Raw genomic sequence first — 55783 nt, 5'->3', positions numbered from 1 at the left:
ATCACCATCTGCGTCGCGCCGAGGAACTCGGCGGCGTCCAGCCCCTGGAGCAGGCGCTTGGTCACCGCCTGGCGGATCATGGGATCATGGCTGTCGATCTTGAAGCCCCAGAAGGGACCGTGGATGCCGAGCCGGCCGGTGTGACCGGCGAGCATCTGCTTGATCTCGCCGGCCGCGCTCCGCCAGTCGCCGTCGAGCAGATCGGCGCGGAAAAAATCCTGGATTTCCAGATCGCGCTGCCGCTCGAGAAGCCAGTCGCGATGCGCGGGGATCGATTTGATGGACAATGCGGCGCCCAACACCGGCTTCGACATGGCTTGCTCCTTCGGTCGTCAGCGATGACGGGGAGCAGCGCTAGACCAGTTCAGTGACAGGCCCGTGAAATGCAGATTGGCAGGTGCCGATGAGATGTGGACATCCCGTCGGTCGCGCGCTGCGGATCAGCAATCAGCGACCGATGCAGAACGAACACAGGGCAAGCGCAATCGTGTCCGTAGTGCTCCGGAATGGAATCCTATCCAGCCTTCGCGTACATCGCCGGACATCGATCGGCGGCCACTTCCACGGGCATCATCTCTGATCGCGCAACATGGGGTTGGGGGACCACATGGGGCGGGGGATTGAAGGCTGGGGGCAAGGTGACGAGGTCCGGACTCCTAGGCACTCCGGACCTCGAAACTTTTGACATCGAACGTGATCGCGCGCCGTCCGGCTGGTTCAGCCGGGCGGCGCGTCGACGTTTCTGCGTCGTCTTTCGCTTGGGCGCCTAGCGCGTCTGAGGCTCGATCGTCACCGTGCAGTCGCCCTGCCCTTGCGTCGCGACGACGATGTTGCCCGCGGGAGCGCCGAGCGCAATGGGGGCCGACGCGCCGCCGCCGGGCATCTGGACCGTCACGCTCACGGAATCGGTGCGTGCGGTCGAGCCAACAGTCGAGGGCTCCGCTTGGGCCACATTGCCGGAGGCGTCACGCCGCATGATCTGGCAATTCACATTGCTTCCGCCCGCCGCCGCCATGCTCGACGAGGTGCCGCCGCCCATCTGCGCACGGGCTCGTGACGGATCGCGCGGCACCTGGCTGACGATGCGATGCGTGCGCGGCTCCACGATGACGACGTCGTCATCCGTTGCGAAATACTCATAGTCCCGATATTGCGGCTCGATCGAGATGATCTCGGACGGCAGCCGGTAGAGACGCACGCGCGAGGGAATCGTCTCGCCGACCCGGACCGAGATGTTCAGGTTGCGCTCCGGCTGCGCCAGGCGTGCGCGGCTGAGCGTTTCAGACATCCGCACCTGCCTCTCGGTTATGACCTGAGCCTGCTGATTGACCTGCGTATTGGTCTGCGTCGTCTGGTTGGCTTGATTGGTTTGCGTGTCCGTCGCGGCAGGGGCGCTCTGGGCGTTGTTGGTCGAAGCCGGCCGGCTCGTATCGGTCGCGGTGGCCGGCCGGTTGCTCTGTTGCGCCGGCGGTTGTTGCTCGGCGGCATTGCGCGGCGGCTGGCTCTGGTTGCGCTCGTTCTGCCGGCCGGTCGCGCCGGTCTTGGATTTCTCGGACTCGGCGGTTGATTTCTGCGGCGCAGACTTGTCCTGCTTCGTTTCCACACGGCTCTTGCCGCTGTCGCGTCCCGGCTTCGCGCTCTCGGCCTCGCGGCTGCGATCGCGCGCAGGCTCGCGAGACTCCTGTGCCTGATCTCTCGCCTTCGGTTGATTGCGCTCAGAAGCGGTGGCCGGCTGACGCTTGTCCTCGTTGGCCTCGTGCTTGGCGCCAGCTTTCTCCTCGCGGCCCGCGCCCTGCAGTCGCTCCTTGGCGCCCTGCGCGCGCTCTTGAACACGTTCTTGGGCTGCACCGCGCTGCGGCGCAGCGCCCTTTGACGGTTCCTCGGTCCGTTTCGGCTCGTCCCTGCGCTCGCCGGGCGCCTGGGCATAGGCAAAGCCGGACGCGAGCATGAGTCCGATGGCCGCAGTCGATAACATCAAATGTTGACGCATGGTCCCTCTCCTCGACAATTCGCAACAACAGACGCGAACGTTCTGTCCGTGCGAAGGTTCCTGGGTAGGAACGTAGCCGCGGAGTGAGCCAATCAGGTCGCGCTCACATTGCATCCTTCAGCGTCAGTCGCGCCGTGAACGTCACGCTGGTCTTGCCGACCAGTGCCATGCCTTCGACTTCCGCACCGCCGGGGAAATAGTCGCCGGAAAAGCCGCAGGTGACCTCCCGGCCGCCGAATGCGAGCGTCCTGCCGACCGCCTCAGTGTGCTGGTTGACGATCATGTCGCCACGCCACTTGCCGTTCCGGAAAGTGTAGCTGCCGGTGTAGTAGAAGAAGCTGTCGCCGCCCATGATGCGGCCGTCGCAGAGCACGACCACGCCCCTGGCCTGCCCGCGCTTGCCCTCGCGCATCTCGATGTCGAAAATGTAGAGGCCGTTGGTGACCTTGGCCTCCTCACCCGCCTCCGTCCCATCCCCGGCCGACATCAGATCGTCCCTCCTCCAGCGCCGCCCCGATCAGTTCGGCACGTTCCGTTCGAGATCCTCGAGCCAAGCGGCCGCACTCGAATCCGACGGCGCGCGCCAGTCGCCGCGCGGCGACAACGAGCCGCCGGCCGAGACCTTCGGCCCATTCGGCATGGCCGAGCGCTTGAACTGGCTGAAGGCGAAGAAGCGGCGCAGGAACACTTCCAGCCAGCGGCGGATCTCCGGCAGATCATAGGCCCTGCGCCGATCGTTCGGAAATGCTGGCGGCCATTCGCCCTTGGCGGCGTCCTTCCACGCCTGGAGCGCCATGAAAGCGATCTTGGACGGCCGCATGCCGAAGCGCAGCGTGTAGAACAGGTTGAAATCCTGCAGCTCGTAAGGCCCGACGGACGCTTCCGTGCTCTGCGGCTTCTCGCCGGGCAGCACCGGCACGAGCTCGGGCGAGATTTCAGCGGCCAGGATCGAGCCAAGCGTCCGGTTGACGTCGTCACTGAATTGTTTCGAGGAGATCACCCAGCGGATCAGGTGCTGGATCAGCGTCTTCGGCACGCCGGCATTGACGTTGTAATGGGCCATCTGGTCGCCGACGCCATAGGTGCACCAGCCGAGCGCGAGCTCGGAGAGATCGCCGGTTCCGATGACGATGCCGCCGCGATGGTTGGCAAGCCTGAACAGATAGTCCGTGCGAAGGCCCGCCTGCACGTTCTCGAAGGTGACATCATAGACCTTCTCGCCCTTGCCGAAGGGGTGACCGATGTCCTTCAGCATCTGGGTTGCTGTGGTCCGGATGTCGAGTTCCTGCCAGCTCGTCTGCAACGACTGCATCAGCGCGAGCGCATTGGTCTTGCTCTCGCTGCCTGTGGCAAAACCCGGCATGGTGTAGGCGAGGACGTTTTCACGCGGAAGGCCGAGCAGGTCGACCGCCTTGGCGGCGACGATCAGAGCATGGGTGGAATCGAGGCCACCGGAGACGCCGATCACGACGCGCTTGGTGCCGGTCGCGCGCATCCTCTGCACGAGGCCGGCGACCTGGATGTTGTAGGCCTCGTAGCAATCCTGCTCGAGCAGACTCTCGTCGCTGGGCACGAATGGAAAGCGCTCGACCTTGCGCAGGAAGCCGATATCGGCCGCCGGCGGCTTCAGGGCAAATGTCACCTTGCGGAAGAACGCCTCGCGCTGCCGACGGTTGTCGTCGAACGTTCCCATCAGCGCACGCTCCTGCCTGAGCAGGTCGAGATCGACGTCGGCCAACGTGATCTGGCCGCCCTGCCGGAACCGCTCGCCCTCGGCCAGCAGCACGCCATTCTCGTGGATCGAGGTCTGGCCGTCCCAGGCGAGATCGGTGGTGGATTCCCCTGCCCCGGCGGCGGAATAGACATAGGCCGCGAGGCAGCGCGCCGATGTCGATTGGCACAGCAGCGCGCGCGAGCGCGCCCGGCCGATCGTGATCGGACTGCCCGAAAGATTGATCAGCACGCTCGCGCCCGCGAGTGCGAGCTCGGAGGCCGGCGTCACCGGGATCCACATGTCCTCGCAGATCTCGACGCCGATGGTGAGAGCAGGAACGTCCTCGGCCGCGAACAGCAGGTCGACGCCGAATGGCGCGTGCAGGCCGCCAAAGGAAATCGTCTCGCCGGCGATGCCGGCGCCGGAGGCGAAATGCCGTCCCTCGTAGAACTCGCGATAGGTCGGCAGGTAAGATTTCGGCACCACGCCGAGGACGCTGCCGCGATGAATGACGACGGCGCAGTTGTAGATGCGATGACCAAAGCGCAGCGGCGCCCCGACGATCAGGACCGTCATCAGCCCCGCGGAGGCCTCGACGATCGCGGCGAGGCCACGCTCGACCGCATCGAGCAGCGGATCCTGCTTCACCAGATCCTCGATCGCATAGCCGGACAGGCACAGCTCTGGAAACACGGCCACCGCCACCGACTGCTCGTGGCAGGCATCGGCCGCCGCCAGGACGGCCTTCGCGTTGGCCGTGGGATCGGCGACATGGGACGTGGTGACACAGGCCGCCACGCGCGCAAATCCGTGAGCGTAAATCGAATGGAAAGTCATCGAGCGCAGTACCCTTGAATCTCTTCGCTGCCGAAGCCGTCAGCTCCGGACCATATGTAGCCCATCGACCGGGTCCGGTGCGAGCCATCCGCCGTCATGCATAACGGATTTGCAAGGCGGCCTGCCCAGCGCTGGCGAGCTCAGGCACGGCGGGCCAGCACACCGGGCACATCGTCGCGCAGCCACCCGGCGATCCGGGGCCAGGCATGCGCGTGGGTGCGCGCGCCCATGAACAGGCCGAGATGATTGCTCGGCTCGGAAGCCGCCGCAATGAAGGCTGGCGGCGTGCCGACGAGCCCGGCGGTGGCAAGCGCTTGCGTCGCCGGCACCACATCGTCGTCGAGCCCGGCGAGCAGGAAGATCGGCGCCTTGACGTCCTTCAGATGAACCGGGCGGCCGAGCGCGACGAACTTGTCGCGAGCAATCAGGTTCTCCCGGAAAATCCCATTGACGATCCCGAGATAGTAAGCGCCCGGCAGATTGAGCGTCTCGGCGTTCCAGCGGTCGAAGCGCGCGAGCAGCGCCGTGCCCTGCTCGTCCGAGAGATCCCTCTGCAATGCCGCAACGATATCGTCGTTATCAGGCGCTTTGGACCAGAGGCGCAGCATCTCCTCGCCGCTGACATTGCCGCCGCCGCGCGCGACCAGCTGGTTGTAAACCAGCTCGGGCGCGTTGCGGGCGAGCCGCGAAAGCGCCGAGTCGATCGACAGGTCCACGGGAGCGCCGACCAGGACCAGCCGCCGCACCTTGGCTGGAAAACGCGCCGCGTAGAGCAGCGACAGCCATCCGCCCTGGCAGAGCCCGACGAGGTCGACCGGCGCGCCGATCTCGTCGATGGCGACGTTGAGATCGCCGAGATAGTTGTCGATGGAGAGATAGCGCATGTCTGATGTCGCCGACCGCCAGTCGGTGAGATAGACCCGGTCGATGCCGCCATTTTGCAACGACTGCACCACGCTGTGGCCCGGCGCGAAATCGGCGATCAGGGCCCGATGCAGCGCATAGGGGGCGCAGACCAGCGCCGGCTGGCCGGACCGCATCTGCGAGCAATCGCGCAGCTGCATCGTTGCGAGCTCCAATGCGACGCTGTTGGGTGTCGTCCATGGCAGGCTGTCGTCACGCTGCTCCGCGGGTCGGCGTTCCAGCCACCAGAAGCAGGCATCCATGGCAAGCTGCGCCGCCGCAAACGGCCACAGCCGCGGATCATCAGGAGCAGGCCCTGGTCCGCGTGTCTGTTTGGCGGTCTTTTCCACCATGGCTACCTCGATGTCCTCACAGGAACGCCTCGAGGCTGACGACAGCGATTCCGAGGTCCCGAAAACTTTGATGGGTCGCCGCGACCGAGCCGTCGAGATCGATGCCCCGGCAGGCATCCTCGACGACGGCCACCTCCAACCCCGCCTTACGCGCATCCTCCGCCGAGAAGCGGACGCAGAAGTCCAGCGCCAGACCGGCGACAAAGACGGTCTTCAGCTCGCGTTCGCGCAAATAACCAAGCAGTCCGGTCGGCGTGCGATGGTCGTTCTCGAACAGCGCCGAATAGGAATCGATGTCACGGCGAAAGCCTTTGCGCACCACGAGGCTCGCCCGTGTCACGTCGAGATCGCGATGAAATTCAGCACCCGCCGTGCCTTGCACGCAATGCGTCGGCCATAGCACCTGCCGGCCGTAGTCGAGCTCGATCGTCTGGAACGGCTGCTTGCCCGCATGGTTCGGCGCGAACGAGACGTGGTCGCGCGGATGCCAGTCCTGGGTCAGGACCACATTGGCGAATTTTTGGGCGATTCTGTTGATGGCGGGGACGACCTTCTCGCCGCTGGGAACGGCGAGCGCGCCGCCGGTACAGAAGTCGTTCTGTACGTCGATCACCAGCAGCACGTCGCGGTCGGAAATCTTCATCGCAGGGCCCCGCTCGATCCGCCCGGCATCAAGCGCCGGACGCTCCCTCCCAATGTCGATCTTCCCGCGCGGCTTCGCAACCACCGACCGCGTGCGGCGATACCGCGCTGATGGCCAAGGATTGTCCAGAATGCAACGGTTCGACCTTGTCCGTGTTGACTAGGAACAATCAAGCGAGGATTCTCAGGCCGTCCGCGTGCTTGCGGATCGGATCAGGAACGGAGGCGAAGGTTCCCGAGGGCCGGCAAGGCCACGGAAGCCGCAGGGCCATGGGCATCGGCAAGACAGGAAAAATTCTTCTCGCCGATATCGGCGGCACCAATGCGCGCTTCGCGCTGAGCCTGGCCGAATCCAGCGACGGCGGCCAGACCGGGCCGATCGATTATGTGAAGGTTGCCGACTTCCCGACCGTCCGCGAAGCCATCGCGGACCTCTTGGCGCGCCGGTCGGGCGGCGAGCAGCCCCAAAGAGCAGTGCTGGCGGTGGCGGGTCCCGTGACCAACAACCGCTGCGTCATGACCAACAGCCCCTGGGTCATCGACGGCAACGAGCTGCAGCCCGCGCTCGGCTTCGACAGTGTCCATGTGCTGAACGATTTCGAGGTGGTGGCCTGGTCCCTGCCCGCCTTGCAGCCTGCCGACCTGGTCCCGCTCGGCGGAGGCGATGGCTTGCCCGGAGAGCCGTTGCTGGTCGTCGGGCCAGGAACCGGTTTTGGTGTCTCCTGTCTGATTGAACGCCATGGTTCGCGACTGGCCGTCGTCACTGAGGCCGGACACGCGACCCTGCCGGCGGAGAACGAGCGCGAGGAACGCGTGATTGCGTGCATGCGCCGGCGCCTCGGCCACGTCTCCATCGAGCGTGGCGCACTCTCGGGTTCCGGGCTGCAGAACCTCTACGAAGCGCTGGCTGAGATCGATGGCGTTCAGGTGCCGCATCGCGATGCCGCCGCCATCACCAAGGCCGCGCTGGAGGGCAGTTGTCCCATCAGCCGCACGACGCTGGAGATGTTTTGCGCCATCCTCGGCTCGGTCGCCGGCAATCTCGCGGTGACCTTCGGCGCCCGCGGCGGCGTCTATATCGCCGGCGGAATCGTGCCGCGCTTTCGCGAGTTCCTCGCGGCCTCCGCATTCCGGGCACGCTTTGAAGCGAAGGGACGGTTCCAGGACTATCTTCGCAACATCCCGACCCGGCTCGTGATCAAGCCTGATGCGAGCTTCGTCGGCCTGAAGATGTTTGCCGACCACACTGCGGATTGACGGACGATTCGCTCTCTGCTGCTCGCGGGCGGCAGTAATTCACAGCAGATTCCCGCGCACGCCGGGTCCCGGGCAGGAACGTGCTTGCGTACATGTTTCAGATGAGAAACAATCTCACCGTGTGTGGCGTAGTTGCGGGGGGCGTGACATGCGTAAGCAGGATTTTGGTTTCGACTATCACCGCTATCACCGCCTGCTGCGCGAGGCCGACAGCGAAGACAAGCGGTTGGCCCTGATCGAACTCCTGATCGAGGAAAAGGCCCGTGACCGGCTGGCTGCCCAGCGCGCGTCGGATCGAGCGGCCATGACGGCCCATACCATTGCCACGGTGCTGAGGAACGGTCGCAACTGAGCCGGTTGAATCACTCCCCGGCCGTGCACCCAGCCATGGTCAGTCAGCCTGGAATTGTAGCTGACGGCTCGGGAAACATCGAATCGATCATCGCCTTGAGCTGATCCATCGCGATCGGCTTGCGCAGAATCGGCCTGCGCCGGAGCAAGGACGGCAGCAGTTCCGGACCGTAGCCTGTGGCGAACAGAAACGGTTTTCCGCGACGCTCGATCAGGTCGGCGACCGGATCGACGTAGACGCCCATCAAATTGATGTCGAGGATGGCCAGATCGTATTGCGCGGTCATGGCAAAGGCGCTGGCGTCGCGCACATTGTCTGCTTCCGCGACGACGTGGTGGCCGAGTTCCTCCACCATGTCGGCGATCATCATCCGGATCAACGCCTCGTCTTCGACCAGGAAAACGGAGAGTCCGTCCGCCATATCAACTCCGCAGTCAGCCTTGCGAAGCTAACCATAACCGACGTGCGGAGAAGATTCACGAATTCGTGGTGGGCGCCGTTAATTCAGACCCGCCCGAACCGATCCAACTTGATCAATCCAATCCGCGCTCGTGGCTGAGGCGCACCATCTCCTGAATGAAGACCTGCTTCTGCTTGTCGTCGAGGCTCGAATAGAGCGGCTCGGCGGCGTCAGCGACATTGCGCTGGTCGGAGGCGCGGTCGATCAGGAATTGCGCCTCGTTGCGCATCTGCTCGATGATGTCGTCGGGCGGATCCCGCTTGGCGCGCGCAACCCGCAGGTTGAGCCGCTCTGCACCATTATGCCCGAGGTAGTGCATCGCGCTCGAGAAGCCGTACCAGTGCTTCTCCTGATCCGGCGTGAGGTTCAGCTCGGTCTTGATCCGCTCGATGTAGGAATCGCTGTTGGCGACGATCTGCTCGGCGGTCAGCTGCGGCGCGCCGGTCTGGGTGAGGACCGTGACCTCCTTGTTGTCTTTATTGCTCTTGTTGTCTTGCGGCGCGTTCTTCGCCTCCTTGGTCGCCTTGGCGCCCTTGCCCGCCTTGGCACTCTTGTCCTTGGCCGCGCCCTGCTGCTTGGAATCCTTGCTCGCGTCCTTGCCGGCCTCCTTGGGAGGCGGCGGCTGATTGCCGCCGTTGTTGTTGCCGACACCGAGCACGCCGGTGAAGACGCCGACCACGCCGCCGATCGCACCGCCGAGCACGCCACCGACCGGCCCTGCCGCCTTGTTCCCGGCCGCCGCGCCTTCCTGAACGCCTTTGACCAAACCTTGAGCATTCGCCACCGCGGCGGCACCCAGCAACAGCGCGAGCACGGACCCCAGCGCGAAGCACCGCCGCAGGTGAAGCCGCGCTGGCGGCGCCGGGTTGATCATTCTCGTCTCCATCGTCGATCTGACTGGCCTATCGGGCGGGAGTCACCCGCCAGCTGCAACTCTATCGTTTCCGCCGCTTCGAGGTCCAGACGCCGCCGATTGCTGTCCACGCCCGAAAAGTCTTTCACGCGAGGCGGTTATGCAGGCTTATTCGAAACTGCGGCGTAAATGCGCACGGATCGTTCCAGACGGTTCGCCGCGAAGTGTGCGTCGCAAAAACAACGAGCGCCCTGCGCCTGCGGCGCCTCGCCTCGACACGCGTCGCGACGTTTCCGGACACAACGTTAGTTTTAGACGCAGAGCCATTCGGCTTTCTCGACAGACGCGATCAATCATGATCTGATCGCGCTACCAATTTGCTGCGGCATGCGTGAATTGCCCACGCGGGCCGACGGCGCCAATAAGAAAACCGAGCAACAAGAACTCAATAAAGAAGTCTCTCAGAGGAAACTCCAACAACAACACCCAGGCGAGGAAACGAGATGTCACGCAAGACACTGACGCGACGTCAATTTGTGGCTGCCACTGCAATGTCCTCCGCGGCGCTGATCACGGCGCCCTATGTCCGGGGCGCTTACGCCGCCGGCAAGATATCGATCGGCTTCTGGGACCACTGGGTGCCGGGTGCCAACAAGGCCTCGACCGAGCTCGTCAACGAATGGGCGGCGAAGGAGAAGGTCGAGGTTTCCATCGACTACATCACAAGCCAGGGCAAGAAGATCGAGCTCACCATCGCGGCCGAGGCGGCGGCGAAGTCAGGTCACGATGTCCTGGCGATGCCGACATGGTGGCCGCACGCCCATGCCGAACTGCTCGAGCCGGTCAATGACATCATGGAGCCGATCATCAAGCAGAACGGCGACGTGAACGGCACCGTCAAATATCTGGGACGGGCCGGCAACAAATGGCTTGCGGTGCCCGCAACAATCGGAAGCCAGATCAAGGGGCCCTGCTCCCGCATCGATCTCCTGAAGAAGTTCGCCAATATCGATATCCAGGAAATGTATCCGGCCGGCGGCCAGCCCAAAGCCGACAACTGGAACATGGAGACATTCCTGAAGGCGGCCGAGGCCTGCCAAAAAGGCGGCGTGCCCTTCGGCATCGGCCTGGGCGAAACCACCGACAGCACCGACACTGCCGGCGCCATCTTCCAATCGTTCGGCGCTGAGCTCGTCAATGCCAAGGGCGATCTCACGGTGAAGACGGACGCGGTTCGCCAGGCGCTCGAATTCTACAAGAAGCTGATCGCGGTCCTGCCGCCCGACGTCGCTGCCTGGGATGACGCCTCCAACAATAAATGGCTGATCTCCGGCAAAGGCGCGCTGATCATGAATCCCCCGAGCGCGTGGGCGGTCGCCAAGCGCGACGCGCCGCAGATCGCCGAGCAGTGCTGGACCCACGGCATGCCGTCTGGTCCGAAAGGCCGTTATGCGCCCTACCTACCTTATTTCTGGGGGACCTGGAGCTTCTCCAAGAACAAGGAAGCGGCGAAGAGCCTGCTCACGCATCTGTCGCAGCCGTCATCGATCGAGAAGTTCGTGGCCGCGAGCGGCGGTTACGACCTGCCGGCCTACGCGAACATGACGACGCTGAAGACCTGGCAGGAGGAAGGGCCGCCGAAGGGCACCCTTTATCACTATCCCAATCCCCACAATCACCAGACGCTGTCGATTGCGGCTTCTCCTGCTCCGCCCAAGATCGCCCAGCAGATCTATGCGCAGGCGACGCTGACCAAGATGTGCCTCCGCTACGCGCAGGGCGAGAAGATGGAGGCGACGCTCGCTTGGGCGGAAGGCGAGTGCGAAGGCTTTATGCGAAGCTAAGACAGAGACCGGCGGCTCACGCAGGACGTGAGCCGCCCGGTCTGGCTGCCGCCACACGCATCAATTTCCGAAGCCGGTCCGCCGGCTTCCGTGCGAACGAATTCTGCGAGGAAGATGCATCATGGCTGATGCCGTAGTTCGGCAACCCGGCGTCGCCCGGCCTGCGAGCGCCCGTAAACGTGCAAGCCTGCACAACATCCTGAGGCGGAAATCGACCGCGGCGTTCCTGATGACGCTGCCGCTGATCCTGCTGATCACGCTGCTCGTGGTCTATCCGGCCTTCTATTCGCTGCATCTGGCAACGCTGAACAAGTCGATGCAGAGGTTTGTAGGCTTCGGCAATTTCGAGTTTCTGTTCAGGCGCGACACATTCTGGCTGGTGGTCAAGCAATCCTGCATCTTCGCCATCACGGCCGTGGTCTTCAAGGCGCTGATTGGGTTCATCGTCGCGCACTTCGTCCACAACATTCCGGCCAAGGGCCAGCGCAAATGGCGCGGCATGCTGCTCGTGCCCTGGGTGATCCCGCCCGCGATGAGCACGCTTGCCTGGCTCTGGCTGTTCGACCCGTCCTACAGCGCCTTCAATTACACACTTGCATTCTTCGGTATCGGGCCCATCCCGTGGACCGGCGACGCCGCCTGGGCGCGTTTCGCCGTGATCCTGGTCAACGTCTGGTATGGCGCGCCCTTCTTCATGATCATGTATCTGGCCGCCCTAAAATCGGTGCCCGATCAGCTCTACGAGGCCGCCGCCATCGACGGCGCCAATTGGTGGCAGCGCATCTGGTATGTGACGCTGCCGATGATGCGCAACATCATCGCGATCACCACGCTGTTCTCCCTCATCGTCACCTTCGCCAATTTCGACATCGTGCGCATCCTGACCGCGGGAGGCCCGCTGGATCACACCCATATCTTTGCGACATGGGCGTTCCGGGTCGGCATCGAGGGCAGCGACATTCCGCTCGGCGCCAGCGTCTCGCTGTTCATGGTGCCGATCCTGGCGGTCGCCGCAATCTTCATCCTTCGCGACGTCAACAAACGCGGGAACGAAGCCTGATGAGCACCATGACAATCGACAAGGCCGGACCGCGCCGCAACGTCAAATACGGCAGCATGAGCCGCGACCGCGCCTGGGCGCTGCGCTGGTCCTACTTCTTCCTGGTGCTGTTTGCGATCTTCTCGCTGACGCCGCCACTCTACATGCTGATCACCTCGCTGAAGAGCAGCGCCGAGATTTCGGCGGCGACCAACCCTTGGTGGGTGTTCCATCCGACGCTGGAAAACTATGCCGAGCTGCTGACGTCCAACCAGTTCCTGCGCTTCTTCTGGAATTCGGCGTGGGTCTCGATCATCGTGGTGACCCTCACCATGCTGATCAGCGTGCCGGCCGCGTTCGCGCTGGCGCGCATGAAGTTCTGGGGCTCGGCGACGCTCGCCACCGGCGTGTTCCTCACCTACCTCGTCCCCGACAGCCTGCTGTTCATTCCGCTGTTCAAGATGTTCGCGCTGATCGGCGACTGGACGGGAGTCCAGCTGATCAACAGATGGTACGTGCTGCTCTTCATCTATCCGACTCTGACGGTACCGTTCTGCACCTGGATCATGATCGGCTACTTCGCCTCGATCCCCAAGGAGCTCGACGAAGCCGCCATCATCGATGGAGCGTCCTGGTTCCAGACGCTGACCCGGATCTTCATTCCGGTCGCGCTGCCCGGCCTGATCGCCGCGACCATCTTCGCCTTCACCGTGTCCTGGGCGCAATTCCTCTATCCGCTCGTGTTCACGACGTCCACGGACCAGCTCGTTCTGCCGGTCGGCATCATCACCACGCTGATCAAGGGTGACGTGTTCAATTGGGGGCAGATCATGACCGGCGCGCTGCTCGGTGCCGCGCCGCCGCTGATCATCTACGCATTCCTGATGGACTACTACATTGCCGGCCTGACCGCCGGCGCGACAAAGGGTTGATAAGTCATGGCTGACGTTGCTTTGCGGAAGGTCGTCAAGCGTTACGACGATGTCGAAGCCGTGCGAGGCATCGACCTCGACATCGCCGACCATGAGTTCATCGTGCTGGTCGGCCCCTCCGGCTGCGGCAAGTCGACGACCCTGCGCATGATCGCAGGTCTCGAGGACATCAGCGACGGCGACATCATGATCGGCGGCGACGTCGTCAACGACGTGCCGCCGAAGGACCGCGACATCGCGATGGTGTTCCAGAACTACGCACTCTACCCGCACATGACGGTCGCCGAGAACATGTCGTTCGGGCTGCGCCTGAAGCACTATCCCAAGGCGGAGATCAAGGCGCGGGTGACGGAAGCAGCCCGGCTTCTCGACATCACCGACCTGATCGACCGCAAGCCGAAGCAGCTTTCCGGCGGCCAGCGTCAGCGCGTCGCCATGGGCCGCGCCATCGTGCGCAATCCGAAGGTCTTCCTGTTCGACGAGCCGCTGTCCAATCTCGACGCCAAATTGCGCGTGCAGATGCGGATCGAGATCAAGAAGGTGCACCAGAAGGTGCGAACCACGACCGTCTACGTCACCCACGACCAGGTCGAGGCGATGACGCTGGCCGATCGCGTCGTGGTGATGAACAAGGGCCGCATCGAGCAGATCGGCACGCCGAACGAGCTCTACCACAAGCCGGCAACGCGCTTCGTCGCGGGCTTCATCGGCTCGCCGGCGATGAACTTCATCCCGTGCCGGCTCGAGGATGTCGGCGGCACGCTCCAGATCCGCCTCACCGACCGCATCGCTTTCCCGCTGCCGCCGGCCCGTGCCGCGCGATACAACGCGCTGCCGCGCACCGACAAGCTGCTGCTCGGCCTCCGGCCCGAACATCTGACCGAGTCGCACGCGCATCTCGAGCCCGGGGTCGAGACCTTCGACACCGTGCTCGACGTGACCGAACCGATGGGCATGGAGACCCTGGTCTATTTCGGGCTCGACGGCACGCCGGTCTGCGGCCGCGTCAATCCCAATGCCGGCGCCAAGGACGGGGCACCCATGCGCCTGGCGATGGACCTCAACAACATGCACCTGCTAAATGAAGAGAGCGGCGTCGTGTTGTGACGCCGTGAAGAAACGCGAGCAGGCAGGGGAGCGATGGCGACCAACAAGAAGAAGATTTTCGTTACACAAACTTTGTCGCAAGGGGCACGTGCCCTCCTCACCCAGCGGGACGATATCGAGCTCGTCGAGTTCCCGAACCTGATCTCGGCCAGGGATTTCGAGGCCTTGCTGAAGAGCCATGCCCCCGTCCACGGCGTCGCCCTCGGCGCCACCGCCTTCGGCGAGACCGAGCTCGAGGCATCAAAAGACATGAAGGTGGTGACCCGCATCGGCGTCGGCTACGACGCCGTCGACGTGCCCGCCCTCTCCCGCCGCAAGGTGCCGTTGATGGTGGCGGGCAGCGCCAACTCGCCCTCGGTCGCGGAAGCTGCGCTGTTCATGATGCTGACGCTCGCCAAGCGCGCGCAGGAGCTGCATTCCTGCGTCAAGGAGGGCACATGGGCCGACCGGCTCGGCATGCTGCCGTTCGACCTCTACGGCAAGACCGTGCTCGTCATCGGCTTCGGCCGCATCGGCAGTCGCACCGCCAAGCGCTGTTTGGCGTTCGAGATGAAGGTGCAGGTCTACGACCCCTACAAGCCCGCTGCCGACATCAAGGCGGCCGGATGCGAGCCGGTCACCGACCTCGACGCCGCGCTGCCTCACGCCGACTTCGTCACCATCCACTGTCCCAAGACGCCGGAGACGGTCGGCCTGTTCGATGCGGGGCGGATCGGCCGGATGAAGCCGAGATCCTATCTCATCAACACTGCGCGCGGCGGCATCGTCAAGGAAGCCGCGCTCTACGACGCCCTGGTCTCCGGCAAGCTCGCCGGCGCCGGCATCGACGTGTTCGAGGTGGAGCCGCCGCCGGTCAGCAACGCGCTGTTTGCGCTGCCAAACGTCATCATGGCCCCGCATGTGGCCGGCGTCACCGTCGAGGCGGTGAGCCGCATGAGCGAGCAGACTGCGCGCAACATCCTGAGTGTGCTGGACGGCGATCCCATCCGGCAAAACGTCATCAATCAGGACGTGCTGGGCTGAGCCGAGCGCCGGGCGGGCGACGATGCGCCCGCCTTCGGGATGCCAGAAAGCGTCCCATTTTGGTGCAGATCGAGCCCCAACTCAGCCTTAATCAAACGCGCGTAATAAGACCGGCCGCGGCGGCAGTGGGACAGACTGGCCGGCCGCGTCGAGCTGGAGGATGACCCTTGGCAGAGATCGACCCGACCGACCACGCGCTGGCGACCATCGCCAGCATTTTGGAGCACCCCGAGCCCGTCCTCGTCGTCCGCGAGACCGAGACCATCCGGGAGACCGAGATCGTCGTCGGTGAGCAGCCGTCCGTCGAAGAACATCATGCGGTCGACGAGCATCCAATGGTCGATGAGCAGCCGCTGGTGCCGGAGCACACCGATGCCGACGGCTACAGCAAGGTCGGTCCCGGCCCGATGGTCGCGATCCGGCTCAAATGGACTGTCCATCGCGGCGATGACGGCCAGTTCTATGTCCACGAGACCATCGGCGAGCAATCCGCTCCCGTGGTCAGCGGCCCGATGACGAGCGAGGCCGCCGTGCGTTTCGTTGACGAGCGGGAGGACGAGTCACATCGTCGCTTCGAAGAGCTGCGCAGCGAGATCGCCGGCCGAAGCTCGCTGGCCGACTACGAGCGCAAGGGCGAAGCGTAAGCTCTACCGCCGCCCGAGATAATCCTTCTTGACGAGCTCGACGCCGGCGTGCCGCAGGAGGTCGTAGGCCGTGGTGACGTGAAAGAAGAACTGCGGGACGCTGAATGTCAGCAGCAGCGTGCGCCCGGTGAAGGGCAGCTCGGTGCCGTTCCTCAACCTGAAGAAGACATTCCGTTCCGCAGCCGCATCGATCTCCGCGCGCGGCAGGCTTTCGATGAATTCGATCGACGTTGCGATGCGCGCCTGAAGCCCGGCCATGTCGTGCTCGAGGGCCGGCAGCACCACCGGATCGCGCTGCGCCAGCAGGGCCGGCGCAACCGTGGCGTGGCGGCAGGCCTCACCGACCTGCTGCGCCAGGTCGTACATGTTCGGCGCAAGGCGCATGCCGAGCAGAACCGTCGGGTTGAACTTGCGGGCCTCCGCGTAAGCGACGCCCTTGTCGAGCAGCGCGGACAGGCTGCGCAGATACGGCACGAAAAGGCCGACTGAGGCCTCGTACATCGCGATCGTCACCTCAAGAATTCCTTTCAATTCTGCCTCGCCAGCGACGGGCATCTGATCTAGGTCCACGTCCGAACAGCGGCACAATGACAGCTCGCGCAGGGGTGGAAAAGAGATGATCGTTCGAATGTCAGTTCGAGCTTTGGCGGCCTTGGCCGTGGTGTTGCTGGTAAACCTTTCGGCCCAAGCGCAGCCGGCGCCCTCGCGCTTAGATGAGATCGTCAAGCGCGGCAGCTTGCGCGTTGTCTCCATGGAGGACGGCAGCTTCAAGAAGATCTACGCCGCCTGGTTCGACTAGGCCGCGTCGTCCTGTCGCTCGCGTCGGCCAAACTGTGGACGGGTTCCGGGCGTATTGAACCCGAACGCATCGCAGCACGACTCATACGGATGAAAGTGATCTGGATCACTTTTCGCGATCGGACCGGGGCGTAAGCGTCGGTGCGGGGACCATCTGTTCAGGAGACGGAAATGAGGAAGCTGTTGGCTACGGCCGCATTCCTGTTGGCGAGCACGGCTGCTCAGGCCCAGTACACCTTCGAATATGGCGGGCGCACCATCCGCATCGATCCCGACCGCGGCACGGTGCAAATCCCCGGCGTGTACGACAACACCGGCCAGGGCAAAGCCAAGAAGGCCAAGAAGAACGAGACGGCGCCGCAGCAGGCCACGGTCGATCCGCAAGCGCCGGCTGCTCCGGCACCAGCCCCCGCTCCTGCGGCGCCGCCCGCAGCCGTGCAGGCACCCGCAGCCGCCGCCGTCGCGCCGCCTCCTGCTCCGCCACCGCCGGCTCCTCCGCCGACCACGACCGCCACCAACACGCCGACCCAAACAGCCGTTGTGCCGCCGCCTGCGCCGCCTCCGGCTCCTGCTCCCGTCGAGCAGCAGGCTGCGCCCGCCGTGGCGCCGCCGCCCGCCCCGACCGTGGCTACCGCCCCGCCGGCGCCGCCGCCGCCACCCGCCGCGGCGCCTGCCCCCGCTCCCGTTCAGGCTGCCGTCGCGCCACCTGCTCCGGCAGCTTCCCCGACGCGCGATCTCAATTCGCCGCTCGGCGTCTGGCTCACCGAGGAGAAGGAAGGCAAGGTCCGCATCGAGCAGTGCGGCAGCAATCTCTGCGGCTATTCGGTCGACAGCAAATCGAACCAGAACGGCGAGCAGGTGCTGATCAATATGAAGCCCGGCAAGGACCAGAAATGGTCGGGCCGCATCCTCGATCCGAACTCGGGCTCGACCTACGATTCGACGATCGCCATGAAGGGCACCGACCGGCTGCGCGTGCAGGGCTGCGCTTTCGGCGGCATGTTCTGCGGCGGCCAGACCTGGACGCGGGTGAACTGAGCGTCTCGAACTGTCCTGTACCGAGTCATTCCGGGGCGCGCGAAGCGTGAACTATGGTGCGCAATTGCGCACCATAGTCGGCTCTACGAGCCGCCCGGAATGACTGTCGAGCGCCGTGCGCTACCTCACAGAGCCTGCTGCTCGCGTGAGCCCCCTCACATCGCCGGTTCCGCAAGGCGTGCCACGATCCCCTGCATGGTCAACCACAGGGGCGTGCCATGAACGGCATTCGCAGAGGACTCTTCGCCACCATTCTCGCCATCGGCTTTCCGCTCACGCAGGCAGGCGCTGCGACGAGCAGCTTCGACGGCGCATGGAATGTCCGCATTGCCTCCTCGAGCCAGGCTTGCGGCAATGGCGCAACCGTCGCGATCGGCATCAACAACGGTCAGATCGCATCGAGCAGCGCCGCAGTGAATGCGTCCGGCCGCGTGGCGGATGCCGGCAGCATCAACGTCACCTTGAGCACCGGCATCAAGCGCGCCGTCGGTTTCGGTCGGCTCAGCGGCACCTCGGGCTCCGGCACCTGGCGTGGCGCCATGTGCACGGGCACGTGGACGGCGGAGCGGATGTGATGCTGCCGTGTCCCGGACGCGGCGCGGCATGAAATGACGCGACGCTGAGCCGGGACACGGCAGTGTCAATCGCTCGGAAGATTCTGGGTCCCGGATCGGCGACGCATCGCCATGGGGCGATGCGTCTTGTCCGGGACACGGGAACGTCAACCCAAAGCGGCCCCGTAGTCCGCGTCCGTCACCGGCTCCAGCCAGGTCGAATAGACGCCGTCGAGCGCTTCCTGCATGGCGATGTGGCACATGCCGTTGGTCGGCGTTGCGCCGTGCCAGTGCAGCTCGCCCGGCGGAATCCAGACGGTGTCGCCCGGGCGGATCTCACGGATCGGCCCGCCCTTGGACTGGATGCGCCCGACGCCGGAAATGACGTAAAGCGTCTGCCCGAGCGGATGGTGGTGCCAGTTGGTGCGCGCGCCCGGCTCGAACGATACGCGCGAGCAGTTCAGCCGTGCCGGCGCGGGCGCCATGATCACGGGGTCCTGCAATACAGTGCCGGTGAAGTGCTCCTTGGGAGCGTGGCGGGTCGGCCGCGTGCCTGCAACAGTGATCTCCATCGAAATGACCTCTCTTCTTCCCGGTTACTTCTTGCTCGCGGCGTACCGCGCCTTGGTTTCGGCATTCATGGGATAGAGGCCAGGCAGCACGGCGCCGTTGTTCACCTCGTTGACGATCCAGGCTTCCATGCGCTCCTGCTCGACGCCCTCGGCGAGGACGTGATCGAGCATCGCCTGCGGGATCAGCACGCAGCCGTCCTGATCGGCGACCACGATGTCGTTCGGGAAAACGGCAACGCCGCCGCAGCCGATCGGCTCGCCCCAGCCGACGAAGGTCAGGCCCGCAACGGAAGGCGGCGCGGCATAGCCGTCGCACCATACCGGAAGATTGGTGCCGAGCACGCCCTCGACGTCGCGCACGACGCCATCGGTGACGAGCGCGGTGACGCCGCGCTTGACCATGCGCGCGCAGAGGATGTCGCCGAAGATGCCGGCATCGGTGATGCCCATGGCGTCGACCACGGCGATGCAGCCTTCCGGCATCGCCTCGATCGCGGTGCGGGTCGAGATCGGCGAAGACCAGGATTCCGGCGTCGCCAGATCCTCGCGGGCCGGCACGAAGCGCAGCGTGAAAGCAGGCCCCACCAGGCGCGGCAGGCCCGGGCGCAGCGGACGGGCGCCGCGCATCCACACATTGCGCAGGCCCTTCTTCAGCAGGACCGTGGTGATGGTGGCGGTGGTGATGCCGGCGAGGGTCTTGCGGGCTTCGGGGGACAGCGACATGGAAACAGACGAGCTCCGGATGGGCAGGAAAGAACGGGCGCATCTTGCGAGCCGGGCGCCTCGCGTCAAGGGCCTAGAGGCTGGCAATTACGCAGGGCCGCTGGGCTATTATGCGACGCGATAACAAGGCTTTATCGCGCGCCCTTGGATTAATTTATTGGACTTGCGAGCGCATTTACGCGAAGCAGGACGAAGCGGAACCCGAACGCCGGGGACCGCATTCTTCAGAAGCCCGATTTCGACAGCTCATGGCCGCGACGCTTCCCCCGCCCCGCCTTCTGCCCAGTGGCGACAGCGCCGTCACGGTCGAGTTCAGCCGCACCATCGATGACGAGGCCAACCAGCGCGTGCTGGCGCTCGACAAGGCGCTCGCAGCGAGCCCGATCGACGGCATCACCGAGACCGTGCCGACCTATCGCTCGCTGCTGGTGCATTATGATCCCGGCAAGATCGGTTTCGATGCGCTCGGCCAAACGATCCTCCCGATCGCCATCCGGCCGCTGCCGCCGGTCACCAAGGCGCGCCGCTGGCGCATTCCCGTCGCCTATGGCGGCGAGCATGGCATCGATCTCGAGGACGTCGCCAAGGCGCTTGGCACCACGCCCGATGACATCGTCGCCCGGCATGCTGGCGGCGACTACAAGGTCGCCATGATCGGCTTCACGCCGGGCTGGTCCTATCTCAGCGGCCTCGACAAGTCCCTGCACATGTCGCGGCGGCAGTCGCCGCGGCTGCTGACGCCCGCCGGGACGATCTCGATCGGCGGCATCCAGGCCGGCATCCAATGCCTGGCCGCCCCGAGCGGCTGGCACCTTTTGGGCCGCACGCCTGTCAGAACCTATCAACTCCATCGCAATCCGACCTTCCTCACCGAACCCGGTGACCGCGTGACGTTCTTCGCCATCGACCACAAGATGTTCGAGGAGATGGACCGCGCTGCGGAAGCCGGCGAGATCGTCGCCGAGCAGGTGGTCGCATGAGCCGGCTCATCGTTGCCAGCATCGGCCCTGCAAGCTCGGTCCAGGATGGCGGCCGCCACGGCGCGCAGCGCTACGGCTTGACGGTCAGCGGAGCGATGGACCGGCTGTCGCTTGCGGCGGCGAACACGCTCGTCGGCAACGAGCCTTTCGCGGCAGCCGTCGAGATCGGCCCGTTCGGCGCCTCCTTCACCGCTCGCGACGGCGCCGTGCGCGTGGCGATATCGGGCGCGCCGCGCAACGCGGACGTCGCCGGAAACCCGGTCGCGATGGACACATCGGTGACGCTGAAGGACGGCGAGACGCTGACGCTCGGCTTTGCTCGCGGCGGCGCCTTCACCTATCTCGCAATCCAAGGCGCCATCAAGGGCGAACCGGTGTTCGGCAGTCTCGCGGTGAACGCCCGCGCCGGCCTCGGCAGCCCCTACCCGCGCCCACTCCAGGCCGGTGACGAGTTCAACGTCGATGCTGCCAGCGGTGCGAGCGAGCTGCGCATCGAGCTGCCGAAGCCTGTGAGCGGCCCGATCCGTGTGCTGCTGGGGCCGCAGGACGACGAGTTCGACGAGGCCAACAAGGCGCTGTTCCTGAACAGCGAATGGAAGATCTCGGCAACCTCCGACCGCATGGGCTACCGGCTCGAGGGCCCCGCGATCAAGCATCTGCATGGCCACAACATCGTCTCCGACGGCACGGTGAACGGCAGCATCCAGGTGCCCGGCAACGGCGCGCCGATCGCACTGATGATGGACCGCGGCACCTCCGGCGGCTATCCGAAGATCGCCACCGTGATCACGGCCGATATCGGCCGCCTCGCCCAGACCTCGGCGGGAACCGCGTTCCGGTTCAAGGCTGTCAGCATGGCCGAGGCGCAGGACGAGGCGCGCAAGTTTGCGCAAGCGATCCGCAGCCTGCCCGATCGTCTGCGCTCCGCCGACACCGTCGCCCTCAACATCGAGGCGCTCAGCGATGCTAATGTGGCAGGCTATGCGGTCAGCGCGGTCGATGCCGGGACCTGGCAGGTCACGGCGGAGCCGTAAGCGACAACAAGACCAGAGGCGGAGAGCACCCCATGAAGACAGTCGATCTTAATTGCGACCTCGGCGAAGGTTTTGGCGCGTGGGAGATGGGCAACGATGCCGCCATGATCGAGCTGGCGAGCTCGGTCAACGTCGCCTGCGGCTTCCACGCCGGCGACCCCGACATCATGCGCCGGACGGTGGAGCTGGCGAAAGCGCGCGGCGTCTCGGTCGGCGCGCATCCCGGATACCGCGACCTGCACGGCTTCGGCCGCCATCCGATCGCGGGGCTGAAGGCCTCCGAGATCGAGAACCTCGTCGCCTACCAGATCGGCGCCTTGCAGGCGATCGCGACTGCGGCCGGCCACAAGGTCACCCATGTGAAGGCGCACGGCGCGCTCTCCAACGTCGCCTGCGAAGACGACATGACGGCGAAGGCGATCGCCGCCGGCATCAAGGCGGTCGATCCCAACCTGATCTTCGTCGTGCTCGCCAATTCGAAACTGGTGAAGGCCGGCGAAGCGGCCAACCTGCCGATGGTGCACGAGGTGTTCGCCGACCGCGCCTATGAGGACGACGGCAACCTCGTCTCGCGCAAGAAGCCCGGCGCGGTGCTGCACGATGCGAAAATGATCGCCGATCGCGTGGTGCGCATGGTGCAGGACGGCGCGGTGGTGTCGGTGACCGGCAAGGTCATCAAGATGCGCACGGATACGGTGTGCATCCATGGCGACACACACGGCGCCGTCGAGATCGCGCAGACCTTGCGTCAAGCGTTGAAGGCTGCAGGGATCGAGGTCGCGCCGTTCAAGCGCGGGTGAGGCAGACTCGGTGCGTAGGGTGGGCAAAGCGACTTGTCCGCCGTAGCTCGAAGAGCGAAGGCGGAAGCGTGCCCACCAAATCGATTTTGGATGTTGAGAGATGGTGGGCACGGCGCGCGAAGAGCTCGCCTTTGCCCACCCTACGAGAGCTTCAAAATGGATGCACCGACAGCGTGCCGAACACGATGGCGGCAATGACGGCAAAGGCGCTGTACATCGCAACGTGGTGCAGGCTCGCCCCGCTCCGACGCGAGAGCGAACGCGCGTAGAAATGCAGCCTGGCTTCCGCCGATAATTCGCGCATGGTCGATCTCCAACGCCCCATTTGTGGGAGTATGAACGATCAACCTGGGCGGGAGGCAAGACGGTGGCGCAAATAGCGATGCGCCTTCTCTGAGGACGCCGCATCGCAGATGCAAATTCTCTCCAGGTGCGGGTTCCGAGAATCTTATTCGTTCAAATCCGAGCCAGTTGGAACCGGCCCGGATGACGGTGGAGTGACAGCAGGCTTAGTACACGTCAGCCTGGAAGCGGCCGGTCTTCTTGAGCTCGGCGACGAAGCTGACCGCCTCATCCGTCGAACGCGCGCCGAACTGGGCGACGATATCGACCAGCGCGCGCTCGACGTCCTTGGCCATGCGCTTGGCATCGCCGCAGATGTAGAGATGCGCGCCTTCGGCGAGCCAGGTCCACAATTCGCGGCCGACCTCGCGCATGCGATCCTGCACGTAAAACTTCTTCTCGCCGTCGCGCGACCAGGCCAGCGACAAGCGCGTCAAGAGCCCCGAGGTCTTCATCGCGTTGAGCTCGTCCTGGTAGAAGAAATCGCAATCGCTGCGCTGATGGCCGAAGAACAGCCAGTTCTTGCCGGGCGCGCCGGTGGCCTTGCGGTCGAGCAGGAAGGCGCGGAACGGCGCGATGCCGGTGCCGGGTCCGACCATGATGATCGGGGTCTTCGGATCCTGCGGCAGGGCGAAACCATGCGCCTTCTGCACATAGACCTTGAGCTTTTCGCCCTCGTTGATGCGCTCGCCGAGGAAGGTCGAGGCGACGCCGACGCGCTTGCGCTTGCCGATGACGTAGCGCACGGAATCGACCGTCAGCGACAGCTTTCCCGGCGTCGCATTGTGCGAGGACGAGATCGAGTAAAGCCGCGGCTGCAGCGGCTCCAGCGCCTCGACAAAGGCCTCGGGATGCGGCCGCGTGCCGGAAAACTTCTGCAGCGCCGCCATCACGTCGAGGGTCGCGGCATCGCCATCGGGATCCTCGCCCTGCGCCAGCGCTCGCGCCTTCTCGCGGGCCGCGCCGCCAGTGATGAAGGAGATCAACTCGAACAGCGTGTCGGGCGCCGGTGACAGCGAGACGTCGTCGATCAGCACCTCGCGCAGAGTCTTGCCGTTGACCCTCGTCGTGTGGGAGGCGCCGAGCAGCGCGATGATCTGGTCGACGAGGCCGACATCGTTGCGCGCGAACACGCCGAAGCTGTCACCAACCACGTAGTCGAGCTTGCTCGCGGAGAGATCGAACTCGATGTGATAGGTCTCCTTCTCCGACTTGCCCTTGTTGAGAAGGCGGCGCGACAGGAAGGTCGCTTCAGTCGGATTGTCGCGCGAGCGGCCGGGCTCTGCGATGGTCACGGTCACGGCCGGCGCCGGAGCGTCCGGCTTGTCCGCCGCTTTGGCCGCCGGGGCCTTGTCGAGCTCCTCGTACAGCGACTTCAGCATCCGCGCGGTTTCCTTGCCGCCGGGAACGCAGAGGTTGAGCCGCGCTTCGCTGCGGCCCGCGATCGCCTCCGAATAATCGTGGCAATTGTAGCCGCACTGGCCGCAATCCTGCTGCGCCATCGCCGCCATCATCTTGCGACGCAGGGGACGGCCCTCGGCGAGCTTCATCCGCTCGGCGATCGGCATGGTCTGGTCGTGCCACGGCGCTTCGCCATCGTCGCCGTCGCCGGCTGCGCCTTGCAGGACGGCGGCGCCCTGCTCCGCCGACAGCGGCGCGGCGACGTCAGGCGACAGCAGCCCGGCGAAGAAGCCGTTCAGCCAGGAGCGCTGCGCATCGGAGAACGGCGCGCTGGCGGGAATGATATCGAGCCTGGGCGGAGGGGTGATCTGGTTCATGCGGACACCTGTGCATCGGCCAGCTTGCGCAGCGTTTCGCCGTCATGGCGGCGCGCAAAAGACAGGAAGGTTTCGTCGGGAGACGAACGATGGGCGATATAGGCCTTGAGCAGTCGTTCGACCGTCTTCGGCGCGTCCTCGGCCTTGAGGTCGTGATAGACCTCCTGCCCGACATCGGCGTCGGGACCGAACCCGCCGCCGGTGAAGAGGTGATAACCCTCGACCGTGTCTTCCTCGCCGGCCGGCACACGCGCGCCGATCAGGCCGATATCGCTGATGTAGTGCTGGGCGCAGGAATGGTGACAGCCGGTGACGTGGATGTTCACCGGCTTGTCCATGGCGACGCGCGGCTCGCACCAGTCGCCGATCTCGGCGGCATGGCGCTTGGTATTGGCGGCGGCGAAGCGGCAGCCGGCATTGCCGGTGCAGGCGATCAGGCCGGCGCGGATGTGCGAGGCTTCCACGGCGAGCCCGATCTGCTTGATCGCCGCGACCGTAAGCTCGACATTCTCGTCGCGCACGCCCGAGATCAAGAGGTTCTGCCAGACGGTCAGGCGGATCTCGCCGTCACCGAGGTCCTGCGCAACCTTGGCGAGGCCGCGCATCTGATCGCAGGTGAGCTTACCGAGCGTCAGCGACACTCCGATCCAGTTGAGGCCGTCCTGCTTCTGCTTGTGCACGCCGATATGGGCCATACGGTCCGCGGCGGGCCGCAGCGCGAACGCCTCTTCCGGCACGCGCGTGAACGGCGTCTTCAGCCGCTCTTCAACCAGCTTGAGGAAGCCGTCATGGCCCATGGCGTCGAGCACATATTTCAGCCGCGCCTTGTTGCGGTTGGTGCGGTCGCCATGGTCGATGAACACGCGCACGATGGCGTCGGCAACGGCGGTCGCCTGCTCCGGCTTGACGATGATGCCGGAATATTTTGCAAAGTCCTTGTGGCCGGTGATGCCACCGAGGCCGAGCCGGAACCAGACGCCGGGCTCGACGCCGAAACCGTCCTTCACCTCATAGGCGGTGAAAGCGATGTCGTTGGTCTCTTCCAGCACCGCGATCCTGCCGGCGCCGTCGAAGGCGACGTTGAACTTGCGCGGCAGGCCGTAGAGCGAGCGGTCGTTGAGGATGTGGTAGTGCCATTCGCGCGCATAGGGCCGCGTGTCGATGATTTCCTGGGGATCGATGCCCGCGGTCGGCGTTCCCGTCACGTTGCGGATGTTGTCGGCGCCGGAGCCGCGCGAGCACAGGCCGAGCTCCTGGATGCCTTCGATCAGCTTCACCGCGTTCTTCGGCGGAATCTCGCGAAGCTGGAGATTGGCGCGCGTCGTGACGTGGCTGTAGGGGCCGCAGAGTTCGTCGGCGAGATCGGCAAGGCCTGACAGCTGCCAATGCTTCATGATGCCGTTCGGAATGCGCAGGCGGCTCATGTAGGAGTCCTGCGTCGGCGCGACATAGAAGATGCCGTAATAGCGCCAGCGGAAATTGTCCGCCGGGCTCGGCGGGGTGTTGTCGAGCGCCTGCTGGCAGAGGCGCGGATAGGCATCGAAGGGATGCTCGTCGCGCTTGAACTTCTCCTGGTCGGCGAGCTTCTTGCCCGACGCGATCACCTTGTCCTGCGCCTTGATGTGCACGGCGTCGGGACCGGTCGGCTCGGCATTCGCCTTGCCGGCGCCCGCGCCAAGGCCGCGGCCGACCCGGCTGATCTGCAGGCCGGTCGTGAAGCCTTCGAGATAGCGCTTCTGCTCGTCGGTAAAGTCGATTGAGAGCGTATCGATTTTCATGGTCGGTAACGAAGCTCCTGCGGCCACCAGAGTGGCTTCGACGGATTGGCGACCCGCAAGGAACTCGGCTGGCTCAGGGGCCGGCTTCGTTACTCACGGTCCGATCAGCTTCGTTGCTGCGGGACTTGGCTCAGCAGGCACCTATGACAAGCTGGCCGCAGCGCAACATTCAAGTTGCGTGCCAGCTGGGTCGAAAGAGAAACCGACATTGTTTCAGGCTATTAGGAGAACATCCGGGAGATATCAGCCCGAAAACCCTCCCGAAATTCGAGCAGCCGGCCCAAACATTAGTCAACGAACTTATATGCACAACAATTAAGCAGTCGCGAATCAAGCTTTCCAGCGCCCGACCGCGAAGGCCTCGAGATGTCCCCGGATGTTGTCGGGATCGAAGACGGGGCCGGCGAAGGCGCCGAACGCCGCGGGAGCTTCGGTGGGCGCCCTGTTGCCCAAGGCCGCGTCGTAGAGGTCGGGCCTGAACACCGCCATCGCCGTCCTGACACCGTCAGGGGTCAGCGCCGTCTGCCCCCAGCGCACCATCTGAGCATAGAGCCAGGCCGCCTGGACCGGGTCCGGGCGCCCCGCCCCTTCGCGCCCAACGAGGAGATAGCGGCCGCTTTCGCGGAACGTGCCGTCGGGCGAGATCTTGAGGCGTCCGGTGAGGGTGCGCTGGATGACCTCGGCATCGACGCCGATCCGCTCCGGCTGGGCCAGGATCTGCGCCGCTTCCGTGCGGTTCTCGGGATGCTCGATGAACTCGGCGGCTTTCACGGCCGCGCGCACCAGTGCTGCGACCACGTCCGGATTCTTGTCGGCCCAGGCCTGGCGGACCGCCAGCACCTTCTCCGCCGCATGGGCCAGGATGTCGGACACGAAATGCAGGATGTGACCGATGCCGAGATCGACCGCGACCGAGTTCCAGGGCGCGCCGACGCAGAACGCATCGACATGGCCATTCTTGAGGCTGTCGACCATATAGGGCGGCGGCAGCACCACGAGGCGCACGTCCTCGTCGGGATCAACGCCCGCCGCCGCCATCCAGAACCGCAATTGATAGTTGTGGGTGGAGAACGGGAAGGTCATGCCGAAGGTCAGCGGCTCGGCGCCGGCCTTGCGCCTGGTGGCAACGACCTTCGCCAGCGCCTTCGCCGTCGCCATCGGGTCAAAGCGGTCGCCGTCGATCTCCTCCATCAGCGCCACATGGAGCGCCGGCGACACCGTGATGGCATTGCCGTTGATGCCGAGATTGAAGGGCGCGGCGATCGGCACCTTGACGTGACCGAGCCCGAGCGAGGACGCGATCGCCACGGGCGCCAGCAGATGCGCAGCGTCGAACAGGCCGATATTGAGCTTGTCGCGCACGTTGGACCAGGAGACCTCGCGCACCAGCTCGACCTCGAGCCCTTCGGCGGCGGCAAATCCCTTGTCGACCGCGACGATCAGGGCGGCGGCATCGACCAGCGGAATGAACCCGATGCGGAGGGTGGCGGTCATTTCAGCATCTCCGACGCGGTGATGATCGACTGCGCGATCTCGCCGATTTTCTTCTTCTCGCGCATCGCGGTGGAGCGCAGCAGCACATAGGCCTCGTCTTCGGTCAGGCCCTTCACCTTCATCAAAATGCCCTTGGCGCGTTCGATGATCTTGCGGTCCTCGAGTTGCGACTTGGTCCGCTCCAGCTCCTCCTGGAGCTTGGCGAAGGCGTTGAAGCGGGACACGCAGAGGTCGAGGATCGGCTTGATGCGCTCCTTCTTCAGCCCGTCGACGATATAGGCGGACACCCCCGCCTCGACCGAGGCCTGGATCGAGGCTGAATCGCTCTGGTCGACGAACATGGCAATCGGCCGCTTCACGGCGCGGCTGACCTGGAACATCGCTTCCAGCACGTCGCGGCTGGGGTTCTCCAGGTCGATCAGGATGATGTCGGGGTCGACCGCATAAATACGGGCGAGCAGGCTCTGCATCTCGCGGATATGGACGACCTGGGTGAATCCGGCCTCCCGCAACCCCTCCTCCAGGATCGCGGCCCGGATCGGGCTTTCGTCGACGATCACGATTTTGGGCGACTGTTCGGCGCTCATAGCTCACTCACCACCAGTGATTCATCCATAGCACGCCGGAACGCCCTGCAAAGGGTTGTAATTATGGGCAATTGGGACTAGCTCAGGCCCCGTCAATCAGGCAGTTCAGATATGGATCAGACGGCTGCGCCCAAGGTCAGCTTCGTGTCGCTCGGGTGTCCCAAGGCATTGGTGGATTCCGAGCGCATCATCACGCGCCTGCGCGCGGAGGGCTATGAGCTCGCCCGCAAGCATGACGGGGCCGACATCGTCATCGTCAACACCTGCGGTTTCCTCGACAGCGCCAAGCAAGAATCGCTCTCAGCGATCGGCGAGGCCATGGCCGAGAACGGCAAGGTGATCGTAACGGGCTGCATGGGCGCGGAACCCGAGCAGATCGAGCAGGCCTATCCGGGCGTGCTCTCCATCACCGGCCCGCAGCAATATGAGAGCGTGCTGGATGCCGTGCACCGCGCGCTGCCGCCGGCCCACAATCCGCATCTCGACCTGGTGCCGCCGCAGGGCATCAAGCTGACGCCCCGCCACTACGCCTATTTGAAGATCTCCGAGGGCTGCAACAACCGCTGCACCTTCTGCATCATCCCGAAGCTGCGCGGCGATCTCGTCTCGCGCCCCGCCAACGACGTGCTGCGCGAGGCCGAGCGCCTGGTCGGCGCCGGCGTCAAGGAACTGCTGGTGATCTCGCAGGACACCTCGGCTTACGGCGTCGATCTGAAATATGCGGAGAGCCCGTGGAAGGACCGCCAGGTCCGCGCCAAGTTCCTCGACCTCGCGCGCGAGCTCGGCGAGCTCGGGGCCTGGGTCCGCTTGCAATATGTCTACCCCTACCCGCATGTCGACGAAGTCATCGCGCTGATGACGCAAGGCACGGTGCTGCCCTATCTCGACATCCCGTTCCAGCACGCGAGCCCGGAGGTGCTGAAGGCGATGAAGCGTCCGGCGGCGCAGGACAAGACGCTGGCGCGGATCAAGCGCTGGCGCGAGGAATGCCCCGACCTCGCCTTGCGCTCGACCTTCATCGTCGGCTTCCCCGGCGAGACCGATGCCGACTTCGCCTATCTGCTCGACTGGCTGGACGAAGCCGAGATCGACCGCGTCGGCTGCTTCAAATACGAGCCGGTCGCCGGCGCCACCTCGAACGCGATCGAGAACCCGGTGCCCGAAGCGGTCAAGCAGGAGCGCTACAACGCGCTGATGGCCCGCCAGCAGAAGATCTCGGCACGCCGGCTGAAGCGCAAGGTCGGCACACGCCAGCAGATCATCATCGACGAGGTCGGCCCGACCGTCGCCAAGGGCCGCTCCAAGGCCGATGCGCCGGAGATCGACGGCGCGGTGTATCTCACGAGCCGCCGCCCCTTGCGTGTCGGCGAGATCGTCACGGCGAAAATCGAGCGCGCAGACCAATACGATCTGCACGGCAGCGTCGCGGGGTTCTAGAGGCGCCGCGGCAGGCCGGCCATTTCGGTACCTAGCGCTGCGGTTGGGTGCGCGGAAGAGATCGGCACGCACTGACCAATGCTGCCGAGCAGAAGAGAGTTTGAAGCGAGTTGGTCATGTGGCTTCTCCCGACGCCTGCCGTCCGTCATGCGCGGAAAACACCTCCTTGGCTGCGAACAGCCCGTTCACCGCCGCCGGGAAGCCCGCATAGACGGCCATCTGCATGATGATCTCCACGATCTCGTCGCGGGACAGCCCGACGTTCAGACCCGCCTCGATATGCACTTTGAGCTGAGGCGCGGCATTTCCGAGCGCCGTCAGTGCGGCGATCGTCGCGATCTCTCGATCGCGCAGGCCGAGGTCCGGGCGGCTGTAAATGTCGCCGAAGGGAAACTCGATCACGTATCGTGCGAAATCCGGAGCGATGTCGGCGAGTGAGGCGACGACCTTTTCGCCGGCTCTGCCGTCAATGCGTGACAGGGCCCGCTGGCCGCGATCGAAGCGGCTTTCGGCTTGTGTTTGGGCGTGCGTCATTTTCCTTCGTCCTCTGTTCGCCGCTGGCATAGCCGGCGATCTTGGTATCAAGGACGAGCAGGCATTCCTGGAGTTCGGCAATCTGCATGCGGACCTGTTGCCGGTGGATTTCCAGCATCTGCCGCCGGGCGGGCCCGGTGGCTTCGCCTTCATCACGAAGCGCCGCGTAACGCAACATGTCCCGGATCGGCATTCCCGTGGTCTTGAGCCGACCGAGGAATTCGATCCATGTCAGGATCGATGCGTCAAAGTCACGCTGGCCGGAACGATCCCGGTCTGCGTATGGCAGCAGCCCGATGCGCTCATAGTAACGCAACGTGTGAGTCGACAAGCCGGTTCGTTTTGCGAGGTCGCCGATCTTCATGTGTGCCCGTTCTCGTACTGACGCACGTACAGATACCCCTTCGAGCGCACTCTAAGTCAAGGGGGATCGAAGGTGCCGTTCCCGCGAGGTCAAGATGGCACGACAGCAGAAGATTTCGGCGCGCCGGCTGGGCGGCAGCATCGCGGGATTCCGAGCTTCAGGATGCCGCCAGCCATCTCGGCACCCAGCGCGCCGGCCTTGATGCGCGGGCGAGATCGGCCTTCGCCTCGGACAGCAGCGCCGGCTCGCCTCCAATGGTCGGGCGCAAATCGTACTCGAAGCTCGGCATGATGCGGCCGTCGGCATAGAGTCCGAAATTCATCACGTACCACAGGCCAAGCTCGGGCTGCGCGCAGCGCATCTCCTCGCGCAGGTCGCGCAGCAGGGATTCGATCGAGTCCGCTTCCTCGAACGGCTGCGGTCCGCGCGTCAACACACGCGCCTGGTATTGGCTGCCGACGATCGCGATCTCGAAACGCGTCTTGTCCCAGGAATTCTTGCCCTTGGGCAGATGAGCGGCAAGCCGCCAGCCGAGCTCGGCCATCAGACGATGGCTGGCCCAATAGTCCTCGCGGTCCCGGCTCCATTTTTCCATGAAGCCGCGGAAATCAGGCAGGTCCGATCCGCCGTCCTCCGGTGCAGCCACCTCGCCGGCCGGCCGTTTGGCGAGCCATTGCGCGAGCTCGACGGTCTGGCACTCGACCTCCTCGTTCGGCTTGAGATCGCTCCAGGCCTTGTCGAAGGCTTGCGACGTCAGCTTGGCAAGCAGCCCGTCGAGGCTCGGTGCGAGCAGCTCATAGTCGCCCTCCGATCCCAGCCCGACGATCGGCGGATTGTCGCGGTCGAGACCGGCGCCATACCAGCCGCCGACGGCCGAGCCGTCCGGCAATCGCATGAACAATGAAAACCTGTCGCGCAGCGGACTGCCGTCGACGATCGGCGCGGAATCGGAGAACTGGCCTTGCAAGGCGAAGCGGCCGACGCTGCCCCAGGGGCGCCCCTTGAGCCAGGCGGCAAAATCGACCAGCAGCGGCGGCGCGTCGATGCCCGGCGGAAATGCGCCGCGAATACTGTCGAGATCGATTGGGTAAGGCGTGTCGGACAAGGCTGAAAACTGTCTGATTGGTCCCGTCTTCCTTGGTCTGAACCGCCGTGGGTCCGGTTCGAACCAATTCGCGTGCTTCGATCACAAACGCGCCAGCGACGCAATGGTTTCCACGGGGCCCCCACGCGAGACTACCTGCGCACTGCAATGTGACACTATAGTGCATTCACGCAGGGGTCACGGACTCGGCCTAACTCTGCCCGCGCTTTTCAACGCGAGCGAGGAACGAGGATGAGCCGCCTCTCGGACATGCTGCGCACGCAGCGCTTCGACGATTACCGCTTCTACCACCAAAGCACCGTCAACCAGACGCTACACCTGATCAGCGCCGTCATCTTCCTCGGCTGCTACGCCCTGCTGTTCAAGGACCCCGCCATCGCCGGCATCGTCGGCTGGCTCGCGATGCTGACGCGGCAGACCGGGCATTTCTTCTTCGAGCCGAACGGCTATGACGCCGTCAACGACGTCAGCAACGACTACAAGGAAGCGATCAAGGTCGGCTACAACCAGACCCGCAAGATCGTGTTGCTGCTGGTCTGGGGCAGTGCGCCGCTCGCGCTGTTCGCCTTTCCGACGCTGTTCGGACTGTTCGATGCGCCGGCCACTCGCCTCGACTTCATCCGGCATGTCGGCACGCTCTGGCTCGCGATCGGCATCGGCGGCGGACTTGCGCGCATGCTGCAGCTCTTCGCCACCCGCGACGTCACGACCGGCCTGGTCTGGGTGTTCAAGGTGCTGACCGATCCCTTCCACAACATCGCGCTGTACTGGAATTCGCCGCTCAAGCTGATGCGCGGCGAGCTGATCGACACCGCGATTGCGGACGCGGATTGGGGCGATGAAGAGGCCGAGGAAGCCGCGCACCCGACCTGACCCGATGCACGCTCGGCGAGCATCCTGCAAAATGCCTGCTTGACAAGTCCTGCTATTCGGCTGTACGGACGCGCCCCATGATCAACGCCCGGACCAACCAGCGCACCGAAATGCTCCGCCGTCGCTCCCGCGACGACGAGAGGGTGCGCCATGTCCGAGGACGCCGCTGAACCACTGAATTCAGCTGAAGTTTTCGAGAAGGCCGCACCCGCAAGGTGCGGCCTTTCTGCTTTTTGCGCCCTTTTTCCACCCGCCTCCAGAGGAGTACGACATGACTACGCATCCGTATGACGCGTTGATGGACATCACCGCACGGCCCAAGGCCGTGTTCGTCCGCGGCGCCGGCTCCTACCTCTGGGACGACGGCCGCAAGCGCTATCTCGATTTCGTGCAAGGCTGGGCCGTGAACTGCCTCGGTCACTCCCCGCCCGCGATCGCCGATGCGCTCGCCGCGCAGGCAAAGCGGCTGCTCACGCCGAGCCCGGCCTTCTACAACGAGCCGAGCCTGAAGCTTGCGCAGGCGCTGGTCGAGAACAGCGCCTTCGACCAAGTGTTCTTTGCCAATTCCGGCGCGGAAGCCAATGAAGGCGCGATCAAGCTCGCGCGGAAATATGGCAACCTGCACAAGGGCGGCGCGTTCGAGATCATCAGCTTCGAAGGCGGCTTCCACGGCCGGACGCTGGCGACGATGTCGGCTTCGGGCAAGAAGGCATTCGAGCCGCTGTTCGAGCCGAAGGTATCAGGCTTCAAGAAGGCGAAGCTGAACGACATCGCCTCGGTCGAGAAGCTGATCAGCGACAACACCGTCGCTGTGATGCTCGAGCCGATCCAGGGGGAATCGGGCGTGTGGCCGGCGAGCGACCAGTTCCTGCAAGAGCTGCGCGCGCTCACCGAGGCGCACGGCCTGCTGCTCATTTTTGACGAGATCCAGACCGGCATGGGCCGGACCGGAAAACTCTTCCACTACGAGCACGCCGGCATCGCACCCGACATCATGACGCTCGGCAAGGGCATCGGCGGCGGCGTGCCGCTCGCGGCGCTGCTCGCGACCGAACGCGCTTCCTGTTTCGAGCACGGCGACCAGGGCGGCACGTTCAACGGCAACCCGATCATGTGCGCGGCGGGCCTTGCGGTGCTTGAGGAAGTCAAGAAGCCCGACTTCCTGAAGGCGGTCACCGAGACCGGCCTCTTGCTCGAAAGCGAGCTGCAGAAGGTCTCGGCCCGGCATGGCCTCGGCGGCGTGCGGGGACGCGGGCTGTTGCTCGCGCTCGATCTCAAGCTGCCGATCGCACCAGGCATCGTCGCGCAGGCGTTCGAAGCCGGCGTGCTGCTGAACGCCCCGCAGCTCGACAGCTTGCGCTTCATGCCGGCACTGAACGTCACGAAGGGCGAGATCGCCGAGATGATCGATTGTCTCGACGTGATTTTGACCAAGGCCGGCGCGGCAAGGCGGGTGGCGTAAGACCTGTCTCGTGCCCCGGACGCAGCGCAGCGCTCTCAAGGCGATGCGAAGCATCGTCCGGGAGCGGTGCGCTGCAGAGCCGGGGCCCATCTCTCCGCAGCGTGCGGCATCTGGGTCCCGGCTCTGCGCCGCAACGCTTTGCGCGTTGCAGCTTGTCCGGGACACGGAAACTACGGCTTCAAGATCGACGCGCCCGTGGTCTTGCGGCTCTCGAGATCGATGTGCGCCTTGGCGGCGTCCTTCAGCGCGTAGGCGTGGTTGATCGGCACGTGCAGCTTGCCGTTGATGACGGCGGCGAACAGCGTGTCGGCGCCTTCCAGCAGCTCCTTGCGCGTGCCGATATAGTCGTTGAGCTTCGGCCGCGTCGCGAACAGCGAGCCGTGATTGTTGAGCTCGGCGATCGAGAACGGCGGCACGGGGCCCGAGGCATTGCCGAACGAGACGAACATGCCGCGCGGCTTCAGGCAGGACAGCGAGCCCGGGAAGGTCGCCTTGCCGACGCCGTCATAGACGACGTCGCAGCCTTCGTTGCGGCTGATCTGCTTGACGCGCGCAACGAAATCCTCCTCGTTGTAGAGGATGACGTGATCGCAGCCGTTGGCCTCGGCAAGCTCGGCCTTCTCGCGCGAGCCGACCGTGCCGATGACATGCGCGCCGAGCGCCCTCGCCCATTGGCAAGCCAGGAGGCCGATGCCGCCGGCGGCGGCATGGACCAGCACGCGATGATGCGGCTCGACCTTGAAGGTCTTGTGCAGCAGGTACCAGACCGTCAGCCCCTTCAGCATCAGCACGGCGCCCTGCTCGTAGGTGATGTGGTCGGGCAGCTTGACCAGCTTCTCCCAGGGGATGTTGCGCTCGTCGGTATAGCCGCCGAGATTGTGGTAATAGGCAACGCGGTCGCCGGGATGAAAATTCGTGACGCCAGGCCCGACCGCGACAACCTCGCCCGAGGCCTCGTTGCCCGCGATGAAGGGCAGCCCCGGCGCCTTGTAGAGGCCGGTGCGATAATAGACGTCGATGAAGTTGAGGCCCACCGCGTGCTGGCGGATGCGCACCTCGCCCGGCCCAGGCGCCGGCACCTCGACGCTCTCATAGACCAGGGCTTCGGGGCCTCCGACCTTGTGCACACGGATGGCTTTGGTCATCGCCTGACCTCCTCTTCTCCCAGGCTTGAGCGAAAGACATCGCGCCCGCCTTGTCAACTCGACGCTCGCCGCAGCCGCTGAGCGGGCTGGTCAGCAGGTGCATCACGCCAAGGATCTCGCCAGGCGGATCAAGGCATCGCTGAAGCTGATCCAGAGCGCGATGGCGCAGAGCACGACGGTGACGCCGGTGCCGACGCGAAAATCCATCTCCAGCGTGTAGAGACCGAGCACCGCCCAGATCGCGATCAGCGACATCGTCAGCCAGCGCAGCCGCACGACGCGGACCGGATGCAGCACGTGGAACGGCACGAAGGTCAGCACGACGAGCGCGGCCACCAGCAGCGTCGACCACAGCGGCGGCCAGTGCAGCAGGAACAGGTAGAACGCCGCTGCATTCCACAGCGCCGGGAAGCCGCGGAAATGGTTGTCGTCGGCCTTCATGCGCAGATCGGCGAAATATAACGCGCTGGTGACGATGATCGCGATGCCGAGCAAGGGAGCCGCGACCGGCAGCAGCATGCCGCTGGCCACGATCGCATAGGCCGGCACGAAGACATAGGTGACGAAGTCGACCACGAGATCGAGCACGTCACCCGACCAGTTCGGCTGCACGTTCTTGACGTCGAGCCGGCGCGCGATCGGCCCGTCGATCGCGTCGATGATCAGGGCGATTCCCAGCCATTGAAACATCGCCGCCCAGTGCTCGCGCACGGCCTCCAGCAGCGCCAAGAGCGCGATCGCCGCGCCGAACGCGGTGAAGATGTGCACCGAGAAGGCCGCGGCGCGGATCGCCGGTCTCGGCTTGAGGGAATCCTGCTGCGTATCCATGGCTTCTGCTATCAGAATGCGACCGGTTTGCACATCCGCCATTGCGGCGCACGATCGCACAATTCGCCATAAAATCAGGCGAAATCAGCGGGCTTGAATTTGCCGCCGGGCATGTCATTTGTCGTTCCATGACAGACGCATCGACACTCCATGACGCGGCCGTGATCGGCGGCGGACCGGCGGGCCTCGCGGCGGCCATCGCACTGGCGCAAGCGGGTGCACGGACCGCACTGGTGGCGCGTCGCGTGCCCTACGCCGACAACCGCACCACCGCGCTGCTCGGTGCCTCCATCGACCTGCTGGAGATGCTCGACGTCTGGCCGCGCTGCAAGGACAAGGCGGCAGCGCTGGAGGTCATGCGCCTGGTCGACGACACCGGCCGGCTGTTCCGCGCGCCGGAGGTCCGCTTCTCCTGTCACGAAATCGGCCTCGATGCGTTCGGCTACAACATCGACAACCGCTCGCTGATGCTGGCGCTGGAAGCGCGCGCGGCTGAGCTGCCCAACCTCGTCCGCTTCGACGACGAGGCCGAAAGCATCGTCATCGAAGCCGACGACATCGCGGTGCGCACGGCCTCCGGACAGTTTCTCTCGGCCCGCCTGGTGGTCGGTGCCGACGGCCGGCACTCGCTGTGCCGCGAGGCCGCCGGCATCGCCGTGACGCGTCGCGAGCTGAACCAGACCGCGCTGACCTTCAACGTCGGCCATGCCCGGCCGCATCGCAATGTCTCGACCGAGTTCCACACGCCGCATGGTCCCTGCGTGTTCGTGCCCCTGCCCGGCGACCGCTGCAGCATCGTCTGGGTCTCGGCGCCTGCGGAAGCCGAACGGCTCCGCAGCTTGAGCGATGAGGAGCTGTCCGCCGCGATCGAGAAGCAGTCACATTCGATCCTGGGACGCATGACGGTCGAGCCTGGCCGCAACCTGTTCCCGCTCGCGATCGAACGTCCAAATTCCTTCGGCCGCGATCGCATCGCGCTGGTCGGCGAGGCCGCCCATGTGGTTCCGCCAATCGGCGCGCAGGGCCTCAATCTCGGCCTGCGCGATGCCGCCGACATTGCAAGGCTCGCAAGCGAAGCCATCGCCGCGGGGCAGGATCCCGGTGCGGACGAAGTGCTCAAGCGCTACGACCGCACCCGGCGGCCGGACATTCTGAGCCGCACCTTTGCGATCGACATCGCTAACCGCTCCCTGCTCAACGACTTCCTGCCACTCCAGCCGGTCCGCGCCGTCGGCATGCACCTGCTCGGCGCCATCGGCCCGCTCCGGCGCTTTGCCATGCGCGAGGGCCTGACGCCGACATGGCGGCGGTAGGTTTGGCGGCGGCCAAGCCCGCTTAAGGAAACGCCAGCCGCCCGCTCTGGATCGCCCACATCACGCTGGTCAGCGTGACCACCGACGCGAAGGTGCCAAGCAGCACCGCGACGGAGGCGGATTCGATCCAGGCATCGTTCTGCCGGGCGATCACGAACACGTTCAGCGCGGGCGGCAGCGAAGCCATCAGCACGGCGGTGGCGGCCCAGGGCTGCGCGAACGGGCCGAACGCCAGCATCAGGGCGAAGGCCGTGAGCGGATGGATCAGCAGCTTGATCGCGACCACGCCGGGCACCTCCCACGGCACCCGATCGAACGGGCGGAGCGCCACGGTCACGCCGAGCACGAACAACGCGGTCGGCGCGGCCGCGTTCTGCAGGAAGGTGATGGTGCGGTCGAGCGCGACCGGCAGCTCGATATGGAGCGCTGCTACCGCCGCGCCGAAGCAGGCGGACATGATCAGCGGATTGAGCACGATCTGCTTCAGCACGACGCCGAAGGCGTGGACCAGCGAGGGATGGTCGCGGTCGGAAAGCTCGATCAAGAGCGGCACGATCGTGAACAGGAAGATGCTGTCGCAGCAGAAGATCAGCGCCGTCGGCGCCGCCGCCTTCGACCCCAGCACCGCGAGCGCCAGGCCCGGCCCCATATAGCCGATATTGCCGTAGCCGCCGGAGAGACCTGCGAGCGTCGCTTCGCGCAGCGTCAGCCGTCCCAGCAGCTTGCCGAGCACCAGTGCCAGCGTGAACGCCGCAACCGTCGACAGCGTCGTCGCCACCAGGAACGGCGGGTTGTTCAATTCCGAAAACGGCGTCTTCGACATGATCGCGAACAGCAGCGCCGGCAGCGACACGTAGAGCAGGAAGAAGTTCATCCAGGCGAGGCCCGATTCCGGGATGGACTTGACCTTGCCGCAGGCGAAACCAACGAAGATCAAGCCGAAATAAGGCAGCGCCAGATTGAGGATATCGACCATTGATGAAGTGTTTTCTGAAGGCTTGGGGGCTATCCGCCCCGGAAACGAAGGTTAATTCCAGATGAGGGCACTAGCATCGGCCACAATCCTGGTCTATCGACGGGGGATGATTAAAGCGCGGACCGCGAAATTCCAGATCGGACAGGTCGTTCGCCACCGGATCTTCTCGTTCCGGGGGGTGATCTTCGACATCGATCCGGAATTCAACAACACCGAGGAGTGGTGGCTGTCGATCCCCGAGGAGGTGCGGCCCAACAAGGACCAGCCGTTCTATCACCTGCTCGCGGAGAACGCGGAGTCCGAATACGTCGCCTATGTCTCGGAGCAGAACCTGATGCCGGATGATTCCGGCGAGCCGGTCCGACATTCCCAGGTCGCCGAGATCTTCATCAAGGACAAGGCCGGCGGCTATCGCCCGCGCAATCCCTCGCTGAACTAGAACGCGACGAACAGCTCGGTGTTCAGCTCTCCGTTCGGGAGAAGTGAACAGAGTCGCTGCATCGGAAGCACAAATAAAAAAGGCGCTCGAGCGAGCGCCTTTTTCATGTCCGGGATTTGGTCCCAATTATTTCTGACCAGCCGGAGATGCGCCGGGAGCCGCGCCCTGCTGCTCGAGCTTCTTGCGCTGCTCCTCGGCCTTCTTCTGAAGCTCTTCCTGGAGCTTCTTCTGGGTTTCCTCGAACACCTTCGGATCGGTCGGCGGACCGTCATAGGCCTTCTGGAATTCGCCGGCGAGCGGCAGCGGCAGGGTCAGCGGCGCGCCGTTGGCGTTGATCGCCTGGACAACGAGATTCTGGCCCTTCTTCATGCTGTTGATGAACTCGGGCGTCGCCTCGTAGTCGGACATGCAGCCGTTCTGGAAGCAGATCACATAGGGTTGCTGCAGCGGCGCATTGTTGTCCACGATGATGCGGGTGCCGTGAACCAGCTGCATGCCGAGCGGCAGCGTCACGCGCAGGATCTTCTTGGGCTCGCCTTCGGGCTCGATGATCACGGCCGCGATGACCGGCTGGCCCGACTCGATGCGGCCGTCCTTGCCGGTGAAGCAGACCTGCTTGGCGTTGGCATCCTGGCCCTTCAGGCAGAACTTGGTCCAGGGGGCGTAGATCAGCTGGATCTGCTGGTCAGCGGGCTGGGCCGCGCCCTGCTGCGCCGGAGCGCCCTGGGCGGGAGCCTGCTGGGCCTGCGGCGACGCTGCGGGCGCCGGAGCCTTGGGGGCAGCTTTCGGGGTGGCCTTCGGGGCCGGGGCGGCCTTGGGCGCGGGCGCGCCAGGAGCCGGTGCAGGAGCTTGAGCCTCGGCGGCAAACGGAACGGCCAACGCCGTCGCCGTCAACAGGGCGAGAAGTCGCCCGCGCGGCCGGACGGACGCGGCCAAGTAACGGAAATTCATTGCGGAAAACCCTTTCTGAACGGGAAGTGCCCGAACCGCTCCGAAGCGCCGAACCTGGCCGCCTTGGGCGCGGCTCTCTCCCCGTCAATTGAGGCGGATAAGTGACGGGCTCGACGCTCTTGCGCGATTGGGTGCCTTCTTAGCGTGGCCGACGAAAAGATCAATGCCGACAAGCGTCTTTGACCACATCCCCAGCTGCGCCCAGTGAAATTCCCTGTGATAGGATTCAGGCCCGCCGGTCCTCGAATCACCGTGTGCCGATGTTCATGTTCCTGCGCCTTCTCGAGGGCCCCGGTGTCCGCCTCTGCGCCCTCGCCCTTGCTGTGGCTACCGGACTTTCGGCAGGCGCCCGGGCCGAGGAGGCCCATGCCATTGCCATGCACGGCAAGCCGGCCATGGCTGCCGATTTCACCCACATGCCCTACGCCAACCCGGATGCCCCCAAGGGCGGCCGCCTGACCTGGGGCATTCTCGGCACCTTCGACAGCCTCAATCCCTTCATCGTGAAGGGATTGGCGGTGCAGCCGGTCCGCAGCTACGTGGTCGAGAGCCTGCTGGCCCGCGGCCAGGACGAGCCGTTCACGCTCTATGGCCTGCTCGCCAGGTCCGTCGAAACCAATGACGAGCGAAGCTTCGTCACCTTCCGTCTCGATCCCCGCGCCCGCTTCTCCGACGGCAAGCAGGTAGCGGCCGACGACGTGCTGTTCTCCTGGCAGCTGCTGCGCGACCACGGCCGTCCCAATCACCGGCAATATTACGCCAAGGTCGCAAAGGCCGAGGCGCCCGATCCCCTCACCGTCCGCTTCGACCTGACCGGGGCCAACGACCGGGAGCTGCCGCTGATCCTCGGCCTGATGCCGATCCTGCCGAAGCACGCGATCGACGTTGCGACCTTCGAGGAGACGACGCTGACGAGCCCGGTCGGCTCGGGCCCCTACCGCGTCACGGCGGTGAAGCCTGGCGCCAGCGTGACGCTCACGCGCAATCCCGATTACTGGGGCCGCGACCTCGCCATCAATCGCGGGCTCTACAATTTCGACGAGATCCGGCTCGATTATTTTCGCGAGGCCAACGGCCAGTTCGAAGCCTTCAAGCGCGGCCTCTACGATTTCCGCGTCGAGCACGAGCCCTTGCGCTGGCACGACGGCTACGATTTTCCGGCCGCCAGAAGCGGCGAGGTGATCCGCGACACCGTCAAGCCCGGCGTGCCGCAGCCGTCCGAATTCCTGGTGTTCAACACGCGCCGTCCGGTCTTCGCCGACGTCCGGGTGCGGCAGGCCCTGACGCTGCTGTTCGATTTCGAGCTGGTCAACCGCAACTATTTCTTCGGGCTCTATTCGCGCGTCGCCGGCTATTTCGCCGGCTCCGAGCTGTCGGCCTATGGCAGGCCTGCGGATGCGCGCGAGCGCGAGCTATTGAAACCATTCGCCGCGCAGATCCCGCCCGACATCCTGGAGGGCAGCTACCGCCTGCCGCTAACCGACGGATCAGGCCGCGACCGCACGACGCTGCGCGCCGCGCTGAAGCTGTTGTCGGAGGCCGGCTACGATCTCGACGGCACGGTGCTGCGCAACCGCACGACCAAGGCGCCCTTCACCTTCGAGATCATGGTCACGACCCGCGACCAGGAGCGCATCGCGCTTGCGTTCCAGCGCGACCTCAAACGCGCCGGCATCGAGCCGACCGTGCGCTCGGTCGATCCCGTGCAGTTCGACCAGCGCCGGCTCGCTTACGAGTTCGACATGATCCAGAACCGCTGGGACCAGTCGCTGTCGCCCGGCAACGAGCAATATTTCTATTGGGGCAGCGCGGCCGCGGACAATCCGGGCACCCGCAACTACATGGGCGCCAGGGATCCCGCGGTCGATGCCATGATCGCCGCCCTGCTGGAGGCCCGTGAACACACGGATTTCGTGTCGGCGGTGCGCGCGCTCGATCGCGCCCTGATCGCAGGCTTCTACACAATCCCGCTGTTTAACGTATCCGAGCAATGGATCGCGCGCTGGAATCGGATAGAACGGCCCAAGGCCACCTCGCTCTCAGGCTATTTGCCGGAGACCTGGTGGTCGAAGGGGCCGCCGCAAGCTCATCAAGCAAAGTGACGCCGTGAACCAGCCAGCCGTATCGCCGACGCTCGACACACTGTTTCAGCGCACGCTGATCCGGCAGCCGCACGCAACCGCTCTGCTCGATCCCCTCAACAAGGCGCGCATCACCGGGCACCAGCCGCGGCGGATGACCTATGCCGAGGCTGACACGGCCATCGAGGCACTGTCGGCCCATTTCGTCGAATCGGGCCTGCCGGCCAATTCCGTCATTGCGATCCAGTTGCCCAACACGGTCGAGTTCGTGCTGACCGTGCTCGCCGCCCATCGTGCCGGCCTCGTCGTCGCCGTGCTGCCGCTGCTGTGGCGGCATGCGGAGCTGACCGCGGCGCTCAACCGCACCGCGGCGCGCGCCATCGTCACCATGAGCACGGTCGACGGCGTCGGCTATGCCGACCTCGCGATGCACGCCGCCGCCGAAGCCTTCTCGATCCGTCATGTCTACGGCTTCGGAGGCGACCTGCCCGAGGGCATGGCCTCGCTCGACGACGTCCTGGCCCGTCCGCCCGGCACCACGCGCGCCGTGATCCAGGACGGCCGAAAGGCGGCGATGATCTCCTTCGACGTCACCGCCGAAGGCTTTCGGCCGGTGCCGCGGCCTCACTTCAGCCTGATCGCCGGTGGCCTCGCGATGTCGCTCGAAGCCGACATCAAGCAGGGCGCAACCGTGATGGCGGCATTCACGCCGATGTCGTTTGCGGGCCTCGCCTCCTCGCTGGCGGTGTGGCTGCTCTCGGGCGGCACGCTGGCGCTGCATCACCCGTTCGAGAACGACGTGCTGGAGCAGCAGATCAACGCGCACGAATGCGAGGTGCTGATCGCGCCGGCGCAGCTTGCCTTGCGCCTCGGCGATTCCGATCTCGCGGCGCGTATGCCCAGCTTACGCAACGTCATCGGCCTGTGGCGCGCGCCGGAGCAGGTCGCGGCGAGCGATGCCTGGATCGCGCCGCATGCGCCGCTGACCGACGTCTATCTGTTCGGCGAGGCCGGACTGTTCGGCGCCCGCCGCGGCGAGGACGGCATGCCGGTGCCGGTGATGCCGGGACCGCATGGCGCGCCGCGCGAGCAGGCCGGCTCCTCGATTGCCGGCGAGATCCTGCTGACGCCGAAGGGCACGCTCGGCCTGCGCGGGGCGATGGTGCCGATCGCAGCCTATGCCCCGCCGCAGCCGGTCGGGGAGACGCTGACGGCGCAGCCGCCGCGCGACTATGTCGACACCGGCTATGCGGCACGGCTCGACCGCCCAAGCGGCGCGATCTGCATCACCGCGCCGCCCTCCGGCATCATGGCCGTCGGCGGCTACCGCTTTCTCTCCAACGATCTCCAGGAATGGGCGCGCCGGCTCGGCCAGGGCGCCCTGCTCACGGCGCTGCCCGACCGCCTCTCGGGTCACCGGCTGGCAGGACGGGCCCAGGACAATGCCCGCGCCCGCGAGGCGCTCAGCGAGCTCGGGCTTAACCCCCTGATGGTCGAGGCTTTTCGCGACCGCTCCGGGGCGGCCTAGGCACAGTTTCAACGCTTGCGTTGACGCAGCATTAAGGCGGCCAAACTAGATTGCGCGGCATCTGTTGCGTGATTTGAGTCTTTTGATGTCCCAGGCGGGCCCGATCCTGTTTGTGTCCGATTCCCACCGCCCCGCCTTCGTGGCGGCGCTGGACGAGGCCCGGCTCTTTCCCGTGGTCGACACCGATTGGGCCAGCGCGGCGCGCGCGGTCGAAGCGGTGCAGCCGGCCGCGGTTCTCGCTGCGATGCACGCCGGAGACGAGCCGCATGTGGCGGCGCTCGCAAAGAAGATTGCCGATCAATCGCCCTACCTTCCCTTCGTGACCCTGGATGCGGCGGGCATGCTGCCGCACAACGCCCTGCCCTTCTCCTCGCGCGGCGGCAATCCCGACCGCCTGATCGCGCGGCTGCGTGCCGCGCTACGCATTCGCACGCTGCATGCAACGGTGCTGCGCCGGCTGCCTGAAGCGAAGGTCGCGCTGCCGGAGGGCGATCCCGCACGCGACGCCACCGTGCTGCTGATCGGTCGCGGCGCGGCCTACCCCGCGCTCTCCGTCGCGCTCGGTGAACGGGTCGGCGTGGTCGGCGCGCTCTCGATCGAGGCCGCCGCCAAGCACCTCAACACCCGCGACCTCGACGGCGTCGTGCTCGCCGAAGGTTTTACCGCGCGCGTGACCGATGCCTTCCTCACGGTGCTCACGGAGGACACCCGATTCCGCAACCTGCCTGTGATCGTCACCGCGCATCAGCTCACGCAGGCCTACGACCTGCCCAATCTCGAGCTGATCCAGGGCGAGCCGGCCAAGGTCGCCGCCAATGCACTTCCCTTGATCCGCCAGCACGCGATGGAAGCGCAGCTGAGCCGCACGCTGCGCTCGATCGATGCCGGGGGCTGGCTCGATCCGCGCAGCGGCCTGCTCACGACGGAAGCCTTTGCCCGGGATTTTGCCAAGGCGGTCGAGCAGACGCTGGCCCGCGGCGGCGGCCTGTCGGTGGCGCGCTTCGCCTTCGATCCCAACAATCCCCGCGCCCAGCTCGACGCCGCACGCATCCTCAGCCGCCTGATGCGGCAGATGGATTTTGGTGCGGCGCAGAAGGACGGCTCCGTCATCGTGGTGTTCGCGGAGACCGACTTCCGCACAGCGCACATGATCGCGCGCCGCCTGTCCGCGGTGATGCGGCACACGTCCAACGGCAAGCACGAGATGCGCAGCGATCCCGTGGTCAGCGTGGACTCGCTGTCGCCGTCGGATACGGCAAGGTCATTGCTGGCGCGGCTGTCGGCGGATGCGTCGCGGGCGGCATCCTAGTCGTCCCGCCAACTTTCCCCCTTGGGGGATCATTGCGCTAAACGCCGCTATTCGTGGTCGATTCAGCGTTGACCGGCTGGGCGGGAGTGGCCAGGAGAAAGCCAACGGAGTCGCTCAGGAGTTCGTGGGCGCGGTCGACAATGTCCTCCAAGGAGATCGTCTTCGCGAACATGCGCTGCGCTTCAGCCAGCAGCTGGTCGCGAGTTGGCACGCTGGACAGACGCGAGTCGGCACGCTGCTGCAACAGAAGGAGTGCGTCCCGCAGCGACAATTCAGTCTCGTGAATCGATGTCTTGATCGCCGACGCGATGTGTTCGGGATTGAAGCGAGCGGCAAGCTGCTCGGCCGCTTGCCTGACCACGCGCGATCCCAGCCGATGCTCATTGCGCAGAACCTGCCTGGGCGGCGTCTTCAAATCCCAGACTATTCCGAGCCAGGACATCGCCACCAGAACATAATAGGTCAGATCGATTTCATACCAGTAGAAGCCCTGCCGAGCGCTGGCCTGGTAGGCGTGGTGATTGTTGTGCCACCCCTCACCCATCGTCAGGAAAGCGAGCAGCCAGTTGTTTCGAGAATCATCGCCCGTCACGTACCGTTTGCGTCCATGAACATGTGCGAGCGAGTTGATGCAGAACGTGGCGTGATACAGAACCACGGTGCTCCAGAGGAATCCGACCACGAGTCCCGACCACCCGCCGATGAGGAAGCAGAGGCCCGCGAGCACGACCGCCGGCAAGAGCTCCAGTCTGTGCAGCCACATCAACTCGGGATACGATGCCAGATCCGACACCTTCACCAGGTCGGTCCCGTCGTGCTGCCGATAGAATATCCAACCGACATGGCTGTACAAGAAGCCCTTGTGCCGGGGCGAATGCACATCCTGCGCCGTATCCGAGTGCAGATGATGATGGCGATGTTTGGCAGCCCACCAAAGAACGCTTTTCTGAGCGCTGCTCTGGGCAAGGAAGGCAAGGACGAATTGAAACACCCGGCTTGTCGCGTAAGCCCGATGCGAAAAGTACCGATGATATCCGGCCGTGATCGCAAACATGCGCAACCAATACAGAACAATGCAGATTGCGACGGCTTGCCACGAGATGCCCGACCAGACCGCCGCGGCGCAGCCTGCATGGATCAACACAAATGGCAGCACTTGCGGATACATGACGTCGTCATGTTCCTGATCTGACTCGACATTCACGGACACGCTCGAACCTCAGCTGTTTCGATGGGCGGACCACCGCGCATGCAAAAACCCGCGGCCGGTAAACCAGTCGCGGGTCGCAAGAACCTGAAGCTCTGCCAATACATCCGTGGTCAAAGCGACAAGCACCGGCTGCGGCAGCTTACGCTGCGCGCAGATTGTCTGCAGCAGACTTGCCGGTCCGGCGGTCTGCAACGACGTCGAAAGAAACCTTCTGACCCTCGTTGAGGGAATTCATGCCGGCGCGTTCAACCGCGCTGATATGAACGAAAACATCCTGACCTCCTTGGTCCGGCTGAATGAAGCCGAAACCCTTTTGGCTGTTGAACCACTTCACAGTTCCCGTCGTCATGGGGAGCGTCCTTTGAGATAGATAAGTCTTCAGAATCGCACGCACGCGTGCGGTCAGCGGATTCGAGATCTGGAGGGAGGGTCGTCAGTCAGGCGCGCTAGCAGCGGCGAGGCCAAGTCGTTCGGCCGAAACTCGAAGGGTTGAACATGGCTATTCTTTAGACATTTCGCAAGTGGCGATCTGTCGCCCCTTCGGACTGAGGTGCGGCGCACCGTTCGCGCTGCGCCGCCTCCGGCCGAAGGTAGTCCCTTACGCCGCCTTCTTGCTCTCGGCGAGCTGTGCCAGCTGCCGCATGATCTCGGTCGTGCCGGCGAGACGCTCTTCGGGCGTCTCCCAGTCCTGCAGGAACACCACCTTCATGTCGGGCCGCACCTTGGCGGCCTGGCCGTGGCTGCGGATGAAGGTGACGAGGCGGTCGGGATAGGCGAAGGAATTATCGCGGAAGACGATGACGGCGCCCTTCGGGCCGGCGTCGATCTTCTCGACATTGGCCCTGCGGCAGAACGCCTTGATCGCGGCGACCTTGAACAGATAGCGCACCTCGTCCGGCAGCACGCCGAAGCGGTCGCGCATCTCGGCGCCGAAATTCTCGATCTCCTCCTCGGTGTCGAGATCGGCAAGGCGCCGGTACAGCGACAGCCGCACCGAGAGATCGCCGACATAGTCCTCCGGAATGAGCACGGGCATGCCGATGGTGATCGACGGCGACCAGCGGTCGGCGGCGGGCTCGGAGACGCCGGCCTTGAGGTTGACGATCGCCTCCTCCAGCATCGATTGATAGAGCTCGAAGCCGACCTCCTTGATGTGGCCGGACTGCTCCTCGCCGAGCAGATTGCCGGCGCCGCGGATGTCGAGGTCGTGCGAGGCGAGCTGGAAGCCGGCGCCCAGCGTCTCCAGCGATTGCAGCACGGTGAGCCGGCGCTCGGCCTGCGCGGTGATCTTCTGCTGCGCCGGCAGCGTGAACAACGCATAGGCGCGCAGCTTGGAGCGGCCGACGCGGCCGCGGAGCTGATAGAGCTGGGCAAGGCCGAACATGTCGGCACGGTGCACGATCAGCGTGTTGGCGTTGGGGATGTCGAGGCCGGACTCCACGATGGTGGTCGACAAGAGGATGTCGAACTTGCCGTCGTAGAACGCGGTCATGATGTCCTCGATCACGGCGGGCGGCATCTGGCCGTGCGCGACCGCGACCTTCATCTCCGGGACGTTCTTGTCGAGGAAATCCTTGACCTCGGCGAGGTCGTCGATGCGCGGCACCACGTAGAACGCCTGGCCGCCGCGATAGCGCTCGCGCAAGAGCGCCTCGCGGATCATCAAGGGATCGTGCGGCGCGACGAAGGTGCGCACCGCGAGGCGATCGACCGGGGGCGATGCGATGATCGAGAGCTCGCGGACGCCGGTCAGCGCCAGCTGCAGCGTGCGCGGGATCGGCGTCGCCGACAGCGTCAGCACGTGCACCTCGGCGCGCAGTGCCTTCAGCCGCTCCTTGTGGCTGACGCCGAAGTGCTGCTCCTCATCGACGATGAGCAGGCCAAGGTCGCGGAACTTGATCGCCTTGCCGAGCAGCGCGTGGGTGCCGACGACGATGTCGACGGAGCCATCGGTGAGCCCCCTCTTGACCTGGTTCAGCTCCTTGGTCGGGATCAGGCGCGAGGCCTGCGCCACGTTCACCGGAAAGCCCTTGAAGCGCTCGCTGAAGGATTTGGCGTGCTGGCGGGCCAGCAGCGTGGTCGGCACCACGACCGCAACCTGCTTGCCCTCGAGCGCGACCGCGAAGGCGGCGCGCAGCGCGACCTCCGTCTTGCCGAAACCGACATCGCCGCAGATCAGCCGGTCCATGGGCCGGCCCTTTTCGAGGTCCTTCAGCGTGGACTCGATCGCCCCTAGCTGGTCCTCGGTCTCGTCATAGGGGAAGCGCGCGCAGAACTCGTCATAGAGGCCCTGCTGCACCGGCAATTTCGGCGCCTCGTGCAGCATGCGTTCGGCCGCGATCTTGATCAGCTCGCCCGCGATCTCGCGAATGCGGTTCTTGAGCTTGGCCTTGCGGGTCTGCCAGCCCGAGCCACCCAGACGGTCGAGCTCGACCGTGGTCTGGTCGGAGCCGTAGCGGGACAAGAGCTCGATGTTCTCGACCGGCAGGAACAGCTTTGTCTCGGCGGCATAATGCAGCTCGAGGCAGTCATGCGGCGCGCCGGCAACGTCGAGCGTCTGCAGCCCGATGAAGCGGCCGATGCCGTGCTCGACATGGACGACGATGTCGCCGGCGGCAAGGCTCGTCACCTCCGAGATGAAATTGTCGAGCTTGCGGCTGGCTTTGCGCGGCCGCACCAGGCGGTCGCCCAGAATATCCTGCTCGCTGATGAGCGCGATCTCGTCGGTCTCGAAGCCGCTTTCGAGGCCAAGCACGGCGAGCATGGTCTCGTTGCGCGGGGTCGCCTGCACCGTCCGCCAGCTGTTGACGCTGGTGGTATGGGCGAGCTTGTGGTCGCGCAGCATCGAGGTCATGCGGTCGCGCGAGCCTTCGGTCCACAGCGCGATCACGACCTTCTTGCGTTGCGCCTGCAGCGCCATGACGTGGCTGACCACGGACTCGAACACGTTGACATTGGTGTCGTTGCGTTCCGGCGCAAAGTCGCGGCCCTTGCGCGCGCCGGCGTCGACGACGCTCGTTCCGTCGGTCGGCACCGAGAACGGCGTCAGCCGGGCCAGCGGGATCTCGCCAAGACGCTTTGCCCATTCCGCGTCGGTCAGATACAGCCGGTCAGGCGGCAGCGGCTTGTAGATCGCGCCGCCGCCGGGATGCTCCATCGCCTCGCGACGGGCTTCGTAATAGTCGAGGATCTGCTTGAAACGCTCGCGCACGGCGTCCTCGGCCTGCGGCTCGATCGCAACGGTCGCGCCTTGCAGATAGTCGAAAAGCGTGTCCATCCGGTCCTGGAACAGCGGCAGCCAGTGCTCCATGCCCGGGTGGCGGCGGCCCTCGCTGACGGCCTCGTACAGCGCATCGTCGCGCTCGGGCGCGCCGAACTCGGCGACATAGCCCATGCGGAAGCGGCGGATGGTGTCGGTGACGAGCTGAAACTCCGAGACCGGCACGAGGTCGAGCGAGCGCATGTCGAGCAGCGTGCGCTGGGTCTCGGCATCGAAGGAGCGGATCGATTCCAGGCTGTCGCCGAAGAAGTCGAAACGCACGGGCTGGTCGAGGCCGGCCGGAAACAGGTCGAGGATACCGCCGCGCACGGCGTATTCGCCGGGCTCGCGTACGGTGGAGGAACGGTTGTAGCCGTTGTGCTCGAGCCAGGCGACGACGGTGTCCATCGGCACCACATTGCCCGGTGCGACCGACAGCGCCTGCGCCGCGACCAGCTCGCGCGCGGGCACGCGCTGCACCACCGCGTTCACCGTCGTCAGCACGATCAGCGGCTTGTCGCTGCCGGTGAGCGAAGCCAGCCGCGCCAACGTCGTCAGGCGCTGGGCGAGGATGCCGCCATGCGGCGAGACGCGGTCGTAGGGTTGGCAATCCCAGGCCGGAAAGGTCAGGACCGGCAAATCGGGAGCAAAGAATTGCAGCGCGCGTTCGAGCTGCTGCATGCGCCCGCCGTCGCGGCAGACCACCGCGAGGCTGACGGCCGGCTTCTTCGGCCGCGCCGCGATGGCACGCGCCAGATCGGAGACGACGAGCCCTTCCGCGCCCTCCGCGACATTGGCGAGCGTCAGCGCGCGGCCGGGCGCGAGCAGCTCGGCCGGCGATTTCATCCCCTGCTTCATGCGCTGCCGTCCGCGATCGGAAACGCCTTGATACGGGTGAACAGCGCGCCGGTAACGTCGGCCGGCAGCACCTTGTCGCCGGCGATGGCGGCATAGAGATCGGGATCGTTGATCTCGAGCAGGCGCTCGAGCTCGCCGAGCTCGGCGTCGGACAGGTTGCCGATCTCGGCATCCGCGAAGCGGCCGAGGATCAAGTCCATCTCGCGCGTGCCGCGGTGCCAGCAGCGGAACAGAAGCCGCTTGCGGCGGTCATCCAGCCCGCCGCTCGAACGTGTCGTTCCCGTCATGTCTCAAATCCAATCAAACGCAGAAAGCCCGGACGTGCCGGGCGGGGGTGATATAGCCACTCGGGCTGGCCATGTCAGCCTTTTGTTGCGACGGGCGGCCCATCCGGTCCGTCATGGCCGGGCTCGTCCCTGCGCGGCCGAAGCCGCTGCGGCGAGGCGAAGGCCCGGCCATCCATGTCGGCTTCCGAAAAAAGACGTGGATGCCCGGCATAAAGCCGGGCATGACGGCGAGGAACAATCTTAGATTCCGCCAATGCGCCCCAGCCTGCTCAATCCGCTGTTTGCTCCCGTGACCAGCCTGCCCGGCGTCGGTCCGAAGCAGGACAAGCTGTTGCAGTACCTGCTCAGCCGGAGCGAGACGCCGAGGCTGGTCGATCTGCTCTTGCATCTGCCGAGCAAGGTCATCGACCGCCGGGCGCGGCCAAAGATCCGCGACGCGGCCGTTGGAACCATGGTGACGCTGGAGGTCACCGTCGATCGCCATCGCCCGCCTCCGCCGCGCAACGCGCGCGCGCCCTATCTGGTCTATGCCAGCGACGATACCGGCGATGTCGTGCTGACCTTCTTCCGCGCCAAGCCCGGCTATGTCGAGAAGCTGCTGCCAATGGGGGAGAAGCGCTACGTCTCCGGCACGCTGCAGATGTATGACGGCATTCCGCAGATCGTGCATCCCGATCGCGTGCTCGACGAGGAGGCGATCTCAAAGCTCTCCGGGATCGACCCGGTCTATCCGCTGACGGAAGGCCTCGCGCTCGGCTCGCTCCGCCGCGCGATCGCGCAGGCGCTGCAGAAGCTCCCCGCCCTGCCGGAATGGATCAGCCCCGAGGTGCTGCGCCGCTGCAATTTCCCCCCGGTCGCGGAAGCGCTCACGCGCGTGCACCAGCCGGTCGAGCTCACGGACATCTTGCCCGATCATCCGTTCTGGTCGCGCCTGGCGTTCGACGAGTTGCTGGCCGGCCAGCTCGCGCTGGGACTGATCCGCGCGCAATTGCGCCGTCCCGCCGGTGTACGCAATGCCGGCGACGGGCAGCTGCGCAACAAGATCATCGACGCCCTGCCCTATGCCCTCACGCCCTCGCAGCGCAACGCCGCCGCGGCGATCGCCGAGGATCTGAAGCAGCCGGTACGCATGCTCCGCCTGCTCCAGGGCGACGTCGGCTCCGGCAAAACAGTCGTGGCGCTGCTCGCTGCCGCCGCGGTCGCCGAGGTCGGCAAGCAGGCCGCGCTGATGGCGCCAACGGAAATTTTGGCGCGCCAGCACATCAAGACCATCGCCCCGCTCGCCGAGCGCGCCGGCATGCGCGTTGCCATCCTCACCGGCCGCGAAAAGGGCAAGGAGCGGCGCGAGATCATCACCCAGCTCGCCGAGGGCGAGATCGACCTCCTCGTCGGCACCCATGCGCTGATCCAGGATGACGTGATCTTCCATGATCTCGCGCTCGCCATCGTCGACGAGCAGCACCGTTTCGGCGTACGCGAGCGCCTCGCGCTCACGTCCAAGGGCGAGGCCGTCGACGTTCTGGTGCTGAGCGCGACGCCGATCCCACGCACGCTGGTGCTGACCTATTTCGGCGACATGGACATCTCCGAGCTGCGCGAAAAACCCGCCGGCCGCCAGCCGATCGACACCCGCGCGGTATCGATGAGCCGGATCAGCGAGGTCATGGAGGGTATCGGCCGCGCGCTCGAAGCCGGCAAGCTGGTCTACTGGATCTGCCCGCTGGTGGATGAATCCGAGGCCGAGGGCACCGAGCATCTCACCAACGCGACCAAGCGCTTCGAGAGCCTGCAAAAGCGCTTCGGCGAACGCGTCGGCCTCGTCCACGGCCAGATGAAAGGCACGGAGAAGGACCGAGTCATGGGCCAGTTCGCCGCCCACGAGATCGGGCTGCTGGTCGCCACCACCGTGGTCGAGGTCGGCGTCGACGTCCCGGCCGCCACCATCATGGTGATCGAGAACGCCGAACGTTTTGGCCTCGCCCAGCTGCACCAGCTGCGCGGCCGCATCGGACGCGGCTCGGAAGCCTCGACCTGCATTCTGCTCTATGGCGAGCCGCTCGGCGAGATGTCGAAGGCGCGGCTGAAAGTGATCCGCGAAACCACCGACGGCTTCCGCATCGCCGAGGAAGACCTGAAGCTGCGCGGCGAAGGCGACGTGCTCGGGGTGCGCCAGAGCGGCCTGCCCGGCTACCGCATCGCGCGCCCGGAGGTGCACGGCCAGCTCATCGCCCAGGCAAGAGACGAGGCGCTGCGGATCCTCAAGGACGATCCGAAGCTCAAGGGCGAGCGCGGCGAGGCGCTGCGCTGCCTGCTGTATCTGTATGAGCGGGACGAGGCGATCCCGCTGATCGGGGCGGGTTGAGGCTTCCGCAAAGATGGTCCCAGCGGGACTCGCAGAGTCTCCTCCTCGTCATTGCGAGCGGAGCGAAGCAATCCAGAATTCCTCCGCGGAGACAGTCTGGATTGCTTCGCTCCGCTCGCAATGACGATGTGGATAGAGACATCCGCAATTCGGCCGAGTCCGTTCGCGGAGACTGCCCTCATCCCTTCTTCTTGCTCGTCTCTGCAAACGCCTTCAGCAACGTGGCATCCACAGCATCGCCCTTCGCATCCTCCGCCAGATGCTCGAACCACCGCGCAAACCCCTCGTAGATCTGGCTGGCCGGATGATCCGGGCCTAGGAATCCGGAAATCTCCCGCATCTCCGCGACCCAACGATACGCCTTCGGGATCATGTCGGGCAGCGCGACTTCGAGCCGCGCCAAAATCGCGGGCTGGCTCAGCGCGAGCTCGTCGCGGAGCGCATCGGCCGCGCCGGCCTTCGTGGCCGCGATCACCATGGCCGAACCGATGCCGGCGAGACCCTTGACGATACCGGCGTAGGACATCTTGAGTGCAGAGGCCGCGCCCACCGGGCCTTCGACGATCCGTACGTCGAGGCCGAGGTCCTTCAGCACGGCGACGTCCTTGGCGTGCTCGCCGGACATGTAGAAGGCCGGGCTCTTGCCGCCTGGCTGGGGCGGAAAGCCGATGATGCCGGCATCGACGAACGGCGCCTGGGCCGAGCCGATGATCTCCTCGATTCTTTGCACGGTATCGACATTGACGGCGTTGCAGTCGACCACGACCGGCTTCTTCTCGCGCCTGACGATCAGCGAGGCCAGCCGTTCAGCCAACGCCACGGCCTCGCCCGGCGGCACGATCGAGAGGATGATGTCGGCGTCCGCAATCGCATCATCCTCGGCTCCGACCATGCCGGCGTCCGCCGCCCGTTTCAGCGTCGCCTCGCTCCGCCCCTTCAGCGACGTCAGCACGCGCGCACCGTTCTCGCCGAGGCGGCGGGCCACGGCGCTGCCCATGGCACCGGGGGCGAGGATCGCAATGGTCTTGGACATCGTGCACTCCAGGTCGAATTCCGAGCGGTGCGCTCGGTTCAACCCGAGACTAGCAGAGGACGAATGCGCGCGCGTGAACGCGGCCATCCCGCGACGGAATGGCCCTACTCCGCCTTCGCAGGCTCGGGCCGGAGCGTGGAGGCATTGGCAATACGCGCGGCATTCGCCACGCCGGCAAGCGCCGCCGCCTTCTTCGGATCAGGCGCCGAGCCCGGCTGCACCACGCCGGCCGACATGATCAGCGTGGCTGCGTCTTCGGCGGTGAGGTCGACCTCGATGATCTTGCTCTTCGGGACATAGAAGAAGAAGCCGGTGGTCGGGTTCGGCGAGCATGGCAGGAACACCGAGACGTGCTCCTCCTGCCCCGGCAGGTTGCGCGCGATGTCCTCGTTCGGCGATTGCGAGATCAGCACGATCGACCACATGCCCGGCGAGGGAAATTCGACGAGGCCGACTTTGCGGAAGCTCGAGCCCTTGCCCGAGAACAGCGTCTCGAACACCTGCTTCAGGCCGCGATAGATGGCGCGCACCGCGGGGATCCGGCCCAGGAAGGTCTCGCCGACATCGACCAGCGTGCGGCCGATCAGATTGGCCGCGAGGAAGCCGACCAGCGTCAGCGTGAAGAATGCGACAATCAGTCCCCAGCCGGGAACGCCGTAAGGAAGATAGGTTTCCGGCCGATAGGCCAGCGGCACAAACGGCCGCACCACGCCGTCGACCCAGGTGACGAACCACCAGACCAGATAGAGGGTGATCGCGATCGGCCCCGTCACCACGAGGCCGGTCAGGAAATAATTGCGGAAACGGCCCATCAGGCCGGTATGAGGTTCCGGAACAGGATCAAGAGGCGCAGGCGCGTCGTCGCGGGGGGTCATTCGGGTTCCAGGTCGGTCGCTACAAACAAGCTAGGGTCTTCTAGCAGGTTTTGGAAGACTGCGACCGACCGATATCCCGTCTGCCTATTCCACGGTCACCGATTTGGCGAGGTTGCGCGGCTGATCGACATCGGTCCCCATCACGACAGCCGTGTGATAGGCGAGCAGCTGCACGGGGACGGCATAGACCATCGGCGTGAAGGCCGCCGCCATGTCCGGCATCACGATGGTGACGAGGGACTCGACGGTCGCCTCCGCCGCGCCCTTCGCGTCGGTCATCAGGATGATGTTGCCGCCGCGCGCGGCGACCTCCTGCATGTTGGACACGGTCTTCTCGAACACGCGGTCGTGGGGTGCGATGACGACGACCGGCATGGTCTCGTCGATCAGCGCGATCGGCCCGTGCTTGAGCTCGCCTGCGGCATAGCCTTCGGCGTGGATGTAGGAGATCTCCTTCAGCTTCAGCGCGCCTTCGAGCGCCAACGGGAAGCTGGTGCCGCGACCGAGATAGAGCACGTCGCGCGACTTGGCGATCCTATGCGCCAGCTTTTCGATCTGGAGCTCGGTGGTGAGCGCGTCCGCCATCAGGCGCGGGACCTCGACGAGGCCATGGACCAGCTTGGTCTCGTCCTCGTCGGACAATTCGCCTCTAGCCTTGCCGGCTGCGATCGCAAGATTTGCCAGCACCATGAGCTGACAGGTGAAGGCTTTGGTCGAGGCGACGCCGATCTCGGGTCCCGCGAGCGTCTGCAGCACGGTCTCGCTCTCGCGCGCGATCGTCGAGGTCGGCACGTTGACGACGGCGATCGTGTGCACGCCCTCGGCCTTGGCATAGCGCAGCGCGGCCAGGGTGTCGGCGGTCTCACCCGATTGCGAGATGAAGACGGCGAGATCGCCCTTGCGCAAGGGCGCCTCGCGGTAGCGGAATTCGGAGGCGACATCGACCTCGACCGGCACGCGCGCAAAGCGCTCGAACCAGTATTTCGCGACGAAGCCGGCATAGCTCGCGGTGCCGCACGCCGTGATGTTGATGCGCTGGATGTTCTTGAAGTCGAAGGGAAGCTTCACCGGCAGCGAGACGCGCTCGGTCGCCATGTCGACATAGCGCGCCAGGGTGTGGCCGACC

The 55783-nt window shown here is 65.3% G+C and carries 52 protein-coding genes and 1 pseudogene (2 of these 53 only partly in view); 23 read left to right on the top strand and 30 right to left on the bottom strand.

What is annotated here, in order from left to right; genetic code table 11:
• From JQ566_RS15575 to pncA, 6 genes are all read right to left on the bottom strand, one after another.
• Positions 1 to 314: the start of a sugar phosphate isomerase/epimerase family protein gene (locus JQ566_RS15575; protein ID WP_212373255.1), read on the bottom strand. 502 nt of this gene lie to the left of the window's left edge; the window shows 314 of its 816 coding nt (coding positions 1-314); the start codon lies at positions 312 to 314; the stop codon falls past the left edge of the window.
• 452 nt (positions 315 to 766) lie between these two features.
• Positions 767 to 1990 (bottom strand): DUF1236 domain-containing protein, encoded by a 1224-nt coding sequence (locus tag JQ566_RS15570; protein WP_212373253.1) that lies wholly within the window; start codon positions 1988 to 1990, stop codon positions 767 to 769.
• 103 nt (positions 1991 to 2093) lie between these two features.
• Positions 2094 to 2477 carry a GrlR family regulatory protein gene (locus tag JQ566_RS15565; RefSeq protein WP_212373252.1) on the bottom strand — a complete coding sequence of 128 codons (384 nt, stop codon included), beginning with the start codon at positions 2475 to 2477 and terminating at the stop codon, positions 2094 to 2096.
• Positions 2478 to 2507: 30 nt separating this feature from the next.
• Positions 2508 to 4541: an NAD(+) synthase gene (locus JQ566_RS15560; protein WP_212373251.1), complete on the bottom strand. Its 2034-nt coding sequence runs from the start codon at positions 4539 to 4541 to the stop codon at positions 2508 to 2510.
• Between the two features lie 140 nt (positions 4542 to 4681).
• Complete coding sequence (locus tag JQ566_RS15555; RefSeq protein WP_212373250.1) at positions 4682 to 5797, bottom strand: alpha/beta fold hydrolase; 1116 nt, start codon at positions 5795 to 5797, stop codon at positions 4682 to 4684.
• Positions 5798 to 5813: 16 nt separating this feature from the next.
• Positions 5814 to 6440: a bifunctional nicotinamidase/pyrazinamidase gene (gene pncA / locus JQ566_RS15550; RefSeq protein WP_212373249.1), complete on the bottom strand. Its 627-nt coding sequence runs from the start codon at positions 6438 to 6440 to the stop codon at positions 5814 to 5816.
• Positions 6441 to 6709: 269 nt separating this feature from the next.
• On the opposite strand from pncA, the gene glk reads away from it, so the two are divergent.
• A complete protein-coding gene (glk, locus tag JQ566_RS15545; RefSeq protein ID WP_212373565.1) occupies positions 6710 to 7696 on the top strand; it encodes a glucokinase in 987 nt (328 codons plus the stop codon).
• A gap of 148 nt (positions 7697 to 7844) precedes the next feature.
• Positions 7845 to 8048, top strand: coding sequence for a hypothetical protein (locus JQ566_RS15540; RefSeq protein ID WP_100230552.1), 204 nt, complete (start codon positions 7845 to 7847; stop codon positions 8046 to 8048).
• A gap of 43 nt (positions 8049 to 8091) precedes the next feature.
• Here JQ566_RS15540 and JQ566_RS15535 read toward each other — a convergent pair whose 3' ends face one another.
• Positions 8092 to 8469: a response regulator gene (locus tag JQ566_RS15535; RefSeq protein ID WP_212373248.1), complete on the bottom strand. Its 378-nt coding sequence runs from the start codon at positions 8467 to 8469 to the stop codon at positions 8092 to 8094.
• A gap of 112 nt (positions 8470 to 8581) precedes the next feature.
• Positions 8582 to 9382, bottom strand: coding sequence for a Spy/CpxP family protein refolding chaperone (locus JQ566_RS15530; protein ID WP_212373246.1), 801 nt, complete (start codon positions 9380 to 9382; stop codon positions 8582 to 8584).
• A 482-nt stretch (positions 9383 to 9864) separates the two neighbouring features.
• Here JQ566_RS15530 and JQ566_RS15525 point away from each other — a divergent pair, with 482 nt between their 5' ends.
• The 6 genes from JQ566_RS15525 (at position 9865) to JQ566_RS15500 (ending at position 15950) form a co-directional block, all read left to right on the top strand.
• Complete coding sequence (locus tag JQ566_RS15525) at positions 9865 to 11205, top strand: ABC transporter substrate-binding protein (RefSeq protein WP_212373243.1); 1341 nt, start codon at positions 9865 to 9867, stop codon at positions 11203 to 11205.
• Between the two features lie 121 nt (positions 11206 to 11326).
• Positions 11327 to 12265, top strand: coding sequence for a carbohydrate ABC transporter permease (locus JQ566_RS15520; protein ID WP_212373241.1), 939 nt, complete (start codon positions 11327 to 11329; stop codon positions 12263 to 12265).
• Positions 12265 to 13176, top strand: a complete 912-nt coding sequence (locus JQ566_RS15515) for a carbohydrate ABC transporter permease (RefSeq protein WP_212373239.1) — start codon at positions 12265 to 12267, stop codon at positions 13174 to 13176. The genes JQ566_RS15520 and JQ566_RS15515 overlap by 1 nt, the downstream gene beginning before the upstream one ends.
• A 6-nt stretch (positions 13177 to 13182) precedes the next feature.
• Positions 13183 to 14283, top strand: coding sequence for an ABC transporter ATP-binding protein (locus JQ566_RS15510; protein ID WP_212373237.1), 1101 nt, complete (start codon positions 13183 to 13185; stop codon positions 14281 to 14283).
• A 33-nt stretch (positions 14284 to 14316) separates the two neighbouring features.
• Positions 14317 to 15306 (top strand): hydroxyacid dehydrogenase, encoded by a 990-nt coding sequence (locus tag JQ566_RS15505; protein ID WP_212373236.1) that lies wholly within the window; start codon positions 14317 to 14319, stop codon positions 15304 to 15306.
• A 167-nt stretch (positions 15307 to 15473) separates the two neighbouring features.
• Positions 15474 to 15950, top strand: a complete 477-nt coding sequence (locus tag JQ566_RS15500) for a hypothetical protein (RefSeq protein WP_212373235.1) — start codon at positions 15474 to 15476, stop codon at positions 15948 to 15950.
• Positions 15951 to 15953: 3 nt separating this feature from the next.
• Here JQ566_RS15500 and JQ566_RS15495 read toward each other — a convergent pair whose 3' ends face one another.
• Positions 15954 to 16451: a DUF1993 domain-containing protein gene (locus JQ566_RS15495; RefSeq protein ID WP_212373563.1), complete on the bottom strand. Its 498-nt coding sequence runs from the start codon at positions 16449 to 16451 to the stop codon at positions 15954 to 15956.
• 115 nt (positions 16452 to 16566) lie between these two features.
• Between JQ566_RS15495 and JQ566_RS15490 the strand changes: the two are divergent.
• The 3 genes and pseudogenes from JQ566_RS15490 to JQ566_RS15480 form a co-directional block, all read left to right on the top strand.
• Positions 16567 to 16695 (top strand): annotated as a pseudogene (locus JQ566_RS15490) (transporter substrate-binding domain-containing protein); the annotation flags it as partial.
• Positions 16696 to 16919: 224 nt separating this feature from the next.
• A complete protein-coding gene (locus tag JQ566_RS15485; protein ID WP_212373234.1) occupies positions 16920 to 17786 on the top strand; it encodes a DUF2147 domain-containing protein in 867 nt (288 codons plus the stop codon).
• 218 nt (positions 17787 to 18004) lie between these two features.
• Positions 18005 to 18361, top strand: a complete 357-nt coding sequence (locus tag JQ566_RS15480; protein WP_212373233.1) for a hypothetical protein — start codon at positions 18005 to 18007, stop codon at positions 18359 to 18361.
• A gap of 146 nt (positions 18362 to 18507) precedes the next feature.
• Here JQ566_RS15480 and JQ566_RS15475 read toward each other — a convergent pair whose 3' ends face one another.
• Positions 18508 to 18912, bottom strand: coding sequence for a (R)-mandelonitrile lyase (locus tag JQ566_RS15475; protein ID WP_212373232.1), 405 nt, complete (start codon positions 18910 to 18912; stop codon positions 18508 to 18510).
• Positions 18913 to 18936: 24 nt separating this feature from the next.
• Positions 18937 to 19635 (bottom strand): ribonuclease activity regulator RraA, encoded by a 699-nt coding sequence (locus tag JQ566_RS15470; RefSeq protein ID WP_027550912.1) that lies wholly within the window; start codon positions 19633 to 19635, stop codon positions 18937 to 18939.
• A 248-nt stretch (positions 19636 to 19883) separates the two neighbouring features.
• Between JQ566_RS15470 and pxpB the strand changes: the two genes are divergently transcribed.
• Genes pxpB through JQ566_RS15455 form a run of 3 tightly spaced genes read left to right on the top strand, consistent with a single transcriptional unit; the run spans position 19884 to position 22449 of the window.
• On the top strand, positions 19884 to 20615 hold the full coding sequence (gene pxpB / locus JQ566_RS15465; protein ID WP_212373231.1) for a 5-oxoprolinase subunit PxpB: 732 nt from the start codon (positions 19884 to 19886) through the stop codon (positions 20613 to 20615).
• A complete protein-coding gene (locus JQ566_RS15460; RefSeq protein ID WP_212373229.1) occupies positions 20612 to 21649 on the top strand; it encodes a 5-oxoprolinase subunit C family protein in 1038 nt (345 codons plus the stop codon). The genes pxpB and JQ566_RS15460 overlap by 4 nt, the downstream gene beginning before the upstream one ends.
• A 32-nt stretch (positions 21650 to 21681) precedes the next feature.
• Complete coding sequence (locus tag JQ566_RS15455) at positions 21682 to 22449, top strand: LamB/YcsF family protein (RefSeq protein ID WP_212373227.1); 768 nt, start codon at positions 21682 to 21684, stop codon at positions 22447 to 22449.
• Between the two features lie 151 nt (positions 22450 to 22600).
• Here the strand turns inward: JQ566_RS15455 and JQ566_RS15450 are convergent, their stop codons facing one another.
• The 5 genes from JQ566_RS15450 to JQ566_RS15430 form a co-directional block, all read right to left on the bottom strand.
• On the bottom strand, positions 22601 to 22753 hold the full coding sequence (locus JQ566_RS15450; protein WP_212373225.1) for a hypothetical protein: 153 nt from the start codon (positions 22751 to 22753) through the stop codon (positions 22601 to 22603).
• A 205-nt stretch (positions 22754 to 22958) separates the two neighbouring features.
• On the bottom strand, positions 22959 to 24569 hold the full coding sequence (locus JQ566_RS15445; RefSeq protein WP_212373223.1) for a sulfite reductase subunit alpha: 1611 nt from the start codon (positions 24567 to 24569) through the stop codon (positions 22959 to 22961).
• Positions 24566 to 26347 (bottom strand): NirA family protein, encoded by a 1782-nt coding sequence (locus JQ566_RS15440; RefSeq protein WP_212373221.1) that lies wholly within the window; start codon positions 26345 to 26347, stop codon positions 24566 to 24568. Before JQ566_RS15440 ends, JQ566_RS15445 begins: the two co-directional genes overlap by 4 nt.
• 330 nt (positions 26348 to 26677) lie before the next feature.
• The gene (locus tag JQ566_RS15435) at positions 26678 to 27841 is read right to left on the bottom strand and encodes a CmpA/NrtA family ABC transporter substrate-binding protein (protein WP_212373219.1); all 1164 of its coding nucleotides are present in this window, start codon (positions 27839 to 27841) and stop codon (positions 26678 to 26680) included.
• Positions 27838 to 28428 (bottom strand): ANTAR domain-containing response regulator, encoded by a 591-nt coding sequence (locus tag JQ566_RS15430; RefSeq protein WP_008564898.1) that lies wholly within the window; start codon positions 28426 to 28428, stop codon positions 27838 to 27840. Before JQ566_RS15430 ends, JQ566_RS15435 begins: the two co-directional genes overlap by 4 nt.
• 111 nt (positions 28429 to 28539) lie before the next feature.
• On the opposite strand from JQ566_RS15430, the gene rimO reads away from it, so the two are divergent.
• On the top strand, positions 28540 to 29865 hold the full coding sequence (rimO, locus tag JQ566_RS15425; protein ID WP_212373217.1) for a 30S ribosomal protein S12 methylthiotransferase RimO: 1326 nt from the start codon (positions 28540 to 28542) through the stop codon (positions 29863 to 29865).
• A gap of 114 nt (positions 29866 to 29979) precedes the next feature.
• Here rimO and JQ566_RS15420 read toward each other — a convergent pair whose 3' ends face one another.
• From JQ566_RS15420 to JQ566_RS15410, 3 genes are all read right to left on the bottom strand, one after another.
• On the bottom strand, positions 29980 to 30399 hold the full coding sequence (locus tag JQ566_RS15420; RefSeq protein ID WP_014495189.1) for a carboxymuconolactone decarboxylase family protein: 420 nt from the start codon (positions 30397 to 30399) through the stop codon (positions 29980 to 29982).
• Positions 30332 to 30763 (bottom strand): MerR family transcriptional regulator, encoded by a 432-nt coding sequence (locus tag JQ566_RS15415; RefSeq protein ID WP_212373215.1) that lies wholly within the window; start codon positions 30761 to 30763, stop codon positions 30332 to 30334. Before JQ566_RS15415 ends, JQ566_RS15420 begins: the two co-directional genes overlap by 68 nt.
• Positions 30764 to 30920: 157 nt before the next feature.
• A complete protein-coding gene (locus JQ566_RS15410; protein WP_212373213.1) occupies positions 30921 to 31868 on the bottom strand; it encodes a hypothetical protein in 948 nt (315 codons plus the stop codon).
• A 231-nt stretch (positions 31869 to 32099) separates the two neighbouring features.
• On the opposite strand from JQ566_RS15410, the gene JQ566_RS15405 reads away from it, so the two are divergent.
• Positions 32100 to 32741 carry a hypothetical protein gene (locus JQ566_RS15405; RefSeq protein ID WP_212373211.1) on the top strand — a complete coding sequence of 214 codons (642 nt, stop codon included), beginning with the start codon at positions 32100 to 32102 and terminating at the stop codon, positions 32739 to 32741.
• 271 nt (positions 32742 to 33012) lie between these two features.
• Positions 33013 to 34203, top strand: a complete 1191-nt coding sequence (locus tag JQ566_RS15400) for an acetylornithine transaminase (RefSeq protein WP_212373209.1) — start codon at positions 33013 to 33015, stop codon at positions 34201 to 34203.
• Positions 34204 to 34373: 170 nt separating this feature from the next.
• On the opposite strand, the gene JQ566_RS15395 is transcribed toward JQ566_RS15400, so the two are convergent.
• Positions 34374 to 35348: a quinone oxidoreductase family protein gene (locus tag JQ566_RS15395; protein ID WP_212373207.1), complete on the bottom strand. Its 975-nt coding sequence runs from the start codon at positions 35346 to 35348 to the stop codon at positions 34374 to 34376.
• A gap of 102 nt (positions 35349 to 35450) precedes the next feature.
• Positions 35451 to 36218, bottom strand: coding sequence for a phosphatidylcholine synthase (gene pcsA, locus JQ566_RS15390; RefSeq protein WP_212373205.1), 768 nt, complete (start codon positions 36216 to 36218; stop codon positions 35451 to 35453).
• An 86-nt stretch (positions 36219 to 36304) separates the two neighbouring features.
• On the opposite strand from pcsA, the gene JQ566_RS15385 reads away from it, so the two are divergent.
• Positions 36305 to 37489, top strand: coding sequence for a UbiH/UbiF family hydroxylase (locus JQ566_RS15385; protein WP_212373203.1), 1185 nt, complete (start codon positions 36305 to 36307; stop codon positions 37487 to 37489).
• A gap of 22 nt (positions 37490 to 37511) precedes the next feature.
• Here the strand turns inward: JQ566_RS15385 and JQ566_RS15380 are convergent, their stop codons facing one another.
• Positions 37512 to 38465, bottom strand: coding sequence for an AEC family transporter (locus tag JQ566_RS15380; RefSeq protein ID WP_212373201.1), 954 nt, complete (start codon positions 38463 to 38465; stop codon positions 37512 to 37514).
• A 106-nt stretch (positions 38466 to 38571) separates the two neighbouring features.
• On the opposite strand from JQ566_RS15380, the gene hspQ reads away from it, so the two are divergent.
• Entirely contained in the window at positions 38572 to 38904 is a 333-nt protein-coding gene (gene hspQ / locus JQ566_RS15375) for a heat shock protein HspQ (RefSeq protein ID WP_212373199.1), read from the top strand.
• Positions 38905 to 39030: 126 nt separating this feature from the next.
• Here hspQ and JQ566_RS15370 read toward each other — a convergent pair whose 3' ends face one another.
• Positions 39031 to 39855 carry an invasion associated locus B family protein gene (locus JQ566_RS15370; RefSeq protein WP_212373197.1) on the bottom strand — a complete coding sequence of 275 codons (825 nt, stop codon included), beginning with the start codon at positions 39853 to 39855 and terminating at the stop codon, positions 39031 to 39033.
• 260 nt (positions 39856 to 40115) lie between these two features.
• On the opposite strand from JQ566_RS15370, the gene JQ566_RS15365 reads away from it, so the two are divergent.
• The 3 genes from JQ566_RS15365 (at position 40116) to JQ566_RS15355 (ending at position 44773) form a co-directional block, all read left to right on the top strand.
• Positions 40116 to 41957, top strand: a complete 1842-nt coding sequence (locus tag JQ566_RS15365) for an extracellular solute-binding protein (RefSeq protein WP_212373561.1) — start codon at positions 40116 to 40118, stop codon at positions 41955 to 41957.
• Positions 41958 to 41961: 4 nt separating this feature from the next.
• Positions 41962 to 43464 carry an AMP-binding protein gene (locus JQ566_RS15360; protein ID WP_212373195.1) on the top strand — a complete coding sequence of 501 codons (1503 nt, stop codon included), beginning with the start codon at positions 41962 to 41964 and terminating at the stop codon, positions 43462 to 43464.
• Between the two features lie 85 nt (positions 43465 to 43549).
• Positions 43550 to 44773 (top strand): GGDEF domain-containing protein, encoded by a 1224-nt coding sequence (locus tag JQ566_RS15355; protein WP_212373193.1) that lies wholly within the window; start codon positions 43550 to 43552, stop codon positions 44771 to 44773.
• A 37-nt stretch (positions 44774 to 44810) separates the two neighbouring features.
• Here the strand turns inward: JQ566_RS15355 and JQ566_RS15350 are convergent, their stop codons facing one another.
• From JQ566_RS15350 to JQ566_RS15335, 4 genes are all read right to left on the bottom strand, one after another.
• Positions 44811 to 45941, bottom strand: coding sequence for an acyl-CoA desaturase (locus JQ566_RS15350; protein WP_249139500.1), 1131 nt, complete (start codon positions 45939 to 45941; stop codon positions 44811 to 44813).
• A gap of 181 nt (positions 45942 to 46122) precedes the next feature.
• Positions 46123 to 46332, bottom strand: coding sequence for a cold-shock protein (locus JQ566_RS15345; protein ID WP_212373189.1), 210 nt, complete (start codon positions 46330 to 46332; stop codon positions 46123 to 46125).
• A 249-nt stretch (positions 46333 to 46581) separates the two neighbouring features.
• The gene (gene mfd, locus JQ566_RS15340) at positions 46582 to 50100 is read right to left on the bottom strand and encodes a transcription-repair coupling factor (RefSeq protein ID WP_212373188.1); all 3519 of its coding nucleotides are present in this window, start codon (positions 50098 to 50100) and stop codon (positions 46582 to 46584) included.
• Positions 50097 to 50387 (bottom strand): FAD assembly factor SdhE, encoded by a 291-nt coding sequence (locus JQ566_RS15335; protein WP_212373187.1) that lies wholly within the window; start codon positions 50385 to 50387, stop codon positions 50097 to 50099. Before JQ566_RS15335 ends, mfd begins: the two co-directional genes overlap by 4 nt.
• A gap of 253 nt (positions 50388 to 50640) precedes the next feature.
• Between JQ566_RS15335 and recG the strand changes: the two genes are divergently transcribed.
• A complete protein-coding gene (gene recG / locus JQ566_RS15330; RefSeq protein ID WP_212373186.1) occupies positions 50641 to 52749 on the top strand; it encodes an ATP-dependent DNA helicase RecG in 2109 nt (702 codons plus the stop codon).
• 178 nt (positions 52750 to 52927) lie between these two features.
• Here the strand turns inward: recG and JQ566_RS15325 are convergent, their stop codons facing one another.
• The 3 genes from JQ566_RS15325 to glmS form a co-directional block, all read right to left on the bottom strand.
• Positions 52928 to 53782, bottom strand: a complete 855-nt coding sequence (locus JQ566_RS15325; RefSeq protein ID WP_212373185.1) for an NAD(P)-dependent oxidoreductase — start codon at positions 53780 to 53782, stop codon at positions 52928 to 52930.
• A 104-nt stretch (positions 53783 to 53886) separates the two neighbouring features.
• Entirely contained in the window at positions 53887 to 54657 is a 771-nt protein-coding gene (locus tag JQ566_RS15320; protein ID WP_212373184.1) for a DUF502 domain-containing protein, read from the bottom strand.
• Between the two features lie 84 nt (positions 54658 to 54741).
• Positions 54742 to 55783, bottom strand: the 3' portion of a protein-coding gene (glmS, locus tag JQ566_RS15315) for a glutamine--fructose-6-phosphate transaminase (isomerizing) (protein WP_212373183.1). 785 nt of this gene lie beyond the right edge of the window; the window shows 1042 of its 1827 coding nt (coding positions 786-1827); the start codon falls outside the window, past its right edge; it ends in the stop codon at positions 54742 to 54744.

The organism is Bradyrhizobium sp. SZCCT0231 (assembly GCF_018130245.1).
Taxonomy (GTDB): Bacteria; Pseudomonadota; Alphaproteobacteria; order Rhizobiales; family Xanthobacteraceae; genus Bradyrhizobium; species Bradyrhizobium japonicum_F.
Note: the sequence above shows the minus strand (reverse complement) of the source record. Positions and strands in the feature narration are given on the sequence as shown.

What these genes read in the sequence shown, in the direction of transcription:
- JQ566_RS15380 (WP_212373201.1), bottom strand. Translation starts at nt 38,465, where the DNA reads ATGGTCGATATCCTCAATCTGGCGCTGCCTTATTTCGGCTTGATCTTC.
- JQ566_RS15385 (WP_212373203.1), top strand. Translation starts at nt 36,305, where the DNA reads ATGACAGACGCATCGACACTCCATGACGCGGCCGTGATCGGCGGCGGA.
- mfd (WP_212373188.1), bottom strand. Translation starts at nt 50,100, where the DNA reads ATGAAGCAGGGGATGAAATCGCCGGCCGAGCTGCTCGCGCCCGGCCGC.
- glk (WP_212373565.1), top strand. Translation starts at nt 6,710, where the DNA reads ATGGGCATCGGCAAGACAGGAAAAATTCTTCTCGCCGATATCGGCGGC.
- JQ566_RS15440 (WP_212373221.1), bottom strand. Translation starts at nt 26,347, where the DNA reads ATGAAAATCGATACGCTCTCAATCGACTTTACCGACGAGCAGAAGCGC.
- JQ566_RS15470 (WP_027550912.1), bottom strand. Translation starts at nt 19,635, where the DNA reads ATGTCGCTGTCCCCCGAAGCCCGCAAGACCCTCGCCGGCATCACCACC.
- JQ566_RS15515 (WP_212373239.1), top strand. Translation starts at nt 12,265, where the DNA reads ATGAGCACCATGACAATCGACAAGGCCGGACCGCGCCGCAACGTCAAA.
- JQ566_RS15355 (WP_212373193.1), top strand. Translation starts at nt 43,550, where the DNA reads ATGTCCCAGGCGGGCCCGATCCTGTTTGTGTCCGATTCCCACCGCCCC.
- hspQ (WP_212373199.1), top strand. Translation starts at nt 38,572, where the DNA reads ATGATTAAAGCGCGGACCGCGAAATTCCAGATCGGACAGGTCGTTCGC.
- JQ566_RS15445 (WP_212373223.1), bottom strand. Translation starts at nt 24,569, where the DNA reads ATGAACCAGATCACCCCTCCGCCCAGGCTCGATATCATTCCCGCCAGC.
- JQ566_RS15475 (WP_212373232.1), bottom strand. Translation starts at nt 18,912, where the DNA reads ATGGAGATCACTGTTGCAGGCACGCGGCCGACCCGCCACGCTCCCAAG.
- JQ566_RS15535 (WP_212373248.1), bottom strand. Translation starts at nt 8,469, where the DNA reads ATGGCGGACGGACTCTCCGTTTTCCTGGTCGAAGACGAGGCGTTGATC.
- JQ566_RS15495 (WP_212373563.1), bottom strand. Translation starts at nt 16,451, where the DNA reads ATGTACGAGGCCTCAGTCGGCCTTTTCGTGCCGTATCTGCGCAGCCTG.
- JQ566_RS15530 (WP_212373246.1), bottom strand. Translation starts at nt 9,382, where the DNA reads ATGATCAACCCGGCGCCGCCAGCGCGGCTTCACCTGCGGCGGTGCTTC.
- JQ566_RS15520 (WP_212373241.1), top strand. Translation starts at nt 11,327, where the DNA reads ATGGCTGATGCCGTAGTTCGGCAACCCGGCGTCGCCCGGCCTGCGAGC.
- JQ566_RS15420 (WP_014495189.1), bottom strand. Translation starts at nt 30,399, where the DNA reads ATGACGCACGCCCAAACACAAGCCGAAAGCCGCTTCGATCGCGGCCAG.
- JQ566_RS15565 (WP_212373252.1), bottom strand. Translation starts at nt 2,477, where the DNA reads ATGTCGGCCGGGGATGGGACGGAGGCGGGTGAGGAGGCCAAGGTCACC.
- JQ566_RS15350 (WP_249139500.1), bottom strand. Translation starts at nt 45,941, where the DNA reads ATGTATCCGCAAGTGCTGCCATTTGTGTTGATCCATGCAGGCTGCGCC.
- JQ566_RS15415 (WP_212373215.1), bottom strand. Translation starts at nt 30,763, where the DNA reads ATGAAGATCGGCGACCTCGCAAAACGAACCGGCTTGTCGACTCACACG.
- JQ566_RS15510 (WP_212373237.1), top strand. Translation starts at nt 13,183, where the DNA reads ATGGCTGACGTTGCTTTGCGGAAGGTCGTCAAGCGTTACGACGATGTC.
- JQ566_RS15460 (WP_212373229.1), top strand. Translation starts at nt 20,612, where the DNA reads ATGAGCCGGCTCATCGTTGCCAGCATCGGCCCTGCAAGCTCGGTCCAG.
- JQ566_RS15400 (WP_212373209.1), top strand. Translation starts at nt 33,013, where the DNA reads ATGACTACGCATCCGTATGACGCGTTGATGGACATCACCGCACGGCCC.
- pxpB (WP_212373231.1), top strand. Translation starts at nt 19,884, where the DNA reads ATGGCCGCGACGCTTCCCCCGCCCCGCCTTCTGCCCAGTGGCGACAGC.
- JQ566_RS15505 (WP_212373236.1), top strand. Translation starts at nt 14,317, where the DNA reads ATGGCGACCAACAAGAAGAAGATTTTCGTTACACAAACTTTGTCGCAA.
- JQ566_RS15325 (WP_212373185.1), bottom strand. Translation starts at nt 53,782, where the DNA reads ATGTCCAAGACCATTGCGATCCTCGCCCCCGGTGCCATGGGCAGCGCC.
- JQ566_RS15345 (WP_212373189.1), bottom strand. Translation starts at nt 46,332, where the DNA reads ATGACGACGGGAACTGTGAAGTGGTTCAACAGCCAAAAGGGTTTCGGC.
- JQ566_RS15395 (WP_212373207.1), bottom strand. Translation starts at nt 35,348, where the DNA reads ATGACCAAAGCCATCCGTGTGCACAAGGTCGGAGGCCCCGAAGCCCTG.
- rimO (WP_212373217.1), top strand. Translation starts at nt 28,540, where the DNA reads ATGGATCAGACGGCTGCGCCCAAGGTCAGCTTCGTGTCGCTCGGGTGT.
- JQ566_RS15335 (WP_212373187.1), bottom strand. Translation starts at nt 50,387, where the DNA reads ATGACGGGAACGACACGTTCGAGCGGCGGGCTGGATGACCGCCGCAAG.
- JQ566_RS15570 (WP_212373253.1), bottom strand. Translation starts at nt 1,990, where the DNA reads ATGCGTCAACATTTGATGTTATCGACTGCGGCCATCGGACTCATGCTC.
- JQ566_RS15485 (WP_212373234.1), top strand. Translation starts at nt 16,920, where the DNA reads ATGAGGAAGCTGTTGGCTACGGCCGCATTCCTGTTGGCGAGCACGGCT.
- JQ566_RS15450 (WP_212373225.1), bottom strand. Translation starts at nt 22,753, where the DNA reads ATGCGCGAATTATCGGCGGAAGCCAGGCTGCATTTCTACGCGCGTTCG.
- JQ566_RS15365 (WP_212373561.1), top strand. Translation starts at nt 40,116, where the DNA reads ATGTTCATGTTCCTGCGCCTTCTCGAGGGCCCCGGTGTCCGCCTCTGC.
- JQ566_RS15560 (WP_212373251.1), bottom strand. Translation starts at nt 4,541, where the DNA reads ATGACTTTCCATTCGATTTACGCTCACGGATTTGCGCGCGTGGCGGCC.
- JQ566_RS15480 (WP_212373233.1), top strand. Translation starts at nt 18,005, where the DNA reads ATGAACGGCATTCGCAGAGGACTCTTCGCCACCATTCTCGCCATCGGC.
- pcsA (WP_212373205.1), bottom strand. Translation starts at nt 36,218, where the DNA reads ATGGCGGATGTGCAAACCGGTCGCATTCTGATAGCAGAAGCCATGGAT.
- JQ566_RS15320 (WP_212373184.1), bottom strand. Translation starts at nt 54,657, where the DNA reads ATGACCCCCCGCGACGACGCGCCTGCGCCTCTTGATCCTGTTCCGGAA.
- JQ566_RS15555 (WP_212373250.1), bottom strand. Translation starts at nt 5,797, where the DNA reads ATGGTGGAAAAGACCGCCAAACAGACACGCGGACCAGGGCCTGCTCCT.
- JQ566_RS15435 (WP_212373219.1), bottom strand. Translation starts at nt 27,841, where the DNA reads ATGACCGCCACCCTCCGCATCGGGTTCATTCCGCTGGTCGATGCCGCC.
- JQ566_RS15540 (WP_100230552.1), top strand. Translation starts at nt 7,845, where the DNA reads ATGCGTAAGCAGGATTTTGGTTTCGACTATCACCGCTATCACCGCCTG.
- pncA (WP_212373249.1), bottom strand. Translation starts at nt 6,440, where the DNA reads ATGAAGATTTCCGACCGCGACGTGCTGCTGGTGATCGACGTACAGAAC.
- JQ566_RS15455 (WP_212373227.1), top strand. Translation starts at nt 21,682, where the DNA reads ATGAAGACAGTCGATCTTAATTGCGACCTCGGCGAAGGTTTTGGCGCG.
- JQ566_RS15370 (WP_212373197.1), bottom strand. Translation starts at nt 39,855, where the DNA reads ATGAATTTCCGTTACTTGGCCGCGTCCGTCCGGCCGCGCGGGCGACTT.
- JQ566_RS15430 (WP_008564898.1), bottom strand. Translation starts at nt 28,428, where the DNA reads ATGAGCGCCGAACAGTCGCCCAAAATCGTGATCGTCGACGAAAGCCCG.
- JQ566_RS15525 (WP_212373243.1), top strand. Translation starts at nt 9,865, where the DNA reads ATGTCACGCAAGACACTGACGCGACGTCAATTTGTGGCTGCCACTGCA.
- recG (WP_212373186.1), top strand. Translation starts at nt 50,641, where the DNA reads ATGCGCCCCAGCCTGCTCAATCCGCTGTTTGCTCCCGTGACCAGCCTG.
- JQ566_RS15405 (WP_212373211.1), top strand. Translation starts at nt 32,100, where the DNA reads ATGAGCCGCCTCTCGGACATGCTGCGCACGCAGCGCTTCGACGATTAC.